57 protein-coding genes and 1 pseudogene are annotated in these 57,671 nt (G+C 38.7%); 22 read left to right on the top strand and 36 right to left on the bottom strand.

Features of this window, described 5'->3' with window-relative positions:
• Positions 1 to 29 precede the first annotated feature (29 nt).
• Positions 30 to 1,007, top strand: coding sequence for a GlxA family transcriptional regulator (locus tag C9J46_RS16500; protein WP_107206854.1), 978 nt, complete (start codon positions 30 to 32; stop codon positions 1,005 to 1,007).
• A gap of 168 nt (positions 1,008 to 1,175) precedes the next feature.
• Here C9J46_RS16500 and C9J46_RS16495 read toward each other — a convergent pair whose 3' ends face one another.
• Positions 1,176 to 3,080 (bottom strand): DEAD/DEAH box helicase, encoded by a 1,905-nt coding sequence (locus C9J46_RS16495; protein WP_107206853.1) that lies wholly within the window; start codon positions 3,078 to 3,080, stop codon positions 1,176 to 1,178.
• 739 nt (positions 3,081 to 3,819) lie between these two features.
• Here C9J46_RS16495 and C9J46_RS16490 point away from each other — a divergent pair.
• From C9J46_RS16490 to C9J46_RS16475, 4 genes are all read left to right on the top strand, one after another.
• Complete coding sequence (locus tag C9J46_RS16490; protein WP_107291241.1) at positions 3,820 to 5,844, top strand: exoribonuclease II; 2,025 nt, start codon at positions 3,820 to 3,822, stop codon at positions 5,842 to 5,844.
• Positions 5,845 to 5,918: 74 nt separating this feature from the next.
• Entirely contained in the window at positions 5,919 to 6,494 is a 576-nt protein-coding gene (locus C9J46_RS16485) for a DUF1415 domain-containing protein (protein WP_107291240.1), read from the top strand.
• A 145-nt stretch (positions 6,495 to 6,639) separates the two neighbouring features.
• A complete protein-coding gene (locus tag C9J46_RS16480; RefSeq protein ID WP_107206850.1) occupies positions 6,640 to 7,881 on the top strand; it encodes a GGDEF domain-containing protein in 1,242 nt (413 codons plus the stop codon).
• Between the two features lie 473 nt (positions 7,882 to 8,354).
• Complete coding sequence (locus tag C9J46_RS16475) at positions 8,355 to 8,540, top strand: hypothetical protein (protein ID WP_045147560.1); 186 nt, start codon at positions 8,355 to 8,357, stop codon at positions 8,538 to 8,540.
• A 57-nt stretch (positions 8,541 to 8,597) separates the two neighbouring features.
• Here the strand turns inward: C9J46_RS16475 and C9J46_RS16470 are convergent, their stop codons facing one another.
• Positions 8,598 to 8,873 carry a PepSY domain-containing protein gene (locus tag C9J46_RS16470; RefSeq protein WP_107206849.1) on the bottom strand — a complete coding sequence of 92 codons (276 nt, stop codon included), beginning with the start codon at positions 8,871 to 8,873 and terminating at the stop codon, positions 8,598 to 8,600.
• A gap of 469 nt (positions 8,874 to 9,342) precedes the next feature.
• Between C9J46_RS16470 and C9J46_RS16465 the strand changes: the two genes are divergently transcribed.
• Complete coding sequence (locus C9J46_RS16465; RefSeq protein ID WP_107206848.1) at positions 9,343 to 9,834, top strand: hypothetical protein; 492 nt, start codon at positions 9,343 to 9,345, stop codon at positions 9,832 to 9,834.
• Positions 9,835 to 9,908: 74 nt separating this feature from the next.
• On the opposite strand, the gene C9J46_RS16460 is transcribed toward C9J46_RS16465, so the two are convergent.
• Entirely contained in the window at positions 9,909 to 11,648 is a 1,740-nt protein-coding gene (locus tag C9J46_RS16460) for an amidohydrolase (RefSeq protein WP_107206847.1), read from the bottom strand.
• A gap of 224 nt (positions 11,649 to 11,872) precedes the next feature.
• On the opposite strand from C9J46_RS16460, the gene C9J46_RS16455 reads away from it, so the two are divergent.
• From C9J46_RS16455 to C9J46_RS16445, 3 genes are all read left to right on the top strand, one after another.
• A complete protein-coding gene (locus tag C9J46_RS16455) occupies positions 11,873 to 12,199 on the top strand; it encodes a hypothetical protein (protein ID WP_233217629.1) in 327 nt (108 codons plus the stop codon).
• A gap of 152 nt (positions 12,200 to 12,351) precedes the next feature.
• The gene (locus tag C9J46_RS16450) at positions 12,352 to 13,053 is read left to right on the top strand and encodes an HAD family phosphatase (protein WP_107291239.1); all 702 of its coding nucleotides are present in this window, start codon (positions 12,352 to 12,354) and stop codon (positions 13,051 to 13,053) included.
• Positions 13,054 to 13,397: 344 nt separating this feature from the next.
• Positions 13,398 to 14,171 carry a DUF2076 family protein gene (locus tag C9J46_RS16445; RefSeq protein ID WP_107206845.1) on the top strand — a complete coding sequence of 258 codons (774 nt, stop codon included), beginning with the start codon at positions 13,398 to 13,400 and terminating at the stop codon, positions 14,169 to 14,171.
• A 60-nt stretch (positions 14,172 to 14,231) separates the two neighbouring features.
• Here C9J46_RS16445 and C9J46_RS16440 read toward each other — a convergent pair whose 3' ends face one another.
• Positions 14,232 to 14,990, bottom strand: coding sequence for a hypothetical protein (locus C9J46_RS16440; protein ID WP_107291238.1), 759 nt, complete (start codon positions 14,988 to 14,990; stop codon positions 14,232 to 14,234).
• 44 nt (positions 14,991 to 15,034) lie between these two features.
• Positions 15,035 to 15,448, bottom strand: coding sequence for a septal ring lytic transglycosylase RlpA family protein (locus C9J46_RS16435; protein ID WP_107206843.1), 414 nt, complete (start codon positions 15,446 to 15,448; stop codon positions 15,035 to 15,037).
• Between the two features lie 246 nt (positions 15,449 to 15,694).
• On the opposite strand from C9J46_RS16435, the gene C9J46_RS16430 reads away from it, so the two are divergent.
• Positions 15,695 to 15,946, top strand: coding sequence for a DUF2999 family protein (locus C9J46_RS16430; RefSeq protein ID WP_005364493.1), 252 nt, complete (start codon positions 15,695 to 15,697; stop codon positions 15,944 to 15,946).
• Positions 15,947 to 16,045: 99 nt separating this feature from the next.
• Here the strand turns inward: C9J46_RS16430 and nirD are convergent, their stop codons facing one another.
• The 9 genes from nirD to C9J46_RS16385 form a co-directional block, all read right to left on the bottom strand.
• Positions 16,046 to 16,417 (bottom strand): nitrite reductase small subunit NirD, encoded by a 372-nt coding sequence (nirD, locus tag C9J46_RS16425; protein ID WP_107206842.1) that lies wholly within the window; start codon positions 16,415 to 16,417, stop codon positions 16,046 to 16,048.
• Entirely contained in the window at positions 16,414 to 18,930 is a 2,517-nt protein-coding gene (nirB, locus tag C9J46_RS16420) for a nitrite reductase large subunit NirB (protein ID WP_107291237.1), read from the bottom strand. Before nirB ends, nirD begins: the two co-directional genes overlap by 4 nt.
• 9 nt (positions 18,931 to 18,939) lie before the next feature.
• A complete protein-coding gene (locus C9J46_RS16415; RefSeq protein ID WP_005364475.1) occupies positions 18,940 to 19,773 on the bottom strand; it encodes an ABC transporter ATP-binding protein in 834 nt (277 codons plus the stop codon).
• Between the two features lie 20 nt (positions 19,774 to 19,793).
• Entirely contained in the window at positions 19,794 to 20,720 is a 927-nt protein-coding gene (locus C9J46_RS16410) for an ABC transporter permease (protein WP_107291249.1), read from the bottom strand.
• 57 nt (positions 20,721 to 20,777) lie between these two features.
• The gene (locus C9J46_RS16405) at positions 20,778 to 22,238 is read right to left on the bottom strand and encodes a CmpA/NrtA family ABC transporter substrate-binding protein (RefSeq protein ID WP_006644067.1); all 1,461 of its coding nucleotides are present in this window, start codon (positions 22,236 to 22,238) and stop codon (positions 20,778 to 20,780) included.
• Positions 22,239 to 22,493: 255 nt separating this feature from the next.
• Positions 22,494 to 23,069 carry an ANTAR domain-containing response regulator gene (locus tag C9J46_RS16400; RefSeq protein WP_107247251.1) on the bottom strand — a complete coding sequence of 192 codons (576 nt, stop codon included), beginning with the start codon at positions 23,067 to 23,069 and terminating at the stop codon, positions 22,494 to 22,496.
• Positions 23,070 to 23,192: 123 nt separating this feature from the next.
• Complete coding sequence (gene cobA, locus C9J46_RS16395) at positions 23,193 to 24,080, bottom strand: uroporphyrinogen-III C-methyltransferase (RefSeq protein ID WP_107291236.1); 888 nt, start codon at positions 24,078 to 24,080, stop codon at positions 23,193 to 23,195.
• 15 nt (positions 24,081 to 24,095) lie between these two features.
• Positions 24,096 to 26,795 (bottom strand): nitrate reductase, encoded by a 2,700-nt coding sequence (locus C9J46_RS16390; protein ID WP_107291235.1) that lies wholly within the window; start codon positions 26,793 to 26,795, stop codon positions 24,096 to 24,098.
• Positions 26,796 to 27,042: 247 nt separating this feature from the next.
• Positions 27,043 to 28,080, bottom strand: a complete 1,038-nt coding sequence (locus C9J46_RS16385; RefSeq protein ID WP_107287808.1) for a potassium channel family protein — start codon at positions 28,078 to 28,080, stop codon at positions 27,043 to 27,045.
• A gap of 417 nt (positions 28,081 to 28,497) precedes the next feature.
• On the opposite strand from C9J46_RS16385, the gene C9J46_RS16380 reads away from it, so the two are divergent.
• Positions 28,498 to 29,076: a hypothetical protein gene (locus tag C9J46_RS16380; protein ID WP_107291234.1), complete on the top strand. Its 579-nt coding sequence runs from the start codon at positions 28,498 to 28,500 to the stop codon at positions 29,074 to 29,076.
• A gap of 776 nt (positions 29,077 to 29,852) precedes the next feature.
• On the opposite strand, the pseudogene C9J46_RS16375 reads toward C9J46_RS16380, so the two are convergent.
• The 5 genes and pseudogenes from C9J46_RS16375 to C9J46_RS16355 all read right to left on the bottom strand — a co-directional run.
• Positions 29,853 to 29,975, bottom strand: a pseudogene (locus C9J46_RS16375) (ISAs1 family transposase); the annotation flags it as partial.
• A gap of 546 nt (positions 29,976 to 30,521) precedes the next feature.
• Entirely contained in the window at positions 30,522 to 30,842 is a 321-nt protein-coding gene (locus tag C9J46_RS16370; RefSeq protein WP_107291233.1) for a JmjC domain-containing protein, read from the bottom strand.
• Positions 30,794 to 31,021: a JmjC domain-containing protein gene (locus tag C9J46_RS21955; protein WP_107291232.1), complete on the bottom strand. Its 228-nt coding sequence runs from the start codon at positions 31,019 to 31,021 to the stop codon at positions 30,794 to 30,796. Before C9J46_RS21955 ends, C9J46_RS16370 begins: the two co-directional genes overlap by 49 nt.
• An 86-nt stretch (positions 31,022 to 31,107) precedes the next feature.
• Complete coding sequence (locus tag C9J46_RS16360; protein WP_107291231.1) at positions 31,108 to 31,308, bottom strand: hypothetical protein; 201 nt, start codon at positions 31,306 to 31,308, stop codon at positions 31,108 to 31,110.
• Positions 31,292 to 32,377, bottom strand: a complete 1,086-nt coding sequence (locus C9J46_RS16355; RefSeq protein WP_146144666.1) for an MFS transporter — start codon at positions 32,375 to 32,377, stop codon at positions 31,292 to 31,294. Before C9J46_RS16355 ends, C9J46_RS16360 begins: the two co-directional genes overlap by 17 nt.
• Before the next feature lie 658 nt (positions 32,378 to 33,035).
• Between C9J46_RS16355 and C9J46_RS16350 the strand changes: the two genes are divergently transcribed.
• The 5 genes from C9J46_RS16350 to C9J46_RS16335 all read left to right on the top strand — a co-directional run bounded on the left by C9J46_RS16350 (position 33,036) and on the right by C9J46_RS16335 (position 35,884).
• Positions 33,036 to 33,239, top strand: coding sequence for a hypothetical protein (locus C9J46_RS16350; RefSeq protein ID WP_107206832.1), 204 nt, complete (start codon positions 33,036 to 33,038; stop codon positions 33,237 to 33,239).
• A 65-nt stretch (positions 33,240 to 33,304) separates the two neighbouring features.
• Positions 33,305 to 33,430: a hypothetical protein gene (locus tag C9J46_RS21885; protein WP_255418314.1), complete on the top strand. Its 126-nt coding sequence runs from the start codon at positions 33,305 to 33,307 to the stop codon at positions 33,428 to 33,430.
• A 476-nt stretch (positions 33,431 to 33,906) separates the two neighbouring features.
• Positions 33,907 to 34,506 (top strand): LemA family protein, encoded by a 600-nt coding sequence (locus C9J46_RS16345; protein ID WP_107206831.1) that lies wholly within the window; start codon positions 33,907 to 33,909, stop codon positions 34,504 to 34,506.
• Positions 34,506 to 35,264, top strand: a complete 759-nt coding sequence (locus tag C9J46_RS16340; protein WP_107206830.1) for a YgcG family protein — start codon at positions 34,506 to 34,508, stop codon at positions 35,262 to 35,264. Before C9J46_RS16345 ends, C9J46_RS16340 begins: the two co-directional genes overlap by 1 nt.
• Before the next feature lie 2 nt (positions 35,265 to 35,266).
• On the top strand, positions 35,267 to 35,884 hold the full coding sequence (locus tag C9J46_RS16335) for a TPM domain-containing protein (protein WP_107291229.1): 618 nt from the start codon (positions 35,267 to 35,269) through the stop codon (positions 35,882 to 35,884).
• Between the two features lie 55 nt (positions 35,885 to 35,939).
• Here C9J46_RS16335 and C9J46_RS16330 read toward each other — a convergent pair whose 3' ends face one another.
• The gene (locus C9J46_RS16330; RefSeq protein ID WP_107291228.1) at positions 35,940 to 36,464 is read right to left on the bottom strand and encodes a hypothetical protein; all 525 of its coding nucleotides are present in this window, start codon (positions 36,462 to 36,464) and stop codon (positions 35,940 to 35,942) included.
• Between the two features lie 476 nt (positions 36,465 to 36,940).
• Here C9J46_RS16330 and C9J46_RS16325 point away from each other — a divergent pair, with 476 nt between their 5' ends.
• On the top strand, positions 36,941 to 39,040 hold the full coding sequence (locus tag C9J46_RS16325; RefSeq protein ID WP_107287803.1) for a S9 family peptidase: 2,100 nt from the start codon (positions 36,941 to 36,943) through the stop codon (positions 39,038 to 39,040).
• A gap of 165 nt (positions 39,041 to 39,205) precedes the next feature.
• On the opposite strand, the gene C9J46_RS16320 is transcribed toward C9J46_RS16325, so the two are convergent.
• Both C9J46_RS16320 and C9J46_RS16315 read right to left on the bottom strand, forming a co-directional pair.
• Positions 39,206 to 39,556 carry a GlpM family protein gene (locus tag C9J46_RS16320; RefSeq protein ID WP_107291227.1) on the bottom strand — a complete coding sequence of 117 codons (351 nt, stop codon included), beginning with the start codon at positions 39,554 to 39,556 and terminating at the stop codon, positions 39,206 to 39,208.
• Positions 39,557 to 39,664: 108 nt separating this feature from the next.
• On the bottom strand, positions 39,665 to 40,162 hold the full coding sequence (locus C9J46_RS16315) for a DUF2867 domain-containing protein (RefSeq protein ID WP_107259724.1): 498 nt from the start codon (positions 40,160 to 40,162) through the stop codon (positions 39,665 to 39,667).
• Positions 40,163 to 40,887: 725 nt separating this feature from the next.
• Here C9J46_RS16315 and C9J46_RS16310 point away from each other — a divergent pair.
• Positions 40,888 to 41,817 carry a VirK/YbjX family protein gene (locus C9J46_RS16310; RefSeq protein ID WP_107291226.1) on the top strand — a complete coding sequence of 310 codons (930 nt, stop codon included), beginning with the start codon at positions 40,888 to 40,890 and terminating at the stop codon, positions 41,815 to 41,817.
• A gap of 466 nt (positions 41,818 to 42,283) precedes the next feature.
• Here C9J46_RS16310 and C9J46_RS16305 read toward each other — a convergent pair whose 3' ends face one another.
• A complete protein-coding gene (locus tag C9J46_RS16305) occupies positions 42,284 to 42,688 on the bottom strand; it encodes a DUF2007 domain-containing protein (protein ID WP_107206822.1) in 405 nt (134 codons plus the stop codon).
• Positions 42,689 to 42,799: 111 nt separating this feature from the next.
• Positions 42,800 to 45,175, bottom strand: a complete 2,376-nt coding sequence (ppsA, locus tag C9J46_RS16300) for a phosphoenolpyruvate synthase (protein ID WP_107291225.1) — start codon at positions 45,173 to 45,175, stop codon at positions 42,800 to 42,802.
• A gap of 168 nt (positions 45,176 to 45,343) precedes the next feature.
• On the opposite strand from ppsA, the gene C9J46_RS16295 reads away from it, so the two are divergent.
• The gene (locus tag C9J46_RS16295) at positions 45,344 to 46,177 is read left to right on the top strand and encodes a pyruvate, water dikinase regulatory protein (protein ID WP_107206820.1); all 834 of its coding nucleotides are present in this window, start codon (positions 45,344 to 45,346) and stop codon (positions 46,175 to 46,177) included.
• Positions 46,178 to 46,337: 160 nt separating this feature from the next.
• Here the strand turns inward: C9J46_RS16295 and C9J46_RS16290 are convergent, their stop codons facing one another.
• From C9J46_RS16290 to ugpB, 8 genes are all read right to left on the bottom strand, one after another.
• Positions 46,338 to 46,763: a lysozyme inhibitor LprI family protein gene (locus C9J46_RS16290; RefSeq protein WP_107206819.1), complete on the bottom strand. Its 426-nt coding sequence runs from the start codon at positions 46,761 to 46,763 to the stop codon at positions 46,338 to 46,340.
• A gap of 91 nt (positions 46,764 to 46,854) precedes the next feature.
• Positions 46,855 to 47,397: a DinB family protein gene (locus tag C9J46_RS16285; protein WP_107291224.1), complete on the bottom strand. Its 543-nt coding sequence runs from the start codon at positions 47,395 to 47,397 to the stop codon at positions 46,855 to 46,857.
• Positions 47,398 to 47,472: 75 nt separating this feature from the next.
• Positions 47,473 to 47,898 (bottom strand): GNAT family N-acetyltransferase, encoded by a 426-nt coding sequence (locus C9J46_RS16280; protein WP_107247236.1) that lies wholly within the window; start codon positions 47,896 to 47,898, stop codon positions 47,473 to 47,475.
• 196 nt (positions 47,899 to 48,094) lie between these two features.
• On the bottom strand, positions 48,095 to 48,907 hold the full coding sequence (locus C9J46_RS16275) for an HAD-IIB family hydrolase (protein ID WP_107291223.1): 813 nt from the start codon (positions 48,905 to 48,907) through the stop codon (positions 48,095 to 48,097).
• Positions 48,900 to 50,015, bottom strand: coding sequence for a sn-glycerol-3-phosphate import ATP-binding protein UgpC (locus C9J46_RS16270; protein ID WP_107291222.1), 1,116 nt, complete (start codon positions 50,013 to 50,015; stop codon positions 48,900 to 48,902). Before C9J46_RS16270 ends, C9J46_RS16275 begins: the two co-directional genes overlap by 8 nt.
• Positions 50,016 to 50,864, bottom strand: a complete 849-nt coding sequence (ugpE, locus tag C9J46_RS16265; protein ID WP_005364410.1) for a sn-glycerol-3-phosphate ABC transporter permease UgpE — start codon at positions 50,862 to 50,864, stop codon at positions 50,016 to 50,018. It abuts the gene before it with no gap.
• The gene (gene ugpA / locus C9J46_RS16260; protein ID WP_045082377.1) at positions 50,864 to 51,745 is read right to left on the bottom strand and encodes a sn-glycerol-3-phosphate ABC transporter permease UgpA; all 882 of its coding nucleotides are present in this window, start codon (positions 51,743 to 51,745) and stop codon (positions 50,864 to 50,866) included. Before ugpA ends, ugpE begins: the two co-directional genes overlap by 1 nt.
• An 80-nt stretch (positions 51,746 to 51,825) precedes the next feature.
• Complete coding sequence (gene ugpB, locus C9J46_RS16255; RefSeq protein WP_107206812.1) at positions 51,826 to 53,136, bottom strand: sn-glycerol-3-phosphate ABC transporter substrate-binding protein UgpB; 1,311 nt, start codon at positions 53,134 to 53,136, stop codon at positions 51,826 to 51,828.
• A 228-nt stretch (positions 53,137 to 53,364) separates the two neighbouring features.
• Here ugpB and C9J46_RS16250 point away from each other — a divergent pair, with 228 nt between their 5' ends.
• Both C9J46_RS16250 and C9J46_RS16245 read left to right on the top strand, forming a co-directional pair.
• A complete protein-coding gene (locus C9J46_RS16250) occupies positions 53,365 to 54,084 on the top strand; it encodes a glycerophosphoryl diester phosphodiesterase (protein WP_107291221.1) in 720 nt (239 codons plus the stop codon).
• A gap of 26 nt (positions 54,085 to 54,110) precedes the next feature.
• Entirely contained in the window at positions 54,111 to 54,878 is a 768-nt protein-coding gene (locus tag C9J46_RS16245; protein ID WP_107291220.1) for a DeoR/GlpR family DNA-binding transcription regulator, read from the top strand.
• 146 nt (positions 54,879 to 55,024) lie between these two features.
• On the opposite strand, the gene C9J46_RS16240 is transcribed toward C9J46_RS16245, so the two are convergent.
• The 4 genes from C9J46_RS16240 to C9J46_RS16225 all read right to left on the bottom strand — a co-directional run bounded on the left by C9J46_RS16240 (position 55,025) and on the right by C9J46_RS16225 (position 57,037).
• Positions 55,025 to 55,243 carry a DUF6500 family protein gene (locus C9J46_RS16240; protein WP_107259742.1) on the bottom strand — a complete coding sequence of 73 codons (219 nt, stop codon included), beginning with the start codon at positions 55,241 to 55,243 and terminating at the stop codon, positions 55,025 to 55,027.
• 144 nt (positions 55,244 to 55,387) lie between these two features.
• Positions 55,388 to 55,780: a DUF3592 domain-containing protein gene (locus tag C9J46_RS16235; protein WP_107206808.1), complete on the bottom strand. Its 393-nt coding sequence runs from the start codon at positions 55,778 to 55,780 to the stop codon at positions 55,388 to 55,390.
• A 17-nt stretch (positions 55,781 to 55,797) separates the two neighbouring features.
• Positions 55,798 to 56,811, bottom strand: coding sequence for a Gfo/Idh/MocA family protein (locus tag C9J46_RS16230; protein WP_107291219.1), 1,014 nt, complete (start codon positions 56,809 to 56,811; stop codon positions 55,798 to 55,800).
• Positions 56,812 to 56,815: 4 nt separating this feature from the next.
• On the bottom strand, positions 56,816 to 57,037 hold the full coding sequence (locus C9J46_RS16225) for a DMT family transporter (protein WP_233217791.1): 222 nt from the start codon (positions 57,035 to 57,037) through the stop codon (positions 56,816 to 56,818).
• Between the two features lie 424 nt (positions 57,038 to 57,461).
• On the opposite strand from C9J46_RS16225, the gene C9J46_RS16220 reads away from it, so the two are divergent.
• Positions 57,462 to 57,671 (top strand): phage integrase N-terminal SAM-like domain-containing protein (locus tag C9J46_RS16220; RefSeq protein ID WP_199190645.1); only part of this gene is annotated, 210 nt, incomplete at its 3' end.

The following is a 57,671-nucleotide window of genomic DNA, read 5'->3' as shown; positions in this document are numbered from 1 at the left end:
ACTAATATACTGATCACACAAGGGAAAGTATGAAAATTGGATTTGTGCTCTATCACCGTGCTTTGATCACAGGAATATCACTAAGCGCTGAAATGCTCACCAGTGCTGCTAGCCTTCGTGACCGAAAAAGCCAAAAAGAGAGCCCATTTGAAATAAAAGTGATAGCGCCTAGCCTAATACCACCCAAATTAACTGCAGGTATTCGTATTCAACCCGATTGTACCTTTGCAAATGACGAGTCATTTGATGTCATTATATTGCCGCCTATGTGGGGGAACCCATTAGCTTCACTCTCCAAACATCCTGAAATTCCATACTGGCTTATTAAGCAATACCAGAATGGAGCCAAAATTATTGCGACAGGAACTGGCGCTATCTGGCTTGCTGAAACGGGTTTATTAGACCACCAAGCAGCCACAACTCACTGGTATTTTCACGATAAATTCTCTCAATTATATCCAAAGGTAAAACTCAATAGGCAGGCATCAATCACCTCGGCCAATGGACTTTATTGCACCGAAAGTATTAACTCACAAACAGAAATGGTGCTGTACTTTATAACAAATAATTTTGGTCAGAAAATTGCTAAAACGATAGAGACACATTACGGGCATGAGATCAGTAAATCTGATCATCAACCGTTTTATGAAATTGGAGGGCAGGTACAATTTGATGAATCAATTGCTTTAGCGCAAGACTGGATCAGACTCAATATGAGCAAGTCGATCACCGCAAAAAATATGGCAGAACATTGCCAATTACCTTTACGCACTTTTAATCGTAAATTCAAAGATCAGGTAGGACTTGCTCCTCACCAATATCTTCAAAAGATCCGAATGGTTACCGCGAAAGAACTTCTGCGCGATTTTGGAATGACAATCAATGATGTTTCAGAACAAGTGGGTTATAAAGATTCCTATCATTTCTCAACCATCTTTAAAAAAGAATTCGATGTTACTCCGAATCAATACCGAAAAATGGTAAGAGCTAAAGCTTATAACGCTTAGGTAATTTTAAAACTAAAGACTGAAAGTTCTTAATATATATAAATGTATACCACATCAAGATAACATTAACTGCAGGCAATATATCTCATCCAAACATACATTGATAAACACAAAAAAGCCGAGTTAAATAACTCGGCTTTTATTTAGCAATCTAATTTAATGAATAAATTATGCTTCTGTGCGAGGCTTGCGATCTGTGCGAGGTGCACCATCACGGTTACCACGGTAACCACCACGTGTGTCATTACCACGATTACGGTCAAAGCGACGCTCACCACCACGTTCACCACCACGATTACCGTCACGGTTACCACGGTAGCCACCACGGTTGCCGTCACGATTACCATCACGGTTGCCGCTACGAGGACGGTGTTCACGAAGAACTTCGCCTTCAACAACTACAGCTTTAACATCATTTTGACGAATGCGTAGTTTCTTAAGCTGAGAAGCTACTTCTGCTGTCATCTTCTTAGGAAGCTGAACAAAAGTATGCGTTGGAGCAAGTTTGATTGCACCAATGAACTCTTTGCTTAGGCCTAGTTCGTTTGCGATTGCGCCAACGATGTCTTTAACTTGAACACCTTGCTCACGACCAACTTGTAACTGGTAAGTATCCCAATCAGCATTGTTGTATGAACGACGTTCACCGCGCTCACGACGGTCGCCACGCTCGCCACGCTCACCGCGGTCACGATCGTTACCACGACGCTCACGGCGTTGTGATTCACGCTCGATAGCAGCGATCATTGGGTCTGGACCTTTATAGAATAAAGGACGGTTACCTTGCTGACGCTGAAGAAGCATTGCTGCTAGTGTTGCTGCATCAACATCGATTGATTCTTGTAGTTTTTCTACAAGTTCAACAAACGCTTCTACACTTGTTTGTTCTTTTTGTGCTGCTAGTTCTTCGCCTAAACGGTTTAAACGAGATGCAGCAACTAAATCACGTAGAGGAAGTTGAATCTCTTCCATGCGAGACTTAGTAACACGCTCGATAGTACGAAGCATACGAATTTGGTTTGTGCGAACGAGTAGAATCGCTTTACCAGTACGTCCTGCACGACCTGTACGACCGATACGGTGAATATAAGATTCAACATCGAACGGGATATCGTAGTTAAATACGTGAGTAATACGTGGAACATCAAGACCACGTGCTACAACGTCAGTTGCAACTAGAATATCGATAACACCACGTTTGATGTGATCAACAGTACGCTCACGTAGCGACTGTGGAATATCACCGTGAAGTGCCGCAGCTTTAAAGCCACGAGAAGATAACCAATCAGCTAGACGTTCAGTATCTTGACGAGTACGAACGAATACGATTGATGCATCAGTATCTTCAGTTTCAAGTAGACGACTCATTGCTTCGTCTTTCTCTACGCCTTTAACAACCCAAAACTGCTGCTCTACTTTCGCAACAGTACGGTTTTCACCAGCAACGTCAATGCGTGCAGGGTTACGTAGGAAACGATCAACGATTTCTTTAACGATTGGAGGCATAGTTGCAGAGAAAAGCACACGCTGTGCTGTTTCTGGTGCTTGTTCCATGATCCAAGTTACATCGTCAACGAAGCCCATCTTCAACATTTCATCAGCTTCATCAAGAACAAAAGTATGTACTTCGTCTAGTTGAAGTTGCTTACGTGAGATAAGGTCTTTAACACGACCAGGTGTACCAACAATAATGTGAGCACCATTTTTAAGTGCACGCATTTGATCAACGATTGAAGCACCGCCGTAAATTTCAAGAACCTTTAGGCCTTTGATATTTTGACCAAGTACTTTAATTTCTGCAGCAACCTGAATTGCAAGCTCACGCGTTGGAGCCATAACAATTGCTTGTGGTTTGTGCTGAGATAAGTCAACTTTGTTTAGTACAGGCAGTGAGAATGCTGCTGTTTTACCAGTACCTGTCTGCGCTTTACCAAGGGCATCAGTACCAGTTAGTAGTAGAGGTATAGACGCTGCCTGAATCGGCGTTGGCGCTACAAAGCCCATGTTGTCTAGTGCAGATAGAAGTGTGTCGGCCAAGTCTAGTTGGCGAAATTCTGTTACAGTTTCTTGCATTGGGATCCCAATATATGAACGACTTAAAAACGGGGCCCCTTTGCTACATACGGGTTCTGCAACAGCAACCTCAAGCACGGGCCTCGACTAATAGGGGGCGTATTGTGAGGCAATACTTGATAAAAAGCCAGAAAAAATTGAGGAATGTCACAGAATAAGTCTCAAGTTACTATTTCTTGAACAATTAGCACATCAGATAAACATAAATATTCATAAGCCAGTTATTATTTAATCTATCTTACTGTTAATACATTAAATATACTGAGCAAAGTAACCTTAGTGGTTAATCACCTCTCACTTTATAGCCAACACATTCTTATCTTATAAATAGAGTTTCAAATTGCTTTCTTTTATCTTTCTTATTTGAAAGATGATGAATTAACACTCATCAATGCGCACTAACTTCATTCTAAAAACAAAAGACATAATACATTGATAAATAATGTTATATCCGCATTGCTTCTTCAATTAATTCAAGACTTATGTATCAATCATTAGTTCAAACATTATAAAGGTCGTATTAGCCCCCCTTTATAGTCTCAGTGCTTTATTTTTAATACCTTTACATTTCCAATATTAACCTTTCCCTGAAATTTTTTCGTTGTTATGCAAAATATGCATCGCTTTTATTAAACCCAACTAATGAAAAGCACATTTAATGAAAATATCCTGCTCAAATATTGGTTTTATCAACCCAAAAAAGTATAGTGTCAACGTCAATAATCTGAGACCAGGTATAATGTTTCAAGATAATCCGCTGTTAGCACAGCTTAAAAAGCAAATTCAAGAAACACTTCCTAAAAAGGAAGGTTATATCAAAGCAACTGACCGTGGCTTTGGCTTTCTAGAAACCGATAACAAAGAAAGCTTTTTTATTCCGCCTCTGTATATGAAAAACGTTATGCACGGTGATCGTGTTATGGCTGTTATTCGAACAGAAAAGGAACGTGAAGTAGCTGAACCACAAGAGTTAATTGAACAATCAATGACACGCTTTATTGGTCGAGTGAAGCTAATTCGTGATCGCTTGCACGTTGTGCCTGATCATCCTCAGCTTAAAGATGCCATTAAAGCCAAAGCAGTTAAAGGTTTGAACCCTGAAACGCTTAAAGAAGGCGATTGGGTTGTAGCAACGCTAACCCGCCACCCTCTTACAGACAAAAACAAAACATTCTTCTGTGATATTAAAGAGAAAATCACAGACAGTAATGACAAAATTGCACCATGGTGGGTTACATTAGCACGCCATGAACTACCCAATGCAGAACCAGCACCACAAGAAAGCTGGACTATGCTAGATGAAGCACTTGAACGCCAAGATCTCACTGATTTACCTTTCATTACTATTGATGGTGAATCAACTAAAGATATGGATGATGCCATCTACACAGTTGCAAATGCTGATGGTAGCTTTGATATTACTATTGCGATCGCAGATCCAACCTCTTACATCGCTGTTGGCGATAAGATGGATGATGAAGCACGTGAGCGTGGTTTTACTATTTATTTACCGGGTCGCAATATCCCAATGCTTCCTCGTGAATTAAGTGATGAGCTTTGTTCATTAATTGAAAATGAGCAGCGTCCCACTCTCTGTTGCCGAGTAACTGTCGATAAAGATGGTGTTATCCAAGATAATATTACTTTCTTCGCAGCATGGATAAAATCGCAAAGCCGTCTATCTTACGATAACGTTTCTGATTACCTAGAAAATGGTAATTGTGAAAATTGGACACCAAACGCTGAGATCGAACAACAAGTTCGTGCATTACAAGCATTTGCTGACGCACGTACTAAATGGCGTAAAGAGAACGCTGTTGTATTCCCAGACCGTCCAGATTACCGCTTTGAATTAAGTGAAGATAACGATGTTGTTGCTATTCATACTGATGCGCGTCGTACAGCAAATCGTATGATTGAAGAGGCAATGATCACAGCTAATATTTGTGCAGGTCGTGCGCTACAAGAAAAATTCGGCACTGGTGTATTTAACGTTCATAGCGGTTTTAACCCTGAAAAGTTAGATGCAGCAATGGAGTTTTTAACCAATGCTGAAGCACCTTTTGAAAAAGAGCAATTACTTGAATTAAATGGGTTTAGCGCTTTACGTCGTTGGTTAAATACACTTGATAGCACTTATTTAGATAATCGCTTACGTAAATTCCAAGCATACAGTGAAGTGGCAAATACGCCAGCTCCTCACTACGCAATGGGCTTAGATGTCTACGCAACTTGGACATCACCTATCCGTAAGTATGGCGATATGATTAACCACCGCCTATTAAAAGCGCTAATCACAGGTAATGAGCCAAGCCAAACCCCTGATGATAATGTTGGTGATGAAATTGCCTTACATCGTCGTCGCCACCGCATGGCAGAGCGTGATGTTTCAGATTGGCTATATGTTCGTCTGCTAAAAGACGCCGTTAAAAATGCTACCGTCTTTAATGCTGAAGTATTCGATATTAATCGCGCTGGAATGCGTGTACGCCTATTAGAAAATGGCGCTGCCGCATTTATTCCTAGTTCATTAATTCTAGATAATAAAGAACGTATTAGCTGTAGCGGTGAACTTGGTATTATTACCATTGATGGCGTGAAAGAATATCAATTGGGCGATAGCTTTGAAGTTACACTTGCTGAGATACGTAGCGCAACTCGTCAACTTATTGCTAAACCAGTAAAACAATTCCCTGCGCCCGAAAAGCCAGAGAATACTGAGTCAGCAATCGCTGAAGAGAATAAAGAAGAAGTTAAAGCGTAAATCTTCTTTTATCACTTTAAAAGGTCAGCCTTTGCTGGCCTTTTTTATAACTAAAATTATTGGAAAGTCAGTCTATGAAGTCAACAATCGCCGAAAATGTTCAAGCGCTTAATGATATTGAGCAAAGTGTTCAGCAATGGCTTAATGATGTTGTGATTGGTTTAAACCTTTGTCCTTTTGCTGCTAAACCTCAACGCAACAAGCAAATTAAAATTCATGTATGCAGTGACAAGTCTGAAAACGATCTGCTTGAGTCCATTTATTTACAACTTAAAGAACTCGATGAAACACCACCACAAGAGTTAGAAACGACACTTGTTGTCGCACCTTATTTACTTGAAGATTTCGATGACTACAATCAATTTCTTGATTTAGTCGAAGGACTTGTCGTCCAACTAGGTAAAAGTGGGATATATCAAATCGCTAGTTTTCATCCAGATTACTGCTTTTATGGTACAGAACCTGAAGATGCTGAAAACCTAACAAACCGCTCACCGTATCCTATTTTTCATTTGATCCGTGAAGAAAGTATGGAGAAGGTACTCAAGCACTACCCTGATCCTGAGGCGATCCCTGAACGAAATATTGACTGTGTTGAAAATTTAACGCCAGAGCAAATTAAACAACTTTTTCCCTACCTAAAAAAGTAAATAGATAATTTAAGTTATTGATGTGTTAGCCGATATAGCTAAAATAGTCGCTATGGCTAACATATTCATGGAAGAGAATAAATACGAATAATTATTAGGCTCGTATTCGCTCATAAACAAACGTATTTATTTAAGGTTGAGATTAATGCTCCTTTTTTCACACTTTCGTTCAGCAGGCATGCGGTTAATAATCCCGTTAACGATAGCAATCTTAATGTTAATAGCATTACCTTTTTCCGCAGTATCTTTGGCTAACTATCAAGATCTTCTTGTCAATATTCCCTACATTCTATTTACGATAGTTATTTTTCTGAGCCAACCATTTAATCAAGGCAGAACCGGTTATGTTGCACTAATTATGTTAGTTGCATATCTAATCATCATTCATTACCTGCAAACGCCTTTAACAAACGATAACGTTAAACTCATTTTTAGCTTACTTGCAGGTTTACTCCCCTTTAATCTTCTGCAAGTACATATCATGCCTGATAAGCGCTTATTTTCTCGATTTGGCGCACTATTTTCTGTATTTTTACTCTTACAAGTAGGATGGGCTGCTTTAGTATATAAACACTTTAACGCTACAGATCTTACATCTTGGTGGGATACATACCTTTTTACTTATCGAAACTTGTCGCTATTACCATTGGTTATATTGTTATTAAATCTCGCCTTGGTATGTAGTAGCGCATCAACACTTTTGAAACGAAACCATAGTTCAGATCAAGCCGTCTTCATCTGTTTGCTGTTTAGTTTTGTTACGTTTACCTTTTTCCAATACTCTTTCATCTCTAGTGTTGCCTTCAGTATTGTCGCGATATTACTACTTATTAACATCATCAGTTGTAGCCATGAATTAGCCTTCATTGACCAGCTGACAGAAATCCCGGGGCGTCGTGCGTTAGATAATGAGCTTAAGCATTTAGGAAGAACCTATACCTTAGCGATGATCGATGTTGACCATTTTAAGAAATTTAATGACAAATATGGCCATGATACTGGTGACGACGTACTCAAGTTAGTTGCTACTCTTATGAAAGACATTGATGGTGGTGGCAATGCCTACCGTTATGGTGGGGAAGAGTTCACGATTTTATTCAAAGGAAAAAGTATCGATGAATGTTTGCCATTTCTTGAAGAATTAAGAGAAAAAATTGAAAAATATAAAATGATTATTCGTGATCATGACAAGCGTCCTACTAGCAATCGGTCAGGATCTAAAGCTCGTGGACAAGAGAAAACATCAAAATCAGTCAAAGTAACAGTCAGTATTGGCGTTGCAGAAAACTATTTAGAACAAGAACCAGAAGATGTTTTAAAACAAGCTGATAACGCATTATATAAAGCGAAAGAGGCTGGAAGGAATCGTGTGCAATGTACACAGTAGCCAAAATAATATCATCATGCTAGTAATATAAAAACAAGCCCGATATGCATCGGGCTTAATACATTATAAACTTGCACTCATATAGCTAAAGAACAACCAACCAGTATTGATAATCAGCGGCCAAACTTTATTCAATACTATTTTTGGAGAACATCCACAGACTCTTTTTTATTCATAGCCTCAGATTATTCACAATCTGCTTGTTTTTATCTTTATAAAACTATCAACAAATCAAACATATCACATAAATTTTACAATCGACCACTTTATTTAACCAAACAGAATAATAGCTCGTTTATTGATATAAAATGACTGTTTTTATGAACATTATACCTCTTTGATTCATTTTATTACTGCAAAAAACCCGGTTGTTAAGCCATTGTTATATATTTTTAGTATAAAATTATAAGGTCAATCACAATTGGCAATTATTCAGCGCGGCATATGATAATGATATAGATGGAGGACTGAACATGAATAACCAAGATAGAATTGAAGATATCGAACAAAAAATATCTATTGCCTATCAAGAAGGTCATTTTGATCAGGCCAGAGCCCTAGAGAAGCAATTAAAGAAAATGCGGGGACACCATAATTTATATGATCAAAATGACCCTTACTCGCTAGAGGGACGTTTTTATTATGATGATCACGACTAAAGAAGTCGTCATTTAATATCAGGCGATGATCAATCATCGCCGTTTTTATTATAATGCCTAATCCAGCTGCGCTTGCATGATATTACCGGTATAGAGATCCATTTCTATCTCAACACGATGGCCGTCTTTATTTAATGCATCGACTTCTATCTCATTATATTCTCGAACTACCTTAATTTTTCGAAAATCATAATAGCCATCTTTTTCAAGAATTTGCATTGCCTTAGGAATACTAATTACGTCTAAAGCCTTTTCTATCGGATCGGCATGAGCTGCTGATATAAAAAACAACCCCATAGTACTGACTGATAGTACAAATAGCTTAAATTTCATCTTTTTCATCCATCTGAGCTGCAGTATTTATCAATAGCTTTAAACAACACAAGCTATGATTAACCAAAATAAAATTAGGTATCACTACCACCACGGTTCCCATGCTATTTTCCTACATCTATAATTTTTATCTCTTCCTTGGCCTGTTTTAATTTCAGTGTAACGAATTAATCAACAATAAGACTCTCGATTTAGAGAATTATGTAATGGAGTAAGGCAATGTCAATGTCCTTTCTCTTAATCAACAAAAGCTAGACTTACTTCTATTTGTACATATGTTGCATTCTTACATCACTTCTATCTTATTCTTTATTAAAAATATTTTTATGTATATTGCAATGTAAAAAAACACCCATCAATTTCGCATACAATTGTTAGCATTAGGAAAGATTTGCTAGTACAGACTTGCTCCTTACTCATTCAAAGGGTATAAAATAAAGTATATTTTATCGTTTAAAGAGCGTTATCAATGAAAAAGTTTGTTTTAGCGGCAGCGATTGCATCATCAATATTACTAACCGGATGCAGTGAAAAAGTTGACGAATCAACAATCAGTAATGTTGTACAATCAAGCCAATACGAGCAACCAAATCTTGGTATAACAGCTGACACGACTCCGTTTGAAGTTAAAAACCTAAAGATTGATAAAGTATTACTTGATACAAAAACTGATTACAAAGCAAAAGTAACTTACGACCTTGTTGCAACAAAGAGTCTTGAGCAATTTAAAGAATCAATGCGTAAAGTTGCAGAGCAACCAGCAAAAGAAAATAATGCCACAGATCAAACCAAAAACGATTTAGGTTCGGCATTAACTAGCCTTAAGAAAAATCTATCTTCAGAAGTGATGGTTGTTGCTTACGGCGCGAAATACGGCGATTTCAAAGCAGGCCAAGTTGTTGATACGATCTCCGAACAAGTTTCGTTGAAAAAAGTCAATGACCAGTGGGTTAAAGACTAGTTTAATCAATAAACAAAAACGCCTATTACCAGTGAACCACTTTTAATAGGCGTTTTTTGCATGTTTATAATCGACTATTTATCAATTGGAAACAGTTTACCTTCAAATACCGTACCGTAAATTGGGATATCTTTAAGAGTCTTAATTTCTACTTTATACGGGTCTTGCTCTAAAATAGTAAAGTTAGCTATTTTTCCTGTTCTAATACTGCCTAGTGTCTCTTCTTGACCCCAAGAATAAGCCGCTTCAATTGTTATACCACGCAAAGCAGCATCTCGAGATAGTGCTAAGTCTGGACGAATAACATTACCTTCATTACTTATACGTGTTGCAGCACTCCAAGCTAATAACAGTGGATCAGAAGGAGCCATTGGTGCATCAGAGTGAAGCGATACCGGAATCTCTTGTTTTTCTATCGTTGCCAAGCGAACCATTGAGTGAGCACGCTCTTCGCCTAAACCAACCTCTCCGAACTTTTCGCTAAAACCAGTAACATAATAAGGGTTTACACTAATAATAGCCCCGAGTGATTTTAGCTTCTCGACTTGCTCATCTGTAGAGTTTGCAAAGTGGATAATGGTAAAACGATGATCTTCACGTGGGTATTCAGCCTGGCGCTTTTCTAAAATCTTAATTAGCTTCTCAACGCCAAGATCGCCATTTACATGCACCAAGATTTGATAATCATTTTCCCAGAAGATTTTAGTGATCGCTTCAACATCTTCAGGTGTTTGAATCCATTCCCCATGATGTCCATCGGTATAGCCATCTTTCATCTTCATCAACTGAGAGATAATCGCACCATCAAACAACAACTTAACTTGTTTATCAAAGAAACGAACTTTGCCATCTTCAGGTAATATTGTCGTTATGCGTTCAACCTCTTTCAATACACCTTCTTTACCCTTTGCAAAATATGGCGTTTTACTTTCTGGCGTAAAGAATGAATACATAGGTGTAGATTCACCACCTAGGATCTCAAGATATGTATCGATCATATAATCAGGGATAAATGCACCAGGCTCGTTGTAAGCGGTAACCCCTTTTTGATGCAGCATCGTCACCATTTGCTTTAAACCGGCAGAAAAGCGCTCTTTATTACCTAATTCAGATGCAATTCGTGGCAATAAATAAATGAGTGCCCCACCTTCTAAGAAGTGACCTTCATCTAGATTCGCCTGATCAGCCACTTCTTTACCTAGCTTATCAATATCCGTTTGATTAAGACCAAATTTCTCGATAAATGCAGAATTAACATAAAACTCATGTGCTGAACGATGCCACACACCAATTGGACGTGTTTTAGAAATTTTATCTAACTCTTGACGAGATATTTCACCATGGAAGAAATTGTTAAATCCCCATGTCCATAGCACTTCATTCGGATCTTTTAACGCTTTTTCTTGTAATGTTAAAGCTGCAATATAATCATCATGGTTTGTTACTGCTGGCCATGTTTTTGAAGGCAGCTGCCATTCTTCTGGCGCAATAACTGGCATATTTAATGTTAACGCCGCTAAGAAAGGATGTAAGTGTTGTTCAATAAATCCGGGCATTAACACTTTATCGTCCAAATCTACTTTTTTAGAGTTTGGATACTGTTTCAATGCTTCTTGTTCAGATCCAACATAAACAATTTTGCCATACTTACTCGTCACAACCGCTTCTGCTCTTGGTTGCGACTTTTCCATAGTGATAACCGGACCACCATAGAAAATGGTGGTTTGAGATTCTTTATTTTCATTTGCATGAGCGCTAAATGATGTAGATGCGAGTAGCAGCATTAGTGAAGAAGAAAGTGTTGAATATTTCATAAATCCCTTTATTTAGTGTAATTATCTAGATCTAACTTAAACAATTTAACCGTAATTACTGTTCCTTTATTAAAAATAGATATATTAATCACAAAAAAAGTACTGTCCCATCATCACTTTATATATCAATACGTTATGGGAATAATTGAGTAATGTAATTTTTATAGTGAAATACAATCTTTTTCTGTAGAGTATAATTATCATCAAGACGCAATGGAGATGACATGATGAGCATGACTAGCGTAACAATCACAGTTCCAGCGCACTTAGTACCCGGTGGTTTACCCACCCCTAATGTTAAAGCATTTGGGTATAATGGCTTTGAGCGAAGTTTTGTTAATTCAGGCCAAGACGACATAACAACCTTTACTTTTTTTTCACCTGTCACCGGTTGTACTGAGAGCCAGTTTAATAAAGAGCTCGAAAAGTACTTTTGGCACTTTGCAAAAGGAACGCCTTTTAACATCAAGAAAGAGTTTGATGATCAAACAACCAAACATCACAGTTGTAAATACCTAAATGAACAGCTCATTCAAGAAAGCATCGCTTAATCTTATCTGCTCTCTCAATACTTTCCGTTTACATTTAGCTGTCGTGATCATGAATTAGTAAAAATTACATGATTACGACACAAAAATGTCACGCTAGCTCCCTACCCTCAGTCAGCAATTTATCGTGATAACTAACTAGTAAGGAATGAGATTTGTCACTTAATCTTGAGCGCAACATTCGCCCTTGTTTGGCCATTTTTGATCTTGATGAAACACTTATCGCAGCAGATTCAGCTAGCCTTTGGACAACATTTCTCGTTAACAACCAACTTGCTTCATCATCGTTAGAGCAACAAGAAGCTGAAATGATGCAAGCTTACCAAAAAGGTAAGCTTGATATGGAGAGCTATATGGATAAAACATTGGCTCCTTTAGTAGGAAAAACAGAACAAGAAATATCTGCTCTCGTTACACGTTTTATTGAAGAATACATTTCACCTGCCGTTTATTCTGATGCCATTAAGCGAATTGAATGGCATAAAAAGCGCGGAGATGAAATCATAATTGTCTCTGCTTCATCTGAACATCTCGTAAAACCAATTGCGGAGAAACTCGGCATCTCTCATTGCATCGCTATTAATTTAGAAACGATTAACGGTGTATATACAGGGAAAACATGTGGTGTTCTCAGCTATCGCGAAGGTAAAATTACACGTCTTGAATCATGGCTAGCAGAACAATCACAATATTATCGTCACTATTACGGCTATAGTGACTCCATCAACGACTTGCCTTTACTTAAATTCGTTCAAAAGCCTTTTGCTGTTAACCCGGATCCTTCTCTTGCGCTTCACGCACAAATGAATGAATGGACAATTATGGACTGGCGACACGATAATAATATCTTACGCTAACAACAGACATACACATCATACCAACAGCATAGTTTTGATTTTATGCTGTTCTAAACTATAACTGTATTGATATTTCACATTGCAGCCCTCATTTACAGATAGTAACAATAATCGTCCCTATTTTTGTGGCGAAGAGTAGATGTGTTACAACTTTCGTAATACATTATCTGGGCATTTTATTTAGATTTAAGACTTGTACTAGTATGTTCAGCTACTGTTCAAGTTAATAATGTGAATAATGCAGTAACGAACTAACCTATAAAGCAAGGTTGATTCTTTTTATTTCAGAGTCAGCTATGCAACTAAGCTATCCCTGCACATAGGGTATTGAGAAGGTAAAAACCATGACTCCACAAGAAAAAGATCTTATTCAAAGTGTTGCTACTAAGCTCAAACAAAGCCCAGAAAGCAAAAAAGATGCAGATGCTGAAAAATTCATTGCCGATGAAATAGCATCTCAGCCTGATGCTATTTACAAACTTACTCAAGCTGTTCTAGTACAAGAAATGGCATTAAAGCAGCTAAAAGAAAAGAACGACTATTTAGAAAAAAATGCTGAGTACTATAAAGAAGAATCAAACCGTGGCTCGTTAAGTCGTATGTTTGGTGGCTCTCGTCCTGCTCCTCAGCCACCACAACCACCTGCTCGCCAACCAAGTGCATTTGGTGGGTTTATGCAAACAGCGGCAGGTGTTGCTGCAGGTATGGTTGCAGGTAGCGTAATTAGTAACATGCTATTTGATCACGATCAGCCAGCAGATACAGCAGCAGCCGATCCAGCGCCAGCAGCCGATGCAACTGATACAACCCAAGATGCGGCACCTGATACAGCATCTGCAGATCAGGCTGTACCAGAGGCGGATGTTGCAAACCCAGCGTTTGACGACCAAGGCGGTAGCAGCTTCTTAGACGACACAGCTAATAACTTTAGCTCTGATTACACTGGTGGATTTGGTAACTCAGGCTTTGATGATAACCAAGGTTTTGGCGATTCAGGTTTTGGCGGTGATGACAGCGGCTTTGGTGACGATGATACATTCGCTAACAATGGTTTTGGTGGTGGCGACAGTGGCTTTGGCGACGACAGTGGCTTTGGCGATTTCGACGACGACCTCTAATCGATTACAAAAACAAAAAAGAGCGCATCAGCGCTCTTTTTATATCTCTAAGATTTGCATTTATTCTACGCTAGAAATTTCGGTTGCTTCTGAATTATCCATTAAAGCACGATAAGCCGTAGCTTCAACTGCCGCAATAATAAATGGAATTGCAATAACAATAACTCCCCAGATAAACACATTAATAAATTTTAGGCTCATCGCAAAGTTAGGGTTAGCAAATAATAAGAAAATGGGTAGACCGATAAACAACATATAAAATGCTACAGGTAGCAGTCCGGCAATCACAAAGGCATATAACCTTTTATGCTTAGTCAGCTCTAGTGCATCTTTAAAAGACGCTTTTTTCCCCGCAGCAATAGCAGGTAAAACAAAAGATAGACGAGAAAAAATCACCCAACCTGCACAGCCTAATAGTAACAATATACAATACAGTACGCCGTTATTTACCCAATCATAATCTACTTTAAAAACAGCCCAGATAGCATATAACAATCCAAATAGTAGGAATAAATAAGCCGTATAGTGACGCTGCTGGACATCAAAACTGATACCTCTCCAATTAGAAAAGCGGGTATCGTCTGTACCATGGCTGTCTAGTATTTGCTGAGTTCGTAGACAGATAATGGAAGAAACTAGGAAAATTGCTATATTTAGGACAAATATAATCGCTTCCTCATATACCTCAATACCTGCCATTGATACTTTTAATGAACGTAATAAATACGTCACTATAAATGGAATGAGTAATGCCTTTACTAACCGTATTTTATTAGCAAAGACGGTTTGTACCGACTGGTGAAGTGTTTCTAAAATCATCTAATATCCTTTCAATCATCGTCATGGCGATAAACTAATACAGGTTAATTTAATGTCTCAACTTTTACCTTAAGTACACCTGACGCTGTATTTCCGATCGCACTAAAAGCTGAACGGGATAAATCTATTACTCGCCCTTTTGTGAATGGGCCGCGATCATTTACTGTCACAACAACACTTTTACTATTTGCTAAATTAGTTACTTTAACTTTGGTACCAAAAGGTAATGTTCTATGTGCTGCTGTTGGTTTATTTTGATCAAAGTGCTGCCCGCTTGCTGTCTTGCGCCCTTGATATTTATTTGCGTAATACGATGCTTTACCGTATTCACTATGGTGCTTATAGCTCAAAACAGGTTTTGTTGATGTCGTATTACCTGAGTTTGCACACCCTCCTACTGTTAATAAACAAACAAATAATAAAATACAGTGTCGAATAGCGATTTTCGGTACAAACATCATTAATCCTATTTATAAGCATCAGAGCAATTTTACGCTATCATATAACTATTTGATAATTCGTATGTAAAGGTTATGTAAAAGTTATAACCCATAGATATATAAGTAACAAATTTAATCACTTATTCTTTATGGGTAATTAACAATACTTCTTCCCCTCCAAGTAAGCATCATTTCTCAGTACTCACAACGAAAAGCTAGTGTTAAACTAATTGTCTATTGTATTTAGTCCTAAAAGGTCATGTGATGAACCCAATTATTGCCCTGTTGAAAGAGAACAATATCAGCGATTCCCAAATTAATGAGATTTTTCAGACATTGACGCAAAACCCTCTTGCAGCAATGACAACAATTAGTCAGTTAGGCTTACCACAAGATAAGCTGCAACAATTGATGGCGCAGGTAATGCAGAATCCAGCATTAATCAAAGAAGCAGTAGAAGAGCTTGGTTTAGACTTTTCAAAAGTTGAAGAAGCAAAAGCACAATTGAATAAATAACTGTGCGTTAACTTCTAGATCAAAAATGCCGTTAATAGTTTACCTACTAACGGCATTTTTATATTTAGACAAAAGCGTACTGCAATAACGATAGGCTCACTAGCCTGTATAAAGCCATAACTCGTTATTGTTCCAACGGGTTTTCCATGTACCAAGGATATGCTCTGGCACTTCTAAGCACTTTCCTGTCGCCAGATCATAATGTTGTTTCAATAATGGTGAGGCGACACATAACACACCATCTTGATCACCAACAATACCGCGACTCATGACATAAGCTTTGGCAATAGGATCCCAATTATCAACGGCATAGACTGCATTATTTTGTTTAGGTAAGTAATACAGCGCAATTTGTTGTTGATTAACTAAGGCAGCAATACCTGAGTCAGGAACTAAATCATCTTTATGGCAGATCTTAACCCAACGAAGATCTGATTTTATTGATTGAGGTATTTCCGTCACATCACTCATAATTCCTCCTTAACAGGGATACGCTGGCCTCTAATACGTTGATATGGTAAGGATATTTCTTCATCTTTAAGATTAATAAACTGACGAAAACGATGCAGTTTTTGCTCTGATGATAAAGTTGTTTTCCATTCACATTGATAACTATTAATCACATGTTCCATTTGCTTTTCTAATGAGATGTTGATAGCAAGTTTATCTTCAATAACCACTTGTTTAAGATAATCGAGCCCACCTTCTAAATTTTCTAGCCATACTGATGTTCGTTGTAGACGATCAGCTGTTTTTACATAAAACATTAAAATTCTATCGATATAAGCAATCAAGGTGGGTTTATCTAAGTCAACAGCAAATAGATCACCATGACGTGGACGCATACCACCATTACCGCCAACATAAAGGTTCCAGCCCTGCTCTGTTGCAATAATACCAATGTCTTTACTTTGTGCTTCTGCACATTCTCGGGTACAACCTGAGACAGCAAATTTCAATTTATGCGGTGAGCGTAACCCTTTATAACGATTTTCTAATTCAATCGAGAGTGCCATTGAATCATCAACCCCATAGCGGCACCACGTTGACCCCACGCAAGATTTAACGGTTCGTAATGATTTGCCATAGGCATGACCCGTTTCAAATCCAGCCTCAATCAACTCAGCCCATATATCAGGCAATTGTGATAGTTGTGCGCCAAATAAATCAACCCGTTGTCCACCTGTGATTTTGGTATATAAATCGTATTTTTTGGCCACTTCACCAAGGGTGATTAATTTATCGGGGGTAATTTCACCACCGGGGACCCGAGGCACAACTGAATAGCTGCCATCCTTTTGAATATTTGCAAGAAAGGCATCGTTAGAATCTTGCAGTGGTTGATAAGGTGATTCGAGAACATGCTCATTCCATAATGAAGCAAAGATTGATGCTGCTGTTGGCTTACAAATATCACAGCCTAACCCTTTCCCATGAGTAGCGAGTAAGGTTTCAAAATCTTGAATTTTTTCCACTTGGCATAAATGGAAAAGCTCTTGACGAGTATAAGAAAAGTGCTGGCAAACATGGTTGTTTACTTCCATTCCCATGCTTGCTAATTGTTCATCAACAATCTGTTTAACCATGGAGCTGCAGCCGCCACACCCTGTACCCGCTTTCGTCACTTGTTTAATTTCACCAAGTTCGTGACAACCCTGCTGTACTTGGCTGATTAATGCGCCTCGAGTAACGTTATGACATGAACAAACCACACTATTTTCATCAGTAGATGGCGCTAACATTGAGGTATCAAATAACAGTTGTGCGGGGTGCTCGGTTAATACTGTTTGATTTAAATAACATTGTAATAAGGCGTCATAATCGCTGCTATCACCCACTAAAATAGCGCCAAGAATTTTCGTGCTGTCAGCATTCACAACGAGCTTCTTATAACGTCCACCAGCACTGTCTTGCAATACAACTTCCTTGGCCCCTTCAGTGCGCATCTGTGCATCGCCGATAGAAGCCACTTCAACGCCTAGTAGTTTCAATTTGGTGCTCATATCCGCACCAACAAACTTGGCCTCTGTCTCGCTAACTAATTGCGAAGCAACAGTACGCGCCATGCTATAACCTGGTGCAACAAGACCAAAAATTCGAGCTTGCCATAACGCACATTCACCAATCGCGTAAATATTCGCATCACTGGTCAAGCAGGTATCGTCAATCACAATACCGCCACGTTCGCCAATTTCTAATTCACATTGGCGAGCAAGGGTGTCTTGCGGTCTTATCCCTGCTGAAAAAACAATCACATCGACATCTAATGGCGTATCATTTTCAAACCATAAACGATGAGTCGCGGTTTCCCCATCAGTGATTTTTTCTGTACGCATATCGGTGTGGATATGAACACCTAATTCAGTGATTTTCTTTGCCAGTAAATCACCGGCTAAATCATCTAACTGAACAGGCATTAGCCGAGGAGCAAACTCAACGACATGGGTTTCTAACCCTAATAAACGTAAGGCATTTGCCGCTTCAAGCCCAAGTAACCCACCGCCAATAACAGCGCCAGTTTTGGCTTGTGAACAGGCATTCTTTATCGCCGCAAGATCATCAATTGTGCGATAAACAAAGCAATTCTGACGATCGTTGCCTTTAATCGGCGGAACAAATGGTGTTGAGCCTGTCGCTAACACTAATTTGTCATAATCTAAGCAAATCAGCTCAGAGGTAACCACATCACGAATATTTACCGTTTGCTGCGCGCGATTGATCTCAACAACTTGTTGCCCTAACCGTAAATCTATACCTTGGTTTTGATACCACGACACATCACCCAACATAAGATCTTGTTGAGATTTATCAGCAAACATCGCTGATAATTGCACCCGATCGTAAGCCGCTACCGACTCTTCGCCAATAACCGTAATGCAATAGTGTGCTAAACCGCCTTTATCGACTAATTGATCGATAAAGTGATGCCCCACCATGCCGTTACCAATTACAATAAGATGTTGTTTATCCATTCCGTTGTTCATATTGCCTCCTTACGCGACTTCTTGCGTTCTTGGCTGAGTCATTGGCTTAACTTTGCAGTGCTTCTCATATAAAAACTGTAAAACTTGCTGACGTAGATATTGATACCGTTCGTTATTTGCGAGAGAAACACGATTTCTAGGACGAGGTAGATCAACTGCTAATACTTGACCGATTGTGGCTGCAGGACCATTTGACATCATCACAATACGATCAGATAACAGCACGGCTTCATCGACATCGTGGGTGATCATAATAATGGTATTATTAAGCTCAGCTTGAATTGCCATTAAGGCATCTTGCAGATGTGCTCTTGTCAGTGCATCTAAAGCACCAAATGGCTCATCCATCAGTAAAACATTGGGCTGCATTGCTAAAGCACGAGCAATCCCTACCCGCTGTTTCATACCACCAGAAATTTCATCAGGCTTTTTGTCACTGGCATGGGTCATTTGCACCAACTCTAAATAGTGCATCACTTGCTGATTAAGCAAAGTCTTACTCACTTTCTGTTTTTGATGTATCGCGACCTGTTTAAGCGCTAACTCAACATTTTGATAAACCGTTAACCACGGTAATAAAGCGTGATGCTGAAAGACGACCGCCCTATCTGGCCCCGGCCCTGCAACTTCTTTATTACTGACAATAACCCCACCATCAGTTGGCATCTGAAGACCTGCGATTAAATCAAGCACGGTTGATTTACCACAACCAGAATGTCCAATTAAGGAGATAAACTCTCCTTTATTGACGGTTAGATTAACGTCTTTCAAAGCAACAAATTCGCCCGTTGCGACAGGGTAACGCATCCCTAATTGAGTTAACTCAAGTAATGGTTTTTGCATCTTACTTCTCCTTTTTCGCCTTATCGCAACACTTGCTGCTTATCCCATGAAACACGCTTTTGGATCATGAGCATTAATCTATCGAGCATTAAGCCAATAAAACCAATCATCACCACCGCAACCATGATTCGGCTTAACGATGCTGCACTGCCATTTTGAAACTCGTCCCATACAAACTTGCCTAATCCCGGATTTTGCGCGAGCATTTCTGCGGCAATAAGTACCATCCATGCGATACCAATTGATAATCTTAAGCCGGTAAAAATCATCGGAATGGCAGAGGGCAAAACAATCGTTCTAATATGCTGCCAATAAGATAAACGCAATACTCGACTCACATTGACTAAATCTTTATCAACATTCGTTACGCCAACGGCCGTATTAATTAAGGTTGGCCATAAACTGCATAAGGTGACGGTAAGCATTGAATTAAGAAAGGATTTTGCGACTAACGGATCTTTCGTTACGTAACTTGCACTTACTACCATGGTCACTAACGGCAACCATGCCAATGGTGAAACAGGTTTTAATAATTGAATAATAGGGTTAAACGCCATGTATAACTTGTGATTGAGTCCCAGCACTAACCCCAATGGGATCGCAATAACGGATGCTAAAATAAAGCCACAAGCAACGGTCACTAAACTGGTAACTATTTGATCAAAGAATGTCGCTTTACCCGTGTAAGCACGCACTTTGATATTGGCATCAGGATCAGCGGCTAATTTTTTAGCATTACGTACTTCCTGACGCTCATAGAAAGCCTGTTCTTTTTCTCTCTCTTGCAGATGATCTTCAACCAGTAACACAAATTGTTCAGCGGTTTGAACCGGTCCCGGTAATGAACCAAGTGATGTTTTCACTTGTAGTGCCGAAAAGTGCCAAATCACAACAAAAAACAAGACGCCTAATACTGGTAGTAACCATTCGGATGAGCGTTTTAACATGACTTTTTGCTCGGGTAATTGTTTAAGAAAACTAATCGTTGCTGACATGATCTCTCCTTAGATCTGCTGATCGCCTTTTAAGCCAATCGAAAATTGCTCGAGATACGCATTCGGGCTACGTCCGTCATAGGTAATATTGTCAATGAAATGATTATGTGGAGGGCGGAAACCCGTTTCATTATCGACGTCTGAAAAATCTGATTGCTTCATAAGGCCATCTGAAATCAGGGCATTAACTGCTAATCGATAAATATCAGGACGATAAACTTGTTTGGCGATATCGATATACCAGCTATCAGGTTTTGCTTGTGGTATTTGTCCCCAGCGACGCATTTGGGTTAATGACCAAACAGCATCACTGTAGTAAGGGTAAGTCGCGTTATAACGAAAGAACACGTTGAAATCGGGTGCAGGTCTAATATCACCAGCCTCATATTCAAAGCTCCCTGTCATGCTATTCGCTATTACCTTTTCATCAGCCCCTACATATTCACTACGAGCAAGTATCTTTGAAGCCTCGGCACGATTCTCATTGCCATTATGATCAAGCCACGCTGCCGCACGAATTAAGGCTTTAACTAATCGAATATGCGTATTAGGGTTTTCTTTCGCCCATGATTCCGTTACACCAAAGACTTTCTCTGGGTTATTCTTCCAAATATCATTATCTGCAATGATCGGTACCCCAATTTTTTTCGCTACCGCTTGTTGGTTCCAAGGTTCACCAACGCTATATCCTTGAATTGTTCCTGCTTCCATCGTGGCTGGCATTTGCGGTGGTGGAGTGACATTCAGTAAGATTTCAGCCTCACGTTGCCCACTGTTATCGCCTTTTTCAGGGGCATAAAACCCAGGATTGATCCCAGCGGCTGCTAACCAATAACGTAATTCGTAGTTATGGGTTGATACCGGGAAAACCATACCCATTTGAAATGGCTTTCCGGTATCTTTGTAATGTTCCAATACAGGCTTTAACGCTTCAGCTTTAATCGGATGGATAACTTTTCCATTCTCATCAACCGGTAATTGTGGCTTAATTTGTTGCCATACTTCATTGGAAACAGTGATCGCATTACCATTTAGATCCATGCTAAATGCCGTAATAATCGGTGCTTTGGTACCAATACCGATTGTTGCACCGAGAGGTTGACCAGCCAGCATATGCGCGCCATCTAACTCACCATCAATCACGCGATCCAGTAGCACCTTCCAATTTGCTTGCGCTTCCAGTGAGACATACAAGCCTTCGTCTTCGAAATAGCCCTTCTCATAAGCAATAGCTAGCGGTGCCATATCCGTAAGTTTAATAAAGCCTAGTTTTAGTTCTTCTTTCTCAGGCTCGCCTAACACCAATGGCGATGCATTGACCGTTAGCGCTCCAAACAGCAAAGCAGATAAACTGACGCCGTACGATTTTTTGATGAGCTGCATGAGTCCTTTTATAGCCATAATATTTCCTACCCAACTTAAAAAATAAAAGCCACTGCTTCGGTTAAGAAACAGTGGCTTCGGTGCCATCCCAAGTACCTTCATGGTAGCTATGGATTTTTATCGCTCTCGTCGGTTATTCAAGTGCGACCAAAAATTTTGTGTAAGTGATGCGCTTGCACAACTTACACATTAATTAATCCATCATTTATGCCAATTTTTTTAAAATCGTAAAAAACATTAAAAACAGCTAGTTACGATATTTCGATTATTTGTTTTATTTATATTTGCCTTAATATGGTGCAGGTCGCACCAGATAAGTAACAGATAACAAAGTAAATAAAGCTAATATTGTTCGGTTTTCTGTAATGTTGAGATTAAGTTTCTCGCTATTTTCACCATCGGCAAACCATTATCCATCGCCGCTTTTCGTAGTGCGTCATGAGCTTGATTTTCATTAAGACCATGGTGCTTTTGGAGTAAGCCTTTCGCTTTATCGATCCATTTTTTATCCATGATTTTTTGCTCTAAATCTGCAATTTCCTGCGTCAGTTTTATTTGCTTATCACGCACTTGTTTTGCTCGCCCAATCCACGTTTCAAACTCGCAGTCAACCGTTGATGGCAGTAATAAATACCCTTCAGGATCTGGTAATATATTGAAAGTATTAATATTAAATTTACGAATAAAAACAATAAGCGGCGTACTATTTAAAGAAGTGAGTTTAATGATCTCTTTTAATTCAGCACAAGGCTGTAGCCATGAAGTCACAATAGTAGCGTCAGGATATTGCGATAACATCCCAGCTAATTGATTAAACTTAACCTCGATAACAACGCGGAGATCAATGGCAACACGCTGCGCTATTTTGCTTTGTTCTTCTTGGCTGTCGCTGCAAATAATAATAGGGATAACTGGCATAATCTTTCCTTGATAACAACATCTTTCTATACAAGTGGTTATTTTCCTATTACGTACACTGCAATTAGACTGCCAACTCTAAAAACAAAACTATAAATAAACCTATTTATTAAAATCAGCCCCTTAAAGCAAACACACTTGCTCAGTTAATTGCCTTGCTGTGCGCTGTAATTGCTCACGTAGTGCTACCACATCACCGATGATGATCAAGGCGGGGGATTCGCCTTTAAGATCCTCTGCTAATGACGCGAGTCCTTTCAGTTGTTCAATATAGACAGCTTGATTAACAGAGCAGCCATGACAGATCACGGCAACAGGCGTCTCTTCATTTAACTTGGCCTCAATCAATTGGTTTTGTATCTGTTGTGCCTTCTCTAGTCCCATATAAAACACTAAGGTTTGCCCATTCGCGACAAGTTGCGACCACGCATTAAAAGCCCCTGTTGCTACATGTCCTGTGACTAAGGTAACGGAACGCGAAACTTCACGATGAGTAAGAGGAATACCAGCAGAAGCTGCGCAACCAATCGCGGCAGTAATACCTGGAATGAACTCATAATTAATATTTGCATCCACCAAGGCTAACGCTTCCTCTCCCCCTCGCCCAAAGATCAAAGGATCGCCCCCTTTAATTCTCACCACGTACTGCCCTTTATGTGCTTCTGATATCAATATCTGATTAATTTCCTCTTGCGATAAACTCGGTTTACCACAACGCTTACCTACATAAATATGAATAGCTTCAGGGTTGGCTAACGCAATAATATCTTGGCTGACTAAACGGTCATAAACGACAACATCGGCATGCTCAAGTGCGCGCAATGCTTTTATCGTTAATAAATCAGGGTCGCTCGGGCCAGCTCCCACTAAACTTACAAACCCGCTATCATGCTTACGACTTGCAGATGAAAGTGGCCTCAGTACCTTTTTATACCCCTGATCGTCATGAGGCTGGAATCGGCTTTTTAAGACTTGTTTAGCGGTTCGTTTGATTGTTGAAAAATCATCCATGATTTCATCCTTCATTTATAATTGAACAGTTGGAATAAGTTGCTGACTTTCTGAAAAATGTCGTTCAACTTGAGGTAGGCAAGTACCACAATTAGTACCGCATTTTAATTGCTTAGTAAGATCGGATAATGATGTGATGTTATTGGTAACAATGGCTTGTTCAATCATCAGATCCGTAATTTGGAAACAACTACAGACAAGCGTTTGCTTACTATGCTGACAACCTAAGGCTTCTAGCACATCCGTCATCACAAAGGGTTGATTAACACAGTTAATCAGTGTCGTCATATCAACATTAATTGGCTGATCACTAAAAAGATGGATCGCCGTAGTATTCAATTTAACATCAAGGTTAATTACCTTGGCTAACTGCACTAAGGCAAATCCCCACTTTTGTTCTACTAATAAATACTGTTGTTTCGATCCAGCTAAAGATCGCAATAGCACCGTTTTGTCTAAGCAAGTCTTACCTGCATATCGCCAGATCCCTTTCTGCTGATAATGTTCATTCTGATACGTTTGGAAACTGGCATATTCATAGTCCAATTGTGCCGGAATATCCCCTAATGACACGCCATGAAATTCCATCGAGATCGGTGTTAGTTTTACTTGTGCGGACTTAAAACTAGGCTGACCGGATATAGGATCACAAGCCACAATCACACTTTGATTGATAGCCGATTTTGCACCGTATTTCCCAGCCCAGTGCATAGACATAAACACTTGCTGCTGGCTAAGTGTCGAATCAAAAACAACCCGAGCAAGATGTTTATTCAAATCTTGATAGCTCTCAAGCGATTCAATACAAACAAAGTCACCATCCACTAACCCAACATGTTTAGCACTGGTTGGATGAATATAAAGACTCGGCTCGACTTCAGACTGTGCCAATACTGGAACATGCCCAGTTCGTGTCATGGTATGCCATTGATCACGTTGTCGACCAGTGTTAAGCCAGAAGATCGATTGAGAGGCATCTTGTGCTAACATCACATTTGACGACGGGTTTTCACTTGCTGAAGGCGTGACGACTAATTGGGCTTTTCTGGTTGGAGTCGAAAATAAAGGAAGGTCATTGTGTTGTTCAAATACGCCATTACTGGTCGCATTGAGAGGCCATTGCTGCGGCTGCCACGTTTGATAATCATCATCGCTAATCAATGCTAAACATGAAATATCAAATAACAAGTCAGTGCTATTGTTAATACCACTCAAGGCGGCATGTTCACGAAAAATATCAGCTTCTGATTGATAATCAAACGCTTTACTAAAACCTAACTGCTTCGCCACATCACAAATCATTTGCCAATCGGCTTTAACCTCACCTGGCATTGCGGTAAATGCCCGCTGTCGACTCATCATACGCTCTGAGTTTGTTACCATGCCTGATTTTTCACCCCATGCCGCTGCTGGTAATAAGCAATCTGCATACGCTGCTGTATCTGATTCAGGTGTAATATCAGAGACAATCACATATTCACACTTTTCTAATGCTCGGCGTACTTGCTCGTTATCTGGCATTGATATCACGGGGTTAGTTGCCATGATCCACAACACGCGGATATCACCGTTTTCTACGCTTTTAAATAAATCGACCGCTTTATGCCCTGCCGTTGTTGCGATATTAGGCGCTTGCCAAAACGCTTTAACTTGCGAAATTGAAATATCATCAAAGCCACGATGAACGGCGAGTTGATTAGCAAGCCCGCCAACTTCTCTTCCTCCCATCGCATTAGGCTGGCCTGTTATAGAAAAAGGACCACAACCTTGTTTGGCCATTTTTCCACTAACTAAATGACTATTAATAATACTATTGGCTTTATCTGTGCCACAACTTGCTTGATTCACCCCTTGGCAAAATACAGTTACAGCACGCGGCGCTTCCTTCATCCATTGGTAAAATGTTGCTAGTTGCTCAATCGCAATGCCACTACTTTTACTTACTTCAAGCAATGAATATTTATCTTTCATTACCTCTTGCTGTAATGCATCAAAACCTTCAGTTACCTGAGCAATAAAATCACGATCAATAGCGTTGTTTTCTATAAGGTAACGAATTAATCCATTGTAAATATCAATATCAGTATCATTGGCCAACGCTAAATGTAAATCCGCCTGCTCTGCTGTTACCGTTTTACGTGGATCTATCACCACTATTTTTAATAATGGATTTTGTTTTTTTGCTTGTTGGATACGTTTAAAAACAATGGGGTGAGTCCACGCTAAATTAGAACCCACCAGCACAATTAAGTCGGTGTTGTCTAAATCGCTATAATTGGTAGCAACAATATCTTCACCGAATGCTCGGTTATGTGCAGCAACAGCAGAAGCCATACATAACCGAGAGTTTGTATCGACATGGCTACTACCAATAAAGCCTTTCATTAATTTGTTGGCAACATAATAATCTTCCGTCAATAACTGACCAGATAAGTACATACCAATGGCTTCAGGACCGGATTCTGCTATCACACGGCTAATGGTTTCAGCTATTTGACTGGTTGCCTGATCCCACTCGACAACCTTTCCTTTAATTTGAGGATATAACAAGCGATTAGGTTGGCTCATACTGGCTACGAGTGACGAACCTTTTACACAAAGTGCACCACGATTTGTTGGGTGAGATACATCACCAATAATCTCAGACTGCTTTGTTACAACGCCACAGCCAACACCGCAATATGGACATGCTGATTTAATTCCTTGGCTAATCATCCCTTCCCCTTAACAATATCGCACTGCCACTGAAATAAAAAAAACGCTTATCCCGAGAAGAGATAAGCGCCAATGCTTAACGAAATAGTGAATGTGCAATAAGATTAATGCAGTGAGTATGCCAACCTAAAAAAACAAGAAATTACTATTAGATAACAGTGAGTTAATTGCCACCCCTTTACTTTTTAATTTCTACCGTAATCACCCACAGCACCAACATAATGCGTCGTTGCACAACAATGAGTCATCAAGATGCTGGCTCTGGCCACGTCATATCATCAACACGTTCATCCGCAATATAAAATAGACGAGTAGCAGGAGTAATAGATTGGTTTAATGGTGGATTGACTTGAATCCCCTTACCATCGTCATAGGCAATAAGGATAGCATCGTGCTGATATTTAAAATGCTCAAACAATAACGCAAAGGTCGCTGGTTGTTGTGTTGAAGGGTAATCAATCGCATATTGAGTCATCCCTTTATCCGTACTTAATAGCTCTTGATGAAGCACACTCGACCCCGGATCAACCGCTGATTTAGCAATCATTTCAATCGCAACCGAAGGAATACATTCCGCATTAGGACAATGAAGCTTTAATAAATCGCTCAGCCCCTCGTCATCAAAATAAGCCAGTAAATGTGCACTTGGATTACGACCTGCGGCAAATAATGCTGCAGTTAAGGTTACGTCATCATGTAGCGCATCAACAATAATACAACTGGCTTTATCTATACTGGCACGCGCCATTTCCTCGGCATTGGTATAGCTAGTGACACGGACAAATTCTATCTTATCAGGCATAGGGTTTTCGATTTCAGAACGCGTACATAACACAATCGTCCGACGCCCTGCTTCTTCATGTAGTAACATTCGTAACATGCTAAGCGTTCGATTTTCATTCCACCCCAACAGTAAAATATGCTGCTCCATTTCAAGACTCCTTTTTCCTAACATGCCACGTCGCCAAACACTCACGAACAAGGTTGCTATCCGGCCAACAACAATCGCAAATAGCCCTAAACCACCCGGAATAATAAATAGCGCAGCCACCCATTTACCGAGTGCGGTTTCAGGAGAATGATCGCCGTAGCCCACAGTAGAAGCGGTTACGACTAAGTAATAAAAGAAAGTGGAGAAAGAACGACTTAATTGTTTTTCACCCACAAGAAACAGTAGTAACCAACTTATTGCGATGTATAAACCCGTGATAACTGCAATATTTCGCCCAGTTAGTTGAGAGAAATATTTTACCGTAATCCGTTGTAGGTATAACCACAGCCCCATATTCACCCCACACTTAAATAAATATAACCCTCAGATTTAAGCGTAGCTTGTTAAAGGTAATTATTTAAAAGCCGTACTTAATTTGTAAAACACTCACATACCATAAGAAATAAATAACCAAAAAACCACTATTATTAAAACATTGAATACCACAAGTTATTCACAGAACGCTAATTCTATTATCGGTTACTGTATATTGTTTTTTTATCAGTATAAGGATATTAATCTCCGTGTTAATTACGCCGCCTTAGTTTCTCTTCCCCTCGCCAAAAACTTAACAATGACTATCTTCGTCTTCATATTCGATTCACGTTTGTCATTTCTTTGTGATACTCGCTTTGCCCTTGTTCAAGTCTATTTACAGCCCTCGACACCTCGTTTATCGTCTGCAATAAAACAACAGTCAATTACATAATTATGAAGAAATATAGACTTATAGGCGCAGTAGCACTAATTACGATTTGTTGCTTTTATTACAATAAATCCGAACAACCGACGGCTAATATTGCGCATTTTTCTAAGCAAGAAAAAACACTGCAATCAAAGTTAGAACTTGATATAAACCAAACTATTCTAGAGCAGGCAAAAAAGTGTATTAATAAAACACCAACAAGAAAAAACTTTCGCTGCCCGATTGATATCAATACTGCTGAAATCGCAATAAATGGAAAACTCAACATTATGCGAACAGGTAACCATTACGAGATTCATACCACAGGTTTTGTTTATAACGATAAAGCAAGCAAAATACAGACCTCAGTCACCACCGAAGATCAGGGCTTTTATCAAATTAACGATGCCTTACAAATTGTGAACTTTCGCCTTACTTTTCAACAAGGTGATAAACATTGGTATAGTGAATCAACCAAGCCATTTACGTTTTCAGAGTCATCAGATAATACGATCAAAATTGTAAAAGGCTCAGCAAGAAACTATGGTTGTAACAACTCCTATTTTGATTGGCACTCAAACAATCAGAAGGTGTTAAACGCCTAATATCAAGCAACCCAATTGTTCCCCCGATTGGGTTGCTTGATGCCTTAACTATTAATCATAACAATGGGTTTTATCGCTACGTTTCTGTTGGGTAGTTAAGATGCGACAGAGTCGTTCGGTGATCACAATGAGCTAGCTATGAAAGCTAGCTCGTTTGTGGACAGAAATGAGTTTCGCGAAAACTTACATTAGCAATGTCATGAATAACTATAGGTATGGCAAATAGCAAAAATGGCATGCATGACACACCAGATGATGTAGCGCCCCCTCTGCCTTACGAACACCGAACTCGCCTTGAGAAAAGCATCAAGGCTGCCACCCCTCTAGAGCATATCACACAATTTACTTATACAGAGGCTCGGGCTTGTTCAACACTTGGGATTTAACGTTGGCTACGCAACACTTAATCCTTACTTGTTATGTGTGTGCTAAAAGCCCAACAGATCTTTTAATGAAAAACCATCAAGCGTGTTTGGGGTTAACATGCCTGTAGCAATTAACACTAAAAACACTGCGATAGTCAGAAACACAGGAGTTTTTAACCATACAATAAAGACATATATATACGTCCTTTATAGCGTTCCAGTCTTTCAATATGTCGACTCTTAGCCAAACTAAAAGCTAGTATTAGGTAAGAAAGAAGTGAGATCGTAGCGATTTCATCAGTAGCTTTGGAAACTGAAGTGCCCCAATACCCGCGGTAAAAAACAGCGTGCTAAACGCTTTGTCCATGTAGTTATACCTACCACAGGGCGGGATTCAACTTTGGCTAAATATCAACCAAAGATCATTTTTGAGCGATATTCGCCAGACCAACCTGATTTTCTACGTTTGGCAGCTAAGCTATCTTTGTCACTCTCATCTAGCTTTATCGTGTTCAAAGCAGCACGATTAAATGACACCAAGCGAGAAAGCAACAGCCCAACAAGTATCATACCCAAACCGATATTTACGGAGTAAAGTAGCGTTTTATTTTGAAGTGTAAACTCTTCAATTGTTAAAGTCCAAAATCCATTAATTATAAGCAAGATAGTAATAAACTGTCGGAGCTATATTCCTTCTTGCCTTTATTTTCACAAGTTTTGTTAGGTTCTGGTTCTCTGCGCGTATCTATAGTATTCAATATTATTATCCTCACTTTTTAGTTATTGTTTTATTCGACTCTTAAGCAAGTGAACTGATTTGGTTGTATGGCGATTACTTCAATGTTCTCGGTTCGCCACACATAGACGAGAAATAGTAGCGAAGAAGAAACCAAGCCGCTACTCTAGCAAAAACAATGCCGCTCACCTTAAGTGAACAGCATTAGAGTTACCACTCCTGTCTTGATTGGCTTTTTAAAAATGTCTATAGGTGACGCTAGAAGGAATATTATTCCGTGATATTAAAGCCAAGTTTATGAACAAGGCGCAACATAATTTAAATGTATCTTGTTAGCTTGTGAATCATTCAGGCAAAAAATATGGCGCGAGCATATAGTCTTTGCACGAATAGCTAACATTATTGTCATTTGGTATACTTTTTCCTGTATAAGCCAAAGAACTCTCGGAGTTGGTCTGAATACCTAGAGTTAAGTGCAATGAGTGTGTATCAGAAGTAAATGGGGTATGGACATAACCTTTAGGAATATAAAGAATATCACCTTCATGAACAAATTCATCAATAATAGGTTGACCTTTAGCTATCTCATTAACTCTCTTGTCTAAATCTAAAGATTCTAATAGAGACTCTTGAGTGTCGTCAAAAGCCCTCCCCAAACAAGCCATCTCTTCTTTCCCGAACACTGTATTAAAAGGGTTGCATGTGGGTCTGCATGTATTTGAACACCTTGGGTGTCACTCGGTGCTAAATACGCATTGGCTTGGACGGTGTAAGGAAACAATTCCTCGATAACTTTGTTTTTAAGTGCCGCAACAGCTGGAAACCTACGGTCAATGTGCTTCATGATTATAGAGCTACCATTTAAAAACTCCTGTAAAATAATAGAGGAGTCAAAATATCCAAGTTCTCTTTGTTGAAAAGGCACATCAGTCAGCTGACTATATTTTTCTTTGTGTTAGATATTGCTATATACGGTAGCCTTGCTCCATCAACTGAAATAAAGTCATCTATATCATTTACAGATATTATATTTTTAAACTCACTACCACCACCTTTTATTATACAAGGGTTAGATGGTAGGCCGTGACTATCAGTATTTCTGTTTAAAAGGATATCAATTATTTTTTTCATTCTCTTGTCCTTTAACTTGATTTATAACATCAGTGGAAAATGTAAAAGCATTGTAAAAAAAATAAGCAAGAATCGAAAATGAAATACAGAAATAAACGTTTTGAACGTTATTAGTTAAATCGTACTTATACATATAAGATATAATTAGAATTGAAATTGGATTTAAAAATAGGCTCCAAAAAGTCAATGATGATAGATACATGGACTTTTTGTCTTTCGGTATGTTATTTACACGAATAGTAGTTATGTTTATAACAATTAATGGTAGCCCAAGCCCCCCTAAAAACAACATTGCAGGTGCCATATAAACGTTATCTCCAGAACCAAACGACAGCATAAGAGCTAATAAAAATAACCCAATAAGAATTGCTTGCTTATCAGGAATTTTGTTTGAAATAAATTTGTTAGCAATGAATACCCCTAATCCGAAAAGCATATCTAACAAAACAACAAACTCAGGAATTGGATAAATTCCATTTGCAGCATTGTGTGGTAATGAAACCATGAAAAATGGAGTCATAAGTAAATTAATCACAGCTAAGGTGGGAATAAAGACCTTTTCGTATTTTATTGATAATGAGTTGAACAAACTCGTAAAAGTATCGCTAAACTTTACCCTGTCAAGTGATTTTACATTAGGTATATTTATTAATGCATACTCTTTTATAAAAAAAGCAATACTTAGAAGAACAGTACTTATTATGACCGTATTTAAGCTACCAAAAGATATAGTAGTTAGCATTCCTATTATCGGAGATAGAAATATTTTATAAGACGCAAAAATAGATCCAACCCTGAATGCAACTTTAGACCTACTACCATACCTGTCATGCAGTAAAGATGTTGTGTTTGTTGGGAGTATACTCACTACACCACCTAACAATAAACATGTAACTACTGATACAATCATTTGCAAAGTTGATTCAAGAACAATCAAGGCAGTTAACGCAAGTAAGCAACAAATAAAAGCGGAAATGTAACAATAGTTATATACCGTTTTTCTTCCAAATTTATCGGGTAAATATGAACTAAATGGCATTAAATATATCTCAAAAGTCCTAAATGCCATGTATGTAATACCACTTAATATAGTATCATCAGATAAGTAAAACCACAGAAATGAGAATATTATCGCATCGACTGATATCCTAAGCATCATATTACTCAAAAAAAAGGCATACACATTTTTCTTCATTTTATAAAAGAATATTCGTGAGTTCCTGTTTTCAAGTTTATGTGCTCAGCGCAAGCCTTAGCTCTAATGCCTGATTTACAAATAAAGGCAGCACCTATGAATTCCTTCGGGTCATCATTATTCATAATTTTTGTTCATTTGGTTTGATTTGTTTTGCATATTCAATCTTCAGTATTGTTAAAAAATGCAATTGAAATTTAATTTACTGTAAATAAATTAAATCTTAGAGAAACTATAGGCAACAAAATGTAACTTCAAGACTATAACAACAATTGCAGCGACTTTAATAACGCGGTGTGATTCACGTCATGAAATTAGCTTACTTTGTGTTCAGAAAGCACTAAATATCATTACGTTATATTATTCGTGAGTGTTCTGCTCTTGCAAAGTTCATTATGGGGTGGTTAATTATTGAACAGCATGGTTAAGGTTATAATTATTTCGGATAAAAAACATACAATAGTACTTAACATACGAAGAACAATGTTAATTGATTACCGACGAGAAAAGTTACTTCAAGTTATGAAGAGCATTGACCGCATTTGAAGTTAAAAGAACAATCCGTAAAGAGCATATTGTCTATCTCAACGATAGTCAGCATTCAATCGATGATGATCGATGTTTAGTGATTCAAGAGGCAGTGGCACTGAGCAGTGATAATGACACCCTCTATCAAAGCTTACGAGGTACCATTTATTTCGGGCTGCTGGGCTTAGATATCACTAAAGATGATTAGTAGATAATTCGCCAGTGTAAAAGCCACGTTCAAAGACGTACTCAATAAACCGGCACCAAGGATAAATGGATACTGTTTGTCAGATTCTTCCCGATATAGATCTTGCCGTTTGGGTATGTGATTTTGTAGATAACCTTGCTATTACTATCAATATTGATCTTCAACTAAGCTGGCTACTCATGAGCTTCTAACATTAGAAAATGTTGGTCAATATGAACATCGTCGTTTGGTGAGGAGCATCTACTCTACGTTTTGGGGCAATTCCGAGTTAGATGAATTAGTAATTCATTGTGAATTACTAATTCATAATGTCGAAAGACATCTTCAGCATGACGAATGTTGCTGTATCTCTCCTCTTTAACTTCAATTCACAAGAAACCGAGACTACCAAAGAAACACACCTTCTTTACTTACAGCCACCAAAAAGCCAGCGAGTAACAAGCAAAATAGTTATTACACATTTAGATGTGCTAACCACCTAATACACTCTTTATTTTTGCCATAATAATTGCGTCTTATTGATTTTTTATACTAAAAATAACAATGACATATTGATGATAATTATTTAATTTTATTTATACTTAACATGTATAAACTCCATTATTTTGCATTGTTCAATTATCAATAAACAACGTAAATATAATCATACATAACAGAAGGGATACGAATGTTTAATTTTCCAAAAATACTGAAATGGGTATTTAGCTTGGCTTTACTGCTCCAACTGACCGGCTGCGGTATTAATACAATTCCCATGCTCGATGAACAAGTAAATGCAGACTGGGCACAAGTTGAAAATAATTACCAACGTCGCGCTGATTTGATCCCGAACCTTGTCGCAACGGTGAAAGGCTATGCTAGCCATGAAAAAGACACATTAACTGCCGTTACAGAAGCGCGTGCAAAAGTCTCTTCAATGCAGGTTACTCCTGAAACAATAGATAACCCTGAAGCATTTAAAAAGTTTGAAGCAGCCCAAGGACAATTAAGTAGTGCGCTATCTCGTTTAATGGTTGTGTCTGAGCGTTATCCTGATTTAAAAGCTAATGAGCAATTTATTACACTGCAAGCGCAACTTGAAGGCACAGAAAACCGTATTGCCGTTGCTCGTCGTGATTACATTAATAGCGTTAAAGCCTTTAATACAGAAATTCGTACTTTCCCAGGTCGTTTCTGGCATTGGATCATGTATAGCGATTTAACGGTTAAACCAAACTTCTCAGCAACGACACCCAATGCTGATGTTGCACCTAAGGTAGCATTCTAATGATAAAAAAAGTCCTGTATTTTACCGGACTCTTGTTGCTAGTTAGCCAAGTTTGCTTTGCACAACCCACCTTCCCAAAACTGACGGGACGTGTGGTGGATGATGCGCATATCCTTAATGCTTCGCAAATCAAACAACTAGAGCAACTGCTTGCGAATGAAGAGAAACAATCTTCAAACCAAGTCGTTGTTGTTACCATTCCATCAACAGATGGGATCCCTATTGCCGATTACGGGTATCAACTCGGTCGTCAATGGGGTATTGGCAATAAAGAGCATGACAACGGTGTGCTATTAATTGTTGCCTATAACGACAAGAAAATCCGGATTGAAGTCGGTTATGGCTTAGAAGGCGCACTGCCAGATGCGACAGCTATTAGTATTATCAACCACGAAATAAAACCTGAGTTTAAATCAGGCCAATTTGCCAAAGGGATTGAAAATGGCGTATTAGCGATCCTTGGGGCAATTAAAGGTGAATATAAGCCTGTGGTTCAAGAAGAAAAACCGTCTTATGATCTTTACCTATTCATACTCTTTGTCATCGTGATTCAAATTATCGCCTTTAGCCGACGTAGAAGTCATCGTTCACAGTATTATCGTCGTAATGGTGATGTATTCACCAGTGGTGGTTTTGGTTCGGGAAATTCCCCTCGCTCTGGCGGAAATGGTGGCGGCTTTGGCGGAGGCAGCAGTGGTGGAGGTTTTAGTGGCGGCGGTGGTGGCTTTGGTGGCGGCGGCGCATCAGGAGGATGGTAAATATGAAGTTATTTACTAATGAACAACTAGAAACAATCAGCCAAGCAATTGGTGAAATTGAAAAAACAACCGATGCTGAATTAATGACTGTTGTGGCGACTAAAGCCGACGACTATTATTTTGTACCGACATTATGGGCTGCAATTATTGCGTTATTTATTCCCGCCCTACTCAATTTCTTACCTTTTTGGTTAGAGTTAAACGACGTTCTATTATGTCAGTTAGTCGGCTTTATCGCGTTTACCTTGTTATTTAGGATCCCTGCGATTAAATATCGTCTGGTGCCAAAAGCAGTGAAACATCGTCGTGCTAGTCTTGTGGCAAGAGAGCAATTTCTCGCCAATGGTATTCATCGCACCAAACAGCATTTAGGCGTGATGATTTTTGTGTGTGAAGCCGAACATTACGTTGAAATATTAACGGACTTCGGTATTAGTGAACAAATCAGTGATGAAGCATGGGGCTCTATTGTTGCTGATTTCACAACCAATGTTCGCGCAGGAAAAACCTATGAAGGCTTTCTGCAGTGCTTAGAGCAATCAAGCAAGTTACTGGCTAATGCTTATCCATTAACTGAAAATAAAAATGAGTTACCTAATTGCTTAGTCGTGATTAGTTAATCTCAGATACCACACCCAAAAGGCGCTCACTGAGCGCCTTTTTTATCACTATACTTTATGGATAAAATGAATATTGTTGATGAAAAAGCGTATCCATTTTCTGCGCGTAGGTATTTATCATATCTGTCGCTTCAGCAAAGTGGTATTGATCGTCAGCAGGATGAGATAACACGGTATCGTCAATGGTTACCTTCATCTTATTTTGATATTGAGAATGGTAGGCCACTTCTGTGGTTAGCTCAATGTTCACATTCGTATCAAAATAGGCGGTTTCTAAACGCATTTTTTCACGTGCAGGTAGCGTTTCATTGGCTTCTTTTACCATTTGACTCAGCTTTTGCTTCACATCCGTTGTTATCTGATCTGTGTCCGTCATGATCATCAAGATGGGCATCTTATTATCTGCATCTGTAATCGTAACTGTCGTCGTTAACTGTTCATCGTAAACGTCACCTAACCTAACTTCACCACTTGGTTCGTTAAGAATATTTTGTGAGGTCAGCAACGGGTAAAAAGATTGTCCGCCTATCACGATAGCACCAACAACAATTCCTAAAACTATAATCCATGTGCTCTTCATAAAAAGACATACTATCAATTAGTTATATTTCTTATATTAGTCTCTAGCAAAGCTCATTTCGTGAGTGAAATCACGTTATTTCGTTTTTATGAACCACAACTGACTATATGATCAAAAAATACATGGTGTATCTTGTAAATTTACAATAAAACCAATGCGTTAGCTTTTTTCTATATAATTAAAATCTTCAATTACAATTCTCTCTGTTTCATATAAGAAAAAATAGCAGCTACGATATTACTTTTTATCTTAATTCTTCGATTTTAATTCTAAGGATTGAAAAATAGAGAAATACCCCAAGATATAGGATGTAAGCAGAGCATAATAAAACTATAAATGCATTCTTATCGCGTTTATTCATGCCTAAATCTGTCTTAAAAAATAACAAAAATACAACACCTTATGGTAATCGTTGTATCCTATTTTAAATTTTCTTTTATGCTCAATGAAAAGAAAATACTTGGAAGGACATTATTGTGAATACAAAAACAACAAACGTGGTTCATGCGTCTTCATTTAAAGCGCCAGTCGCAAAGAAAGTACCACATGAAATGACCATCCATAATGATACACGTACTGATAATTACTATTGGATGCGTGATGATAAACGCTGTGATCCTGAGATCATTGCGCATCTTAACGCTGAAAATGCTTACACCGATGCTGTAATGGCGCATACAGAAGCATTACAACAGCAGCTATTTGAAGAAATTAAAGGCCGTATTGTAAAAGATGATAATTCAGTCCCTGTAAAACAAGGCAATTACTTCTATTCCAGCGAAGTAACGGGTGATAATGAATATCCTGTTTCAGTTCGAGCAGACGATTTTGCAGGAACGAATAAAACCGTATTGCTTGATATTAACGAACTGGCTAAAAATCACGAGTATTACAATGTATCAAGCCTAAGTGTAAGCCAAGATGAAAATTTACTGGCTTATGGTGAAGATACTGTTAGCCGTCGTATTTACACCATCAAAGTAAAAAACCTGACTACGGGTGAATACCTTGCTGATGAAATCACAGGCGCCAGTGGATCTATTGCGTGGCAGAACGATAACAAAGCGTTTTATTACATCAAGAAAGATCCGCAAACCTTATTGGGGTATCAAGTATTCCGTCACCAATTAGGTACAAACCAGACTGAAGACGTGTTGATTTTTGAAGAAAAAGATCAAACGTTTTATACCTCGATAGGTAAAAGTAAAGATAACGAATTGGTGTATATTTGGCATTCAAGCACTGAAACCAGTGCTGTTTCTATTATCGATGCTAACGATCCAAACGCTACGGCAAAACCATTCTTAGCGCGTGAAGAAGGCTTAGAGTACAGTATTTCGAAACTTGGGCAGCAATTTTACGTGTTGACCAATTATAAGGCTGTTAACTTCCGCTTAATGAAAGTTGATACCGATCAAATCGGTGATAAGTCAAAATGGCAAGATGTAATAGCACCTGCTGAAGGTGTGATGCTAGAAGATTACGAATTATTTGATAACTACCTTGTATATCAGCAACGTTCAAATGGTTTAACCCATGTGACTGTTCGTCAATTAGATACCAATGAAGAGCGTGAATTACACTTTAATGATGAAGCATTCACCGCTTTCTTCTATGGCAATAAAGAGCTTAATACCAATAAGCTCCGCCTTTACTATTCAAGTATGACAACGCCAGCGTCTCACTTTGATATCAACCTTGATAACAGTGAGTTCGACCTTTTAAAACAGGCTGAAGTACTAGGCGATTTTGAAGCAAGTAACTATCAATCAGAGCGATTAATGATCAACGCTCGTGACGGTAAACAGGTACCTGTTTCTTTGGTTTACCGTAAAGATTTATTTAAAAAAGATGGCACCAATCCGCTTTACCAATATGGTTACGGTTCTTATGGTTCAACCATTGATCCTAGTTTTTCATCATCACGTTTAAGCTTGCTTGATCGTGGTTTTGTCTATGCTATCGCGCATATTCGCGGCTCTGAAATGCTAGGTCGCCCTTGGTATGAAGATGGAAAGAAACTCACCAAGCAAAACACCTTCAATGATTTTATTGATGTAACAAAAGCACTTATCGAACAAGGTTACGGTGCGAAAGATAAAATCTTTGCTGTTGGTGGCTCTGCAGGCGGTTTGTTAATGGGCGCTATTGCTAACCAAGCGCCTGAATTATATTGCGGTATTGCAGCGCAAGTGCCATTTGTTGATGTGGTAACGACCATGCTGGATGAGTCTATTCCATTAACGACAAACGAATATGACGAATGGGGCAACCCTAATCAGAAAGAGTATTACGAGTACATGTTAAGTTACTCGCCATACGATAATGTGGGTCAGCACGACTACCCAAACATGCTTGTGACAACAGGGCTACATGATTCACAAGTGCAATATTTTGAGCCAATGAAATGGGTAGCAAAACTGCGTGAGATGAAGACAGACAACAATCGTTTACTGTTTAAAACCGATATGGAAGCTGGTCACGGCGGTGCATCAGGTCGTTTTAAAGCACTCCACGAAGATGCATTGGAATATGCTTTCTTCATCGACCTTTTAAATGAAAAGATGACTAAATGAAAAGTCACTAATCTAAGCAAATAGGTATCATCGCATTAATATTATGGCGTGTTCGCGAGTGAAATAATCACCGAACACGCCATATTCTTTGCATTAATGTAAATAAGCTTTAGATTGAGTGTTCATGTCACGATTCCCTATCTCACCCTACTCACGACTTCTCACCTAACTCAATGCAGGGCTAAACTTCGTCCACCCCATCAGTAACAAACAAGCAAAGAAAGCCCAAACTAATGCAGCCAATGATAGTGTCCAAACTAATTCATATTTATAACTAAAGTAATAAACAGCAATGAGATATGCCGCATAAGGGATTAGCGAATACAGTCCAAATAATGCCGTCATACGCAAATCTGCCATGGTGCGCTCTGTGCCAATAATATAGTGGGCAATTAAGGCAAAGGTGGGGAATAAAGGCACTAAACCGGAGATATAAAAGCTCTTACTTTTAGAAAGTAACGCAATGAGCAAAACGGCAAAAGCCCCTAACAAACACTTGAAAAATAGCGCTACCATCGATGATCTTCCTTTATCAGATCGCAGTGATCACTTATTAGATAGCAGCAATTTACCTTAAAATTCTAAACTAGAGTTAATAGAAAAATGTTACACCTTATTAACTGTTTAAATACGCTTTGCACGCAATGCTTGAGCAATACAGAACTTAGCCACCAACTTATGAAAAGGTTTAATGAACGCCATGTATAAACGTCCAGATCGTGTTTTTAAATTCACCAATGTTGAAACCGCATATTCTTTTTCAGAGAGCTTCAACACGGATAACCACATATCCATATTTTTATCATAAGCTGCTGCAACTACCTCCGCTTCCGATACCGACTCAAATACAAGAAAACCAGCTTGCTTACCTGTGGCTATTTGTTCTTTCGGTAACGACATTTCCGTTGCGCCCGCTGAAAACCCCAGCCAACCCATGATCTTATTTCTTATTTTCATTGCAATAATCACAGGCTTTGGTAAATGGGCAAAAATAGCATAATACACATCAATGGCATTTAAGTGCTGTTGGCTAATATTGACCGAAAAGGAATCACGATAATATCGTCCTTTTTCATTGCCTAAGATCCCTGTTGAACTCGGAAAAGTGATTTCTTTGATCATTGTAAGCTCTCCCTAATGAATGTATCTCTACATTAGCAATGTATTCCATTTCCAGATAGTTTAGATTAGTAGTGCGAGCGCACATTCCTAAATGATATTCACAATTAGCCTACATCATCGTAATTACACTTGTTCACCTTGGTCCTTTTATCCCGTCCTAACACTTAAATAAACTGTTTTTTCTTGGCAGCATGGGAATACTCTTAAGTCATATTGGATTGCTGCACCTTGTAATGAAGTATTAACTGCACCACACTTTCGTGCTGTCATGATTTACCTACACATATATTACAAGCAGGATGAATGTATAGCTCTCTCTTCATCACTCATTTCGAATTCAAACAATTAAGTTTCAGGTGGCTGAACTTTGCAAACATATTAATATACGCGTTAAATAACAGACAAACTTTAACTAAAAAACAGCCATTAATTAACTTTTCATTGGTAGTGAATAAACATTAATCTATTTATAACACCCGCCACCTGTTACAGGTAGAAACACTTTTTTCATAAAAAGCTATAAAAACAACGCTATTGTTTTTATAAATGAATAAAACCTCAATAATGTTGAATATGATTAACAATGAAAATACTAGATTTAAAATATTAACATTCCGTTCAGCCTTTATTAAACAAACACTGTTTAATTTGTAATTTATATTTAAGTCTTATTAATAGAAAAATATCCATAATTAAAAATATAAATATCTACAAGGTTTATCAAAATGTCTCATTTAGCCATCACATCAAACACGGTATTTAAGCGTGGATCATTTTTATCCAACATGCTTTATCCAAACATCAAAGGAATGGATAAAATAAGAAAAAAATTTCGTCTCTATTGCTGGTGCGTTTTCTCACCCAAAGTTACTGATGAAGTAATGGGCTACTTCGATAACCCATTACTTCAACAATTAATCACGGTATATCCGTCATTTATTGAAAAACCACTTAAGCCATATGGCTGTGTGGCATGGGATAAAAAACAAAGAATGCAGATGTTGAAAAAACATCTTCAATTTATGCTGAACAACTTTTCTTCAAAACTTTTAAATATATACCAGCATGAAGGCCTTAAGTTATCTCAAATAACAGATAAAAATGACAACGTTTACAATATCTATCTTGATGCTGGTTACTCAAGAGAAGGATCACTGGGTCTCACGCTCACAGATAGTAACAACAAGCAATTATATTGTATTAGTTTTACCGTTAATCAAGATCAAAGCCATTTACATATTGGTGCTTTACAAGGCCCAGACAGTGATATTGAGAACCGTCAAGAACTCATCAAAGAGTTAACAAAAGGACTATATGGCTTACGTCCTAAGGCATTAATGGTGGAATTAGCTCTCATTTTTGCTGATGCTTATCAATTAAAAAACATTACCGCTGTCAGTAATAAAGGTCACATTTATCAAGCACTCCGTTATATCGGTTCAAAACGTCATGCGGTTAGCTGTGACTATGACCAGATCTGGCAAGAATATCAGGGTGTTAAAGAAAGTAACGTAACCTATAAATTACCTTTATTACCAGAGCGAAAAGACTTGAGCACACTCAATCGTAATAAACGCAAGCTGTATAAAAACCGTTATCAGTGGCTGGATGAATTAAAACAAACATTACCGTTAGCACTTAAATCGGTAAATTAATAAAGTAAATATGAATGATAGTCGTCTTTATTACTCATGTTTCTAATCTTATTTAATTAAAAAAATTAGCGTTAAATGACCATAAACAGAAAAACCGCTCACAAGGAGCGGTCTTTATGTCGATGGGTGTGCGAACCATCAATTATTAATTATCAATTCAGGAAATTTAGCTAGATAAATAATGAGGAAATCATATATCAAACTACAATCCTCTTCAAACAGATATAACGCGCTATTTAATTGAATAATCAACTACTTTTAAAAAACGTGCTCATTTTTAAAAGTTCAAGGTTACGTACTAGAAAAAAGGGTGATAAATGACAGACATAGAAAAGTCGTTATGTAATCAAATAAACATTTAGTAAACTGAAGTATCTAGATTAACGTTCCGTTATCGTAGCCCGTTAAACATTCTTTTGTAACAGCGTGCAGATAAGTAATAGCATTAAGCTAATAATTTAAAATTTTACAACTCCTCACTAAATTTACCACACTGGTTACATTTATAACCATGTTGATATGTAAACAAAGGGAAACCTAGCACAATAAACATTAAAAATGCTGGGCGCTTACCTTTCGTATAAGTCACTACATCATGACTACCGCAATAAGCACAATGTTCATGCTCGTTATCATAAGGTGGTATTTGTTCTTCTAACGCATCAGAAAAATCACTTTCAAGTAGCACTCTCGCTGACTCTATATCTTTTTCTTCTACCAACAAACGCACTCCCCCCATTGCATTAGAATAAAGCCATTGCGTATTGACCGTAAATTCGTCAGCAAGGCAACAGTGAATACCGGCACTTTCTAGATTGGCTTTCGCTATATGCGCTTCATGGGCAAAAGAAAATCGCTCTACAACAACCATATGTCCTCCTAACTTAGGTGTACGACACTTAATTTTCAATCTGCTATAAAAAAGCTCTGATCATTAATCAGAGCTTAATTTTACCTTTAGCAACTAAACCTAACCTGTCTGCTAATGATTTTTATTTACATCACCTAGCTTTAACCAAGTATTGATCACAGTATCCGGGTTTAGTGAAACAGAACTAATACCTTGCTCCATTAACCATTTTGCTAAATCATCATGATCTGATGGTCCTTGACCACAAATACCGACGTACTTGCCCGCTTTCGTTGCTGCATCAATCGCCATTTTCAGCATAGCTTTAACCGCAGGGTTACGCTCATCAAAGAGATGCGCAACATCACCAGAATCACGATCCAAACCTAGCGTTAACTGAGTCATGTCGTTCGAACCAATCGAGAAACCGTCAAAGTACTTTAAGAAATCATCCGCTAATACGGCATTTGATGGCAGTTCACACATCATGATCACTTTCAAACCCTGATCGCCACGGCGTAAATCGTTTTTCGCCAGTAACTCAATCACAGATGCAGCTTCACTCGGCGTACGTACAAACGGGATCATAATTTCAACGTTCTTTAACCCCATTTCATTACGAACACGTTTCATCGCTTGTGTTTCAAGTTCAAAGCAATCTTCAAATACTGGTGATATATAACGAGAAGCACCACGGAAACCCAACATAGGGTTTTCTTCATGGGGTTCAAATTCTTTACCACCAATTAAGTTACTGTACTCATTCGATTTGAAATCAGACATACGAACAATCACACGCTTAGGCCAGAACGCTGCAGCAATGGTAGAAATGCCTTCGGTTAACTTGCTAACATAAAAATCAATAGGATCGTTATAGCCCTTAATTTTCTCTCGAATTTGCGCTTTTAACTCGTCACTTTGTGCATCAAAGTTCAATAATGCTTTCGGGTGAATACCAATCATTTTATTGATGATAAATTCTAAACGCGCTAAACCTACGCCTTCATTCGGTAATTGCGCAAAATCAAACGCACGCTCTGGATTACCGACGTTCATCATCACTTTAGTTGGTAATATTGGTAATTCATCTACCTCAGAGCGTCGAACTTCATAGTTCAATTCGCCTTGGTAAACATAACCTGTTTCACCTTCTGCACATGAAGCGGTAATAACAGCACCATCTATTAATATTTCTGTAGCGTTACCACACCCTACAATCGCAGGGATACCCAATTCACGGGCAATAATGGCAGCATGGCAAGTACGACCGCCACGGTTAGTAATAATCGCAGAAGCACGTTTCATCACAGGTTCCCAGTCAGGATCTGTCATATCTGTTACGAGTACATCCCCTTCTTGTACCAGTGACATTTGATCAAGCGAATCAACCAGGCGTACTTTACCGCTACCAATACGTTGACCAATCGCGCGACCTTCTAATAACACATCTGCTTTATTGTTCAGCTCATAGCGTTCAATTACGTTTTGAGATCCTTGCGAACACACTGTTTCTGGACGTGCTTGAACAATGTACAGCTTGCCATCAATACCATCTTTCGCCCATTCAATGTCCATCGGACGTTGATAATGCTTTTCAATGATCATTGCTTGTTTAGCAAGCTCTTTAATTTCTTCATCATTAATCGAGAACTGATATTGTTCTTCATCTGTGGTATCAACAATGTCTACTTGTTTACCAATTTCTTGATTATCAGAGTAGATCATCTTGATGAGTTTTGAACCAAAGTTCTTTCTTACTATTGGTGCATGCCCAGCTTCTAACATTGGTTTATGGACATAAAATTCATCAGGGTTAACTGCACCCTGAACCACCATTTCACCTAAACCCCAAGAAGAGGTAATAAACACCACTTGATCAAAGCCTGATTCAGTATCAAGCGTAAACATCACCCCTGACGCTGCTTTATCAGAGCGCACCATGCGCTGAATACCGGCAGACAGTGCAATACCCTTATGATCAAACCCTTGGTGAACGCGATAAGAAATGGCGCGATCATTAAATAGCGAGGCATAAACGTGTTTCGTTGCCTCTAAAACGGCATCAACACCTTTTACATTAAGAAATGTTTCTTGTTGACCCGCAAAGGAAGCATCAGGTAAATCTTCAGCAGTTGCAGACGATCGAACCGCAACGGAAAGTGCTTGGTTACCATCAATCAATTCAAGGTAATCACGACGGATACTCTGTTCTAATTCAACAGGAAATGGCGCAGCTAAAATCCAGTTACGGATTGTCGCCCCAGTGCGCTGAAGTGCTTCAACATCATTAACATCAAGAGCGCCAAGTAAATCGTAAATACGATTATTTAGCCCTTCATACTCTAAAAACTCATGGAATGCGTAAGAGGTAGTCGCGAATCCGTTAGGAACAGACACTCCCGCATTTGAAAGGTTTGATACCATTTCACCAAGCGAGGCATTTTTTCCGCCAACTTGGTTCACATCATTCATTGATAAAGTGTTGAACCAAAGGGTGTACTTTTGCATGTGTATCTCCGAAATAATTCAGCTACCAATTAAAAGCAATCGTTTGCGTTGCTGCGTAAAAAAAACCACTTTTTCGTCAGGTTGTGGCATTAGTTACAGAACGTACGACGACTTTTCTATACTTTATTCACATCTTATCTCAAAAATAAATCCTTATTTGAACTTATTATGCATCACAAAATTGAAACTCGTGACGTGTTCTACATTTCTGATGGAACCGCCATAACATGTCAAACCGTTGGTCATGCTGTCCTTGCGCAGTTTCCATTAAAAGTCAATGAGCAGACTTTCCCTTTTACTGAAAATGGGCACAAGGTCGCTGAAGTGGTAAAAGAGATAGAGCGATCTTTTTTAGCGACGGGAGAAAAGCCTTTAGTTTTCTTCTCTATGGTCGTACCTGAAATTAAACAACAGCTATTGTCAGCCAATGCACTGTTCTACGATGTATTACAAACCATGGTTAATTTTGTTGCCGACGATCTACAGCTAGAGCCCAAGCCACAATTGCAACGCTCACACAGTGTTGGTAAGGATCAAGACGGTTATTTTGATCGAATAGCGGCTATCGAATACACCCTTTCCCACGATGACGGTATTTCTCTTCGTGGTTTAGAGGAAGCTGATTTGATATTACTTGGCGTATCACGCAGTGGGAAAACGCCCACCAGCCTTTATATGGCAATGCAATTTGGTTTAAGAGTGGTGAACTACCCATTTATTGCCGAAGATCTTGCCAAACTTCGTTTACTGCCTGAATTTGAAATACATAGACATAAGCTTTTTGGCCTAACTATAGATCCAGAAAGATTGACAGAAATCCGCAACAACCGTCTCGCCAATAGTGATTATGCCAGTGAAAGCCAATGTGAGTCTGAACTGTTCAGTGTAGAGAGTTTATTTCGCAGAGAAGCGATCCCCTATATCAATACATCCAGCATGTCCGTCGAAGAGATCTCAACCAGAATATTAGAAAGAACAGGATTAAAACGCCGCTTGTTTTAGTCCTTAATGAAAGACATAAAAAATAAAGCTCTGAATACATACACGTAAACAGAGCTTTTATTAATTCAATTACAGCGTGTTAGCTGGGATTTTTTATTGAGAGTAATATGCATTAATAACAGTTACTTGCAAACATCCCACTCTCTAATACATCAAAAAATCACTTTTTAAAATAGGTTGAAGGCTCAGGTAAAACAGGTGGTGTACTATCCATATATGTTAAAAAATGCATCCAAATATCATGGGTTCTTTCTTTGGTTAATTGAGTTTTACAATCCAATGCCATGACATTACGAATAGTTCCCTCACGCCATTGGGTGTAAACCGCATTACATTGCGCTTTCATATACACTTCCCAATCTTTTTGCGCTTGCTCTATCGCCTTCACTAACTCGGGATCTTTTTTATTGTGCTCAACGCTGGCAGCTAAATATTTGGACAATTCATCTTGTGCAGAGGCTAGCGTTAACGAGGCACAATCATTAATTTCCAACGTGTTACGTGGGTTATCGCAATCTAATACTTTTTTGGCTGCAAAAGATGGGAACGACAAACAAACAAATATAATTAGCCAGTACTTTTTCATCGATAAGCCTCATTTAAATATAAGCAACAAGTGTTAACAAAGAGATTAGCTCAATTATAGCGTTATGAATCTACTCTTCCCGAAAATACATCTAGCAACGGGCCCCTTCTGGCACAATTATGGGTAAATCTGTACAACCGAAATCAACACCAAACTGACTCAATAGACAGGTCATTTGACCGCGATGATGCGTTTGGTGATTAAAAATATGCTGACAAAACTCACCAACATAACGTTCAATGATCTGACCATCTGTTGTTGTATATCTCACGATTTCATTACAGGTTGCTGCGGTAAATCCCTTTGTTATATCAATATACACAGCATCAACTAACGAACGTAATTGTGATAGTTCGTCCATTGTTGTTACGAATGTATCATTAATCCTTTTCGCTACAGGTAACTGCTCTAGGATTTCCGAATTAACCTCAACAATATTATTAGCAATTAAACGTCGCAGCATAATTAAGTCGCCAAACAGAATATGATTCCAATGCGCCATTACAGTTGGAAAAAATGCATTGGTATTTTGAAACAGTTGTTCATCTGTAAGCTGTTTACATGCATTTAAAAGCTGATTATTCATCCGCTGATTGTATAGTGCCAACATTCTAAAATTTGAGGATAAATCCATTTTTGCCTCTTATTATCATGACTTATTTATTAAAAAGTACCACTCAGCAAATTAAACTACTGGTATGTGATTTTGTTATAACACTTTTACCAAAAAGTACGTTTTATGCCCTTTGGGCGAATCATCAATTTCGCCATAAACTTTAAATCCCAGCTTTTCATAAAACGGTTTGGCTTGAAAATCTAACGTCTCAGTACGTATTTGTGTTAGTTGTTTTTCTTTCGCGAACGCCACTAGTTGTTCAATAAGTTGAGAGCCTACACCATGCCCACGCGTTTCTTCAGAAAGCCAAAGTAACTCCAATACGCAATAACTCCACACCACACTTGCTTGCAGCCCACCGACATATTCACCTTGATCATTCTGCGCCATAATCGCAAAACGTAAACCTGATTCAAACTCTCCATCACTCGGTAAATACGTTGCGTTAAAAGCGCTGATACCATCACTTATCACTTGTAATTGATGCTCAGAGGGTTGAACAGATACTTCAATTTTCAATGTTTGCTCCAATGACGATAAAGAAAATATTAACGCGAAGAAATTAGCATGAAATTTATCTTAATGCTTTGGGTTATCGGCTATTCTGCGACGTCAGTTAGCATCATTAATAACAAGTAAAAACACGATTTCAGTGTATTCAGTTATTAAAAAAGAAATCGCTAATAAAAAAGCACTCAATTGAGTGCTTTTTTAATTAATGGGTTTGTTTTGCCTTAACTATCTTTTCCGCTAATTCGGCAAACCCATATCCCCCATTTTCTGTCGTAATAAATTGGGGATGATGAATTAACTTAGGTAATAATGCGCGGATATTATTAACCCCAAACGTTAATGGCAGCCATGCAAACATACCTTCATCATTTAAAGAATCGCCGACATAACAGACTTCAGTTAGATCACGGTTTTCATCTGGTGCAAATTGCGTTAAGTAAGCTTCACTCGTTTGCTGTTTACTATGATCACCGACCCAAGCATTAATATGAATTGAGCTTTGTGTTGCATGAACTCTCTGCCCTTCAATATCAAGATGCTTTATCTTTTCAAGAATGTTTTTCGTTACATCCAAAGGTAACGGCAGTCTATCTTGTGCAATATTGACGGCAACATCACAAAATCGAAAAGGCTGATCAAGGCTCAAACTTACATCTGGATAATCCAGTAACAGACTCTCAATCGCATGGCTCAGTGTTTGTTGTTCTCTTTTCATCATCTCAGCGTTACGAATATAGTGTGTCGTAAAACCTTGCTGATCTTTACGCATCCAAAACGCGCCATTTTCACCAATGACACCATGTAAAGGCCATAACTTTGCCATTTGATCGCACCAACCGGCACAGGCACCCGTTACAGCAATAACGTTAACACCAACGGCTTCAAGCTTACTTAATGCTTGTAACGTCTCGGGCGGTAACTTACCTTCCCACGTTAACGTATCATCGACATCTGTCAGTAACCATTTCAGCTTTTTCAACTGATGAACATCAACTTTGTCCAATGACTCAACCATTCACCACTCCAAGAATCACTTCTTCATTTTGTTTGAAGTGATCATAAGATATGCGCTTTGAAGTGTCACAATCAAATAAGTGGATATTTTCAGGTTTAATATTTACACCTAAGCTATCGCCCATTTTAATTGGGCTATGCCCTTCTACTCGTAAAACGAGCTGTTGCGATTGGGGCTCTTGTGTCTGGCAATAAAGCAATAAGTCAGCCCCTAATGCTTCAATAAACTCGACTTCAACGTTAAACCAAGGCTGCTCATTATCGATTTGTAGATGTTCTGGACGCAGCCCAAGCTTCACTTTCTTTTGCTCTAAAGAATTTGCTGATAGTGATTTTACACGGCCATTTAGCTCAATACCTTGAGACGTCATATTCGCATCAAGAATGTTCATTGAGGGAGAGCCAATAAATGTCGCTACAAATAAAGATGCAGGGTTGTCATAAATTTCTATCGGTGTCCCCACTTGCTCGACGTTACCTTTATTCAACACCACTAACTTATCAGCCAGTGTCATTGCTTCTACCTGATCATGCGTAACATATACTGAGGTCGTCCCAAGGCGACGTTGTAGCTTTTTGATTTCAAGGCGCATTTGAACACGTAACTTAGCGTCGAGATTTGATAATGGCTCATCAAACAGGAACACTTTTGGGTGCCTTACGATAGCTCGACCCATAGCAACACGCTGACGTTGACCACCCGATAATTGATTAGGTTTGCGATCCAATAAATGATCAAGCTCTAACATAGTCGCCGCTTCATTGACTAATCGTTCAATCTCGTGTTTTGGCGTTTTACGGTTACGTAAACCATAAGCCATATTATTAAATACTGTCATGTGCGGATATAAGGCATAGTTTTGAAAAACCATCGCAATATCACGCTCACCTGGTTCGAGATCATTGACCCGTGTCGTATCTATACTTAAATCACCTGATGATATTTCTTCAAGCCCTGCAATCATTCTAAGCAATGTTGATTTACCACAACCACTTGGACCAACTAATACCACCATTTCACCGTCTGAAATATCAAGGTTCAGTTCATGAATTGCTTTAAAACCATTAGGGTAAGATTTCGCAATTTTATTAAGCGTTAAAGTAGACATTTATTTCTCCGAATCAACTAGGCCTTTAACAAAGGCTTTTTGCATTGCTATAACAACAATGACTGGTGGTAGCATTGCGATAATCGTGGTTGCCATAATTTTGTTCCATTCAATGACGCCATCAACCACGCCCGTCATTTGCTTTATCGCCATGACGATAGTGAAATAATGGGTATCCGTCGTGATCAATAACGGCCATAAATATTGGTTCCAACCGTAGATAAAAGTGATCACAAATAAAGCTGCGATATTGGTGCGTGATAATGGTAATAAAATATCGAAAAAGAATTTTATGGGACCTGCACCATCAATCCGTGCGGCTTCAACGAGTTCATTGGGAATCGTTAAAAAGAACTGCCTAAATAAGAACGTCGCTGTTGCACTGGCAATCAATGGAATGGTTAAGCCTGAAAATGAATTCAACATCCCCAAATTACTGATCACCTCAAACGTCGGCATAATACGCACTTCAACAGGCAACATCAGGGTGAAAAAGATCAACCAAAAAGCAATCATCCTGCCACGAAAACGGAAGAAAACCACCGCATAAGCAGACATAATAGAGATTGTTAATTTACCCACAGTGATACATAGCGCCATAATAAACGAGTTAAGTAATAGCCCATTTATGGATAAAGACTTATCACTAAAAGCCGTATGCCCACTCAGTAAATCTTTAAAAATACTGAACCCAAGATCACCAAACCATAACGGAGTACTAGTCGCGAAATCATGATTCTCGTGTGTCGTTGCCACCACTGCTAACCATACGGGTAACGCGATAGAGATCACGCCAAGTATCAACAATAGATGACAACAAAAATTAAAAAGAGGTCTTCTTTCTACCATTAGTACGCTACCTTCTTTTCAACATACTTAAATTGAATAACCGTTAATAAAGCCACCAATATCATTAGGATCACCGACTGTGCCGCAGAGCCACCTAAATCTAATCCGATGAAGCCATCATTAAAGACCTTATAAACCAAGGTTGAGGTGCTATTACTTGGCCCGCCTTGTGTCATCGCATGAATGATCGCGAAGGTATCGAAAAAGGCGTACACAAAATTGACGACTAATAAGAAAAAGCTCGTTGGGGAGATCAGTGGGAAACTAATCGTTAAGAAACGCTTAATAGGACCACTGCCATCGATAGCTGCGGCTTCATGTAATGATTTAGGAACTGATTGCAGTGCCGCTAAGAAGAACAGAAAGTTATAACTGATTTGCTTCCAAGTCGAAGTAATGATCACCATCCACATCGCATGGCTGCCATTGAGTTTAGGGTTCCAATCTACGCCCAAGAAATGCAGCATATCGGTAAACACACCAATCGTTGGATCAAATAAAAATAGCCACAATGAACCAGCAACAGCCGGTGCTACAGCGTAAGGCCAAATTAAGAATGTTCGATAGGCTAATGAACCACGGATAATTTGCTCAGCTAATGCCGATAATATTAACGCACAAACTAATGCTAATACGGCAACACTAATACTGAACTGGAGTGTCGTAAAAAAAGCATCTAAATAATTAGGATCATGAAACAGGTTCATGAAGTTTTCGAGACCAACAAATTCTTGGCTCATACCAAAAGCATCTTCAAGTAGAGATGATTGATAAATCGCTTGTCCTGCCGGCCAAATAAAGAACACAAACGTGATCAGAAGTTGGGGCGCAATAAGGAAAAACGGAAGCCATTTGTTTTTAAATACAACAGGGGATGACATACAAATACCAAAATAATACAGGCAAGGTGTATATCCCCCGCCAAAATTAGCGGGGGATGAATCTTAATCAAAAAGTTAAATTATGATTTTTGTGTTCTTTCAAAGCGACGAAGCTGCGCGTCACCTCGGCTTTTCGCATTATCTAATGCTTCTTTTGCCGAAATTTTACCCGCCCATACGGCTTCAAGTTCTTCATTAATGATGTCGCGTGTTTGTAAGAAGTTACCGAAGCGTAAGCCTTTTGAATTAACCGTAGGTGTTGTCGATGTCATTTGCTTAACAGCAACATCAGTCCCAGGGTGAGTCTTGTAAAAGCCTTGCTGTTTGGTGAGTTCGTACGCTTTTTCTGTGATTGGCAAGTAGCCCGAGAATTGGTGCCAATCAGCTTGAACCGCTGGACTTGAAAGGTAGGTAAAGAACTTAGCAACGCCTTTGTATTCTTCTTTTGAGTGTCCACGAAGTACCCATAATGATGCACCACCAATAATGGTATTTTGTGGTTTTGTCACTAATTCATCATCATAAGGTAATTGTGCAACACCGACATCTATCCCTTTCATATTCTCTTGAATACCAGCCAGACCCGCAGATGAGCCCATTGTCATTGCACACTCACCCGTATAGAAAAGCGGCATACCATCAGACTGACGTCCACCATATTTGAACAAACCTTCTTTCGCCCACTTACCCATTTGCTCAACGTGTTTAACGAAAGGCGCATTGTTAAAGGTAAATGTGGTATCTACACCATCAAAGCCATTGTTGTTTGTTGCCATTGCAACATTGTTTCTGGCACCGAAGTTTTCGATTTGCGTCCAAGACTGCCATGTTGTACTAAAGCCACATTTAGCACCTGAAGCAATCAGCTTGCGAGAATCTTCTTCTACTTCTTTCCATGTTTTCGGTGGGTTAGTAATCCCTGCTTTAGCAAACATCTCTTTGTTGTAATAAAGCACTGGGGTTGAACTATTAAATGGCATCGATAGCATTTTGCCATCGTTAGTTGTGTAATAACCTGTTACGGCTGATAAATAATCGTTTTTGTTAAAAGGTTCTTTGGTATCCGCCATCAATTCATATACAGGATAAATCGCTTTCTTAGCTCCCATCATAGTGGCAGTACCCACTTCGAAAACTTGTACAATAGCAGGCTGCTCTTTCGCTCTAAATGCAGCAATTGCACCTGTCATCGTTTCGGCATAAGTACCTTTATAAACAGGTTTGATCTCGTATTCAGATTGGCTGGCATTAAAGTTGTCGGCAATTTCATTCACCTTTGTACCTAACGCCCCACCCATAGCATGCCACCATTCAATTTCGGTCTTTGCTTGCACTTGTGTACTCATTAGCGCCGCTGCAACGGCAAGTCCTGCAATATGTTTAAAAGCCATTTTTATTCCTTGGAAACCATTTTTAACAAAAGCTGACGATTTAGCGGATGTTCACTTCTTGTGTTCCAACCACTCGTTTATTTTCAAGTGAACATTAAAAGCAAAAAGTGACATCTCGGTTACAATTGCATGAAGTAAATAAGATTAAGACTTTCAAAGCAGATGTAATAAAATTTTCATCAAACACATGGATAGTTCATTTGAAAATAACTGAAGGTGGAAAAGAAAATGAAAATTACAGCTCACCGTGGTTTTTCTAGCTTAGCCCCTGAAAATACCCTTGCAGCGATGAAAGAAGCGATTAACTATGGCTGTGAGTGGATTGAAATTGACGTCCAACTAAGTGCTGATCACGTTCCTATGGTGATACACGACAAGACAGTAAACCGTTGCAGTAACGGCAAAGGGGAAGTGAGAAACTTGTCAAAAATAGAACTAAAACAGCTAGATGCTGGCTCTTGGTTTAGCGATGATTTTAGTGATGAAACCATACCGACATTAGAAGAAGTATTACAGCTAACAAGTGAAGCTAAGGTCGCATTAAATATAGAATTAAAAATTCACGCAGGAGACGATATTCATTTGCTATGTGAAAAAGTTGCTGAAGTGATTAATAAGCTAAATATTGAACCTGAGTTAATGCTTTTCTCTAGTTTTGACCAATCAGCACTATTAACCATAAAGCAACACCTTCCTCACGTAAGAAGAGGTCAATTGTGGGAAACGATCCCAAGCAATCACGCTGATGTTTTAAGCGAGCTGGACGCTTTTAGTGTTCATTGTGATTATCGTTTCTTAACAGAAGAAAAGGCAAAAGCAGTCAAACGTTTAGGTTATCAGCTTTACTGTTACACCCCGAACCAACCGGAACTTGTTGAAGAGCACTGGCTATGGGGAGTTGATATGATGATCACCGATACGCCACACCGTTACCTAGCAGCAAAATAATCAAATAAAGGATGGCAACATATTTCATGGATGATTTAAGTACCCGTCAACAACAAATAATGACGTTAATACATAAGCAAGAATATTGTTCAATTGAAGAATTAGCGCAACAGTTTGAAATAACGCCCCAGACGATCAGACGCGACATTAACTTACTTTGCCAACAAGGGATCGCTATGCGTCACCATGGTGGCGTTGGCCTTCCTGTTACATTGAGCAATCGAAGTTACGATGCCAGACAAATCACTAATAAAGACGAAAAACAAGAAATAGCAAGAAATGTCGCTAAAGCCATTCCCAATGGGTGTACATTATTTTTAGGTATCGGAACCACCATTGCCTGTATCGCTGAGCAATTAGTCAACCACCGAGAATTACGAGTAGTGACGAATAATTTTCAAGCCGCGCATACGCTCTCGAAGTTCGAAAATATAGAAACGTGGATACCCAGTGGTAAAATAAGAGCGAACGGTGGTGATATTGTCGACGACACAGTACTCAATTACTTTAGTCAATTTGCAGCAGACATCGGAATCATTGGCTGTGCGGGTATCTGTGAATTACCTTACGCTTCACCTCAAACCAGCTATTCGACAGAGAAAAAGCAAGCTGTTGCGATGGAGCATGAGCTAAGAGAAAGCAGAGTGAGTCAGGCGATTTTAGACAATTCGCAACAAACCTGGTTAGTCGCCAATCATACAAAATGGCAACGTAAAGCCAGTACAAAAGTTGCGCCTCTTTGCCAGTTCGATCGTGTATTCACTAACAGTAGAAAAGAGAACCAGCTATCATAATGACGTTTCTAAACATCATTTAACAACGGGTTGGTTTAATTTCCATATTTGCCAACTACCGTTATCATGAGGAAGCACTTTGCTTTCTTACCACTTAACATCAACATTGCCTCTTTTAGTAATAAAAGAAACGGCGGTGATAATAATTATTTTCCCCTCTCGACCAAATCTTTAATTTTGGATGCTTTTTCAAAATGATCGAGTTGATGCGTTTTAATCCACCACTTAGCCGCTTCCATTAACAAGTCAGGATCGTCATTTTTGTTTTTGAAAAAAGCGTAAAAAGACACACCTACATTTTCACCTTTACTGGCTATTTTCTTATTGCACACATCGATAATTTTATTTCTTAGTGATGATCTCATTACTTTTCTTCATATTTTATATATGTGACAGTTCGATCATAATATATGAACCATACACAGTTTGATTTATTTATCATCGAGGGTAAGTTTTTTCAACTGAACGAAAAAATAGTTACTTTATTTTCCTTTAAACATAAATAAAAATTACAATTCATGGAATAAGCCGAAGTAATAAGCAGGAATAGATAGCCCTATAAATAAAAAGCCCAAACCAACGCCATTACTATTTGCTATACGAGCATTTTTTTCATCACCTTTTTGGTATAACACATCAGTATATTGGCCAATAGGTATGACTTTAGAATGAAATGATGTTTTTGATTTTACACTGTAGGTCTGTTTATTAACTGTAACTTCAAAATAAGGGCGATACATCTTTCTTTTAAGATTATCATTATCTTTTGAAAAATATTCATCATAGCTAATTATTTTACCTTGAGTCTTAATCGCATTTTTATTAAAGCGCCGATAGTCATAGCATATATAAACGCCTAAAACACTAAATAGAATTGCAGCAAAGAGAGGAACAATATTCATAATTATGCCTTAAATTATCAATTACTTGAGGGTTTCGAACAAACTAGATAGTCAAAGCCATTATCAACGAGAGACGCTTCCATAATAGAAATAACTTGCCGACTCGTTTTTTTACACATCACATCCGAATAATTGATCTTGTTTAGAATTAGCGAAGATATATGCTCTATCTCGTATTCAAACCCACCACCGCTAACAACCTCTGAAATTTGTGTTTGCTCACCTTTAAACGATATGTCGATTGTCTTTGGGTTCCACCATTTATTATGAATAACGATTTCTAGTTCAGGCCCTCGAATGATGGCTTCTCGTTTGAGATCACGCGTGATCGATGCGCAAATTTCACCTTTTATCTGGCCATCAAATTTAAACACAACATTTTCATCGACTTCACTTTGGCTATTATCATTAACGTACTCGACAGTGGGTTTCTCTATAGGAGTATTTGTTAATCGACACAAATCAGCATAAAACCAGAGACCGTATACACCGACATCTAAAGTCGCCCCGCCACATAACGTTGGATTAAATAAGTGCCAATCACTATCGAACTCATGCCAATTACCAAAGGAAGCTTCTATCGCGTTAATTTCAACCTTGTTTTCTTTTATAAACTGCTTCATTGCTTGATAAGCGGGAAATGCGACTGTTTTCATTGCTTCAGCTAACAGTACCCCTTTTTCTTCAGCAAGCGTCGACATCGCATCCCAATCTTGTAAGTTAGTGAATGCTGGTTTCTCTACAAGAACATGCTTTCCTTTATTTAGAAATAATTCAACCAAGCCTTTATGAAATGGGTGAATAGTCGCGATATAGACAATATCTACATTAGCGTCGTTTGCGAGTTCTGTGTAGGAACCATAACTTCTTTGGCAACCATATTGATTTGAAAAGCTATCAGCTCGCTGTTTATCTCGTGCCGCAACAGCATAGAGTTCAGCATTGTCGACTTGCATAGTCAGATCTGAAACAAAGCGATGTGCAATTTTACCCAGTCCTGCAATTCCCCAGCGTGCTTTCTGATTATTCAACTTATTATCCTTTAATGTTTGCTTTCTGGTCTTGTCCGCGCTTAGTGACCAATATTCCCATAAGGATACACAAAATACCCAATAAAGGGGTGAGTTCTACACCATTACTAATAGCATCCCAAACAACTCCCGTCAGCAATTGACCGGTTATGACAAGTATTACTGTCAGCGTTGCGCCAACTTTTGATAACACATAACTATTAAGAGCGACAAACAAAGCCCCCATCACACCGCCAAGTTAATCTAATATTGGAACAATATCGACTACCCTAATGCACATTTATGCCAACAAAATTGAAAGTATCTCTTGATTATTTAGAACAAAATTTGAGTGATAAGAGCCAGATTTGGTAATGGTATTCACTCTAACTACAGAAGAGATAATGATGAGTTAGCCGAATAGCTAACTCATTTATGGACAAAAGCTTGTTAGAGTGCCTGCTCTATTTAGGCTGGTAGGTATTAGGAAAGGTAGGGATAACGCCGCAATAAGCGGTAAACAAACAGTTGGCTAAAAATTGTGAGGTACGAACAAAAGCCAACTGTTTTTGTCCGTTTAATTGCCTTGTTGAACGAAGCCGCTGCGCGGCAGAGTGAAAGCCCATAAGCTCGACTACGGTAAATATACCTTTAAAAAAGGAGTATTTATCATGAATAAAGCACAGCAACATCGTTCAGATTATCTTTATGAACAACACCTTACCCATCTTACCTTGCAAGGTAAACGCCCCGCTACGATTGATGCTTATAGTCGTGCTCTACGTCGCATTACCCATCAACTGGATAAATCGCCAGACACGTTAACTACCGACGACCTGAAACGGTATTTTACACAACTGATCAAAACACATTCATGGAGT

Origin of the sequence: Photobacterium sp. GB-36 (assembly GCF_003026135.1) — a bacterium.
Lineage (GTDB): Bacteria > Pseudomonadota > Gammaproteobacteria > Enterobacterales > Vibrionaceae > Photobacterium.
Note: the sequence above shows the minus strand (reverse complement) of the source record. Positions and strands in the feature narration are given on the sequence as shown.

Coding starts and splice junctions, on each gene's coding strand:
- C9J46_RS16320 (WP_107291227.1), bottom strand. CDS start 39,556: ATGGTAGCGCTATTTTTCAAGTGTTTGTTAGGGGCTTTTGCCGTTTTG.
- C9J46_RS16245 (WP_107291220.1), top strand. CDS start 54,111: ATGGATGATTTAAGTACCCGTCAACAACAAATAATGACGTTAATACAT.
- ugpB (WP_107206812.1), bottom strand. CDS start 53,136: ATGGCTTTTAAACATATTGCAGGACTTGCCGTTGCAGCGGCGCTAATG.
- nirD (WP_107206842.1), bottom strand. CDS start 16,417: ATGAGTGATGTGACGGAAATACCTCAATCAATAAAATCAGATCTTCGT.
- C9J46_RS16470 (WP_107206849.1), bottom strand. CDS start 8,873: ATGAAATTTAAGCTATTTGTACTATCAGTCAGTACTATGGGGTTGTTT.
- C9J46_RS16275 (WP_107291223.1), bottom strand. CDS start 48,907: ATGGTTGAGTCATTGGACAAAGTTGATGTTCATCAGTTGAAAAAGCTG.
- C9J46_RS16235 (WP_107206808.1), bottom strand. CDS start 55,780: ATGAATATTGTTCCTCTCTTTGCTGCAATTCTATTTAGTGTTTTAGGC.
- C9J46_RS16295 (WP_107206820.1), top strand. CDS start 45,344: ATGCATCACAAAATTGAAACTCGTGACGTGTTCTACATTTCTGATGGA.
- C9J46_RS16270 (WP_107291222.1), bottom strand. CDS start 50,015: ATGTCTACTTTAACGCTTAATAAAATTGCGAAATCTTACCCTAATGGT.
- C9J46_RS16310 (WP_107291226.1), top strand. CDS start 40,888: ATGTCTCATTTAGCCATCACATCAAACACGGTATTTAAGCGTGGATCA.
- C9J46_RS16445 (WP_107206845.1), top strand. CDS start 13,398: ATGACTCCACAAGAAAAAGATCTTATTCAAAGTGTTGCTACTAAGCTC.
- C9J46_RS16370 (WP_107291233.1), bottom strand. CDS start 30,842: ATGGCTTGTTTGGGGAGGGCTTTTGACGACACTCAAGAGTCTCTATTA.
- C9J46_RS16335 (WP_107291229.1), top strand. CDS start 35,267: ATGAAGTTATTTACTAATGAACAACTAGAAACAATCAGCCAAGCAATT.
- C9J46_RS16475 (WP_045147560.1), top strand. CDS start 8,355: ATGAATAACCAAGATAGAATTGAAGATATCGAACAAAAAATATCTATT.
- C9J46_RS16390 (WP_107291235.1), bottom strand. CDS start 26,795: ATGATTAGCCAAGGAATTAAATCAGCATGTCCATATTGCGGTGTTGGC.
- C9J46_RS16330 (WP_107291228.1), bottom strand. CDS start 36,464: ATGAAGAGCACATGGATTATAGTTTTAGGAATTGTTGTTGGTGCTATC.
- C9J46_RS16415 (WP_005364475.1), bottom strand. CDS start 19,773: ATGCAAAAACCATTACTTGAGTTAACTCAATTAGGGATGCGTTACCCT.
- C9J46_RS16500 (WP_107206854.1), top strand. CDS start 30: ATGAAAATTGGATTTGTGCTCTATCACCGTGCTTTGATCACAGGAATA.
- C9J46_RS16315 (WP_107259724.1), bottom strand. CDS start 40,162: ATGATCAAAGAAATCACTTTTCCGAGTTCAACAGGGATCTTAGGCAAT.
- C9J46_RS16440 (WP_107291238.1), bottom strand. CDS start 14,990: ATGATTTTAGAAACACTTCACCAGTCGGTACAAACCGTCTTTGCTAAT.
- C9J46_RS21885 (WP_255418314.1), top strand. CDS start 33,305: ATGGATACTGTTTGTCAGATTCTTCCCGATATAGATCTTGCCGTTTGG.
- C9J46_RS16225 (WP_233217791.1), bottom strand. CDS start 57,037: ATGGGGGCTTTGTTTGTCGCTCTTAATAGTTATGTGTTATCAAAAGTT.
- nirB (WP_107291237.1), bottom strand. CDS start 18,930: ATGAACAACGGAATGGATAAACAACATCTTATTGTAATTGGTAACGGC.
- C9J46_RS16285 (WP_107291224.1), bottom strand. CDS start 47,397: ATGGATTTATCCTCAAATTTTAGAATGTTGGCACTATACAATCAGCGG.
- C9J46_RS16480 (WP_107206850.1), top strand. CDS start 6,640: ATGCTCCTTTTTTCACACTTTCGTTCAGCAGGCATGCGGTTAATAATC.
- C9J46_RS16360 (WP_107291231.1), bottom strand. CDS start 31,308: ATGAAAAAAATAATTGATATCCTTTTAAACAGAAATACTGATAGTCAC.
- C9J46_RS16380 (WP_107291234.1), top strand. CDS start 28,498: ATGAAGAAATATAGACTTATAGGCGCAGTAGCACTAATTACGATTTGT.
- C9J46_RS16290 (WP_107206819.1), bottom strand. CDS start 46,763: ATGAAAAAGTACTGGCTAATTATATTTGTTTGTTTGTCGTTCCCATCT.
- ugpE (WP_005364410.1), bottom strand. CDS start 50,864: ATGGTAGAAAGAAGACCTCTTTTTAATTTTTGTTGTCATCTATTGTTG.
- ugpA (WP_045082377.1), bottom strand. CDS start 51,745: ATGTCATCCCCTGTTGTATTTAAAAACAAATGGCTTCCGTTTTTCCTT.
- cobA (WP_107291236.1), bottom strand. CDS start 24,080: ATGGATGATTTTTCAACAATCAAACGAACCGCTAAACAAGTCTTAAAA.
- C9J46_RS16240 (WP_107259742.1), bottom strand. CDS start 55,243: ATGAGATCATCACTAAGAAATAAAATTATCGATGTGTGCAATAAGAAA.
- C9J46_RS16460 (WP_107206847.1), bottom strand. CDS start 11,648: ATGAAATATTCAACACTTTCTTCTTCACTAATGCTGCTACTCGCATCT.
- C9J46_RS16495 (WP_107206853.1), bottom strand. CDS start 3,080: ATGCAAGAAACTGTAACAGAATTTCGCCAACTAGACTTGGCCGACACA.
- C9J46_RS16490 (WP_107291241.1), top strand. CDS start 3,820: ATGTTTCAAGATAATCCGCTGTTAGCACAGCTTAAAAAGCAAATTCAA.
- C9J46_RS16305 (WP_107206822.1), bottom strand. CDS start 42,688: ATGGTTGTTGTAGAGCGATTTTCTTTTGCCCATGAAGCGCATATAGCG.
- C9J46_RS16405 (WP_006644067.1), bottom strand. CDS start 22,238: ATGGCACCGAAGCCACTGTTTCTTAACCGAAGCAGTGGCTTTTATTTT.
- C9J46_RS16455 (WP_233217629.1), top strand. CDS start 11,873: ATGATGAGCATGACTAGCGTAACAATCACAGTTCCAGCGCACTTAGTA.
- C9J46_RS16435 (WP_107206843.1), bottom strand. CDS start 15,448: ATGTTTGTACCGAAAATCGCTATTCGACACTGTATTTTATTATTTGTT.
- C9J46_RS16465 (WP_107206848.1), top strand. CDS start 9,343: ATGAAAAAGTTTGTTTTAGCGGCAGCGATTGCATCATCAATATTACTA.
- C9J46_RS16385 (WP_107287808.1), bottom strand. CDS start 28,080: ATGGGGCTGTGGTTATACCTACAACGGATTACGGTAAAATATTTCTCT.
- C9J46_RS16250 (WP_107291221.1), top strand. CDS start 53,365: ATGAAAATTACAGCTCACCGTGGTTTTTCTAGCTTAGCCCCTGAAAAT.
- C9J46_RS16430 (WP_005364493.1), top strand. CDS start 15,695: ATGAACCCAATTATTGCCCTGTTGAAAGAGAACAATATCAGCGATTCC.
- C9J46_RS16355 (WP_146144666.1), bottom strand. CDS start 32,377: ATGGCATTTAGGACTTTTGAGATATATTTAATGCCATTTAGTTCATAT.
- C9J46_RS16340 (WP_107206830.1), top strand. CDS start 34,506: ATGATAAAAAAAGTCCTGTATTTTACCGGACTCTTGTTGCTAGTTAGC.
- C9J46_RS16410 (WP_107291249.1), bottom strand. CDS start 20,720: ATGTTAAAACGCTCATCCGAATGGTTACTACCAGTATTAGGCGTCTTG.
- ppsA (WP_107291225.1), bottom strand. CDS start 45,175: ATGCAAAAGTACACCCTTTGGTTCAACACTTTATCAATGAATGATGTG.
- C9J46_RS16400 (WP_107247251.1), bottom strand. CDS start 23,069: ATGCCAGTTATCCCTATTATTATTTGCAGCGACAGCCAAGAAGAACAA.
- C9J46_RS16345 (WP_107206831.1), top strand. CDS start 33,907: ATGTTTAATTTTCCAAAAATACTGAAATGGGTATTTAGCTTGGCTTTA.
- C9J46_RS21955 (WP_107291232.1), bottom strand. CDS start 31,021: ATGAAGCACATTGACCGTAGGTTTCCAGCTGTTGCGGCACTTAAAAAC.
- C9J46_RS16485 (WP_107291240.1), top strand. CDS start 5,919: ATGAAGTCAACAATCGCCGAAAATGTTCAAGCGCTTAATGATATTGAG.